General features: G+C 63.7%; 54 protein-coding genes (2 of these 54 running past the window's edge). 16 read left to right on the top strand and 38 right to left on the bottom strand.

The genetic code is table 11. The features are described 5' to 3' along the window. From J2Y46_RS05045 to J2Y46_RS05010, 8 genes are all read right to left on the bottom strand, one after another. Positions 1–278: the 5' portion of a helix-turn-helix domain-containing protein gene (locus tag J2Y46_RS05045; RefSeq protein WP_310240688.1), read on the bottom strand. It extends 739 nt beyond the left edge of the window; the window shows 278 of its 1,017 coding nt (coding positions 1–278); it begins with the start codon at positions 276–278; the stop codon falls past the left edge of the window. Then, on the bottom strand, positions 278–619 hold the full coding sequence (locus J2Y46_RS05040) for an EthD domain-containing protein (RefSeq protein WP_310240685.1): 342 nt from the start codon (positions 617–619) through the stop codon (positions 278–280). Before J2Y46_RS05040 ends, J2Y46_RS05045 begins: the two co-directional genes overlap by 1 nt. After that, positions 619–1,515 (bottom strand): alpha/beta hydrolase, encoded by an 897-nt coding sequence (locus J2Y46_RS05035; RefSeq protein ID WP_310240683.1) that lies wholly within the window; start codon positions 1,513–1,515, stop codon positions 619–621. Before J2Y46_RS05035 ends, J2Y46_RS05040 begins: the two co-directional genes overlap by 1 nt. Then, positions 1,512–2,516 carry an ABC transporter permease gene (locus J2Y46_RS05030; RefSeq protein WP_310240681.1) on the bottom strand — a complete coding sequence of 335 codons (1,005 nt, stop codon included), beginning with the start codon at positions 2,514–2,516 and terminating at the stop codon, positions 1,512–1,514. The genes J2Y46_RS05035 and J2Y46_RS05030 overlap by 4 nt, the downstream gene beginning before the upstream one ends. 47 nt (positions 2,517–2,563) lie before the next feature. Further along, a complete protein-coding gene (locus tag J2Y46_RS05025; protein ID WP_310240680.1) occupies positions 2,564–3,550 on the bottom strand; it encodes an ABC transporter permease in 987 nt (328 codons plus the stop codon). After that, positions 3,547–5,151, bottom strand: coding sequence for a sugar ABC transporter ATP-binding protein (locus tag J2Y46_RS05020; protein ID WP_310240677.1), 1,605 nt, complete (start codon positions 5,149–5,151; stop codon positions 3,547–3,549). The genes J2Y46_RS05025 and J2Y46_RS05020 overlap by 4 nt, the downstream gene beginning before the upstream one ends. Before the next feature lie 114 nt (positions 5,152–5,265). After that, a complete protein-coding gene (locus J2Y46_RS05015) occupies positions 5,266–5,691 on the bottom strand; it encodes a RidA family protein (protein ID WP_310240675.1) in 426 nt (141 codons plus the stop codon). 46 nt (positions 5,692–5,737) lie between these two features. After that, on the bottom strand, positions 5,738–6,904 hold the full coding sequence (locus J2Y46_RS05010; protein WP_310240673.1) for a substrate-binding domain-containing protein: 1,167 nt from the start codon (positions 6,902–6,904) through the stop codon (positions 5,738–5,740). Between the two features lie 335 nt (positions 6,905–7,239). Between J2Y46_RS05010 and J2Y46_RS05005 the strand changes: the two genes are divergently transcribed. Continuing rightward, complete coding sequence (locus J2Y46_RS05005) at positions 7,240–7,851, top strand: DJ-1/PfpI family protein (RefSeq protein ID WP_310240672.1); 612 nt, start codon at positions 7,240–7,242, stop codon at positions 7,849–7,851. Between the two features lie 229 nt (positions 7,852–8,080). On the opposite strand, the gene J2Y46_RS05000 is transcribed toward J2Y46_RS05005, so the two are convergent. From J2Y46_RS05000 to J2Y46_RS04985, 4 genes are all read right to left on the bottom strand, one after another. Beyond that, entirely contained in the window at positions 8,081–8,872 is a 792-nt protein-coding gene (locus J2Y46_RS05000) for an SDR family oxidoreductase (protein WP_310240670.1), read from the bottom strand. 64 nt (positions 8,873–8,936) lie between these two features. Further along, complete coding sequence (locus J2Y46_RS04995) at positions 8,937–9,656, bottom strand: SDR family oxidoreductase (protein ID WP_310240668.1); 720 nt, start codon at positions 9,654–9,656, stop codon at positions 8,937–8,939. A gap of 46 nt (positions 9,657–9,702) precedes the next feature. After that, positions 9,703–10,491, bottom strand: coding sequence for an SDR family NAD(P)-dependent oxidoreductase (locus J2Y46_RS04990; protein WP_310240666.1), 789 nt, complete (start codon positions 10,489–10,491; stop codon positions 9,703–9,705). Positions 10,492–10,629: 138 nt separating this feature from the next. Then, positions 10,630–11,730, bottom strand: a complete 1,101-nt coding sequence (locus J2Y46_RS04985; RefSeq protein ID WP_310240664.1) for a substrate-binding domain-containing protein — start codon at positions 11,728–11,730, stop codon at positions 10,630–10,632. A 178-nt stretch (positions 11,731–11,908) separates the two neighbouring features. On the opposite strand from J2Y46_RS04985, the gene J2Y46_RS04980 reads away from it, so the two are divergent. Both J2Y46_RS04980 and J2Y46_RS04975 read left to right on the top strand, forming a co-directional pair. Continuing rightward, positions 11,909–13,516, top strand: coding sequence for a sugar ABC transporter ATP-binding protein (locus J2Y46_RS04980; RefSeq protein WP_310240663.1), 1,608 nt, complete (start codon positions 11,909–11,911; stop codon positions 13,514–13,516). After that, positions 13,513–14,535 carry an ABC transporter permease gene (locus J2Y46_RS04975; RefSeq protein ID WP_310240661.1) on the top strand — a complete coding sequence of 341 codons (1,023 nt, stop codon included), beginning with the start codon at positions 13,513–13,515 and terminating at the stop codon, positions 14,533–14,535. The genes J2Y46_RS04980 and J2Y46_RS04975 overlap by 4 nt, the downstream gene beginning before the upstream one ends. Before the next feature lie 134 nt (positions 14,536–14,669). Here J2Y46_RS04975 and J2Y46_RS04970 read toward each other — a convergent pair whose 3' ends face one another. Next, positions 14,670–14,981 (bottom strand): EthD family reductase, encoded by a 312-nt coding sequence (locus tag J2Y46_RS04970; protein ID WP_310240659.1) that lies wholly within the window; start codon positions 14,979–14,981, stop codon positions 14,670–14,672. Positions 14,982–15,203: 222 nt separating this feature from the next. Between J2Y46_RS04970 and J2Y46_RS04965 the strand changes: the two genes are divergently transcribed. From J2Y46_RS04965 to J2Y46_RS04940, 6 genes are all read left to right on the top strand, one after another. Continuing rightward, positions 15,204–16,232: an alpha/beta hydrolase gene (locus J2Y46_RS04965; RefSeq protein ID WP_310240658.1), complete on the top strand. Its 1,029-nt coding sequence runs from the start codon at positions 15,204–15,206 to the stop codon at positions 16,230–16,232. Between the two features lie 238 nt (positions 16,233–16,470). Then, entirely contained in the window at positions 16,471–17,316 is an 846-nt protein-coding gene (locus tag J2Y46_RS04960; RefSeq protein ID WP_310240656.1) for a pyruvate, water dikinase regulatory protein, read from the top strand. A gap of 20 nt (positions 17,317–17,336) precedes the next feature. Then, positions 17,337–19,742, top strand: a complete 2,406-nt coding sequence (gene ppsA / locus J2Y46_RS04955) for a phosphoenolpyruvate synthase (RefSeq protein WP_310240654.1) — start codon at positions 17,337–17,339, stop codon at positions 19,740–19,742. A gap of 588 nt (positions 19,743–20,330) precedes the next feature. Further along, the gene (locus J2Y46_RS04950; protein WP_310240652.1) at positions 20,331–21,071 is read left to right on the top strand and encodes an HD domain-containing protein; all 741 of its coding nucleotides are present in this window, start codon (positions 20,331–20,333) and stop codon (positions 21,069–21,071) included. 455 nt (positions 21,072–21,526) lie between these two features. Then, on the top strand, positions 21,527–22,237 hold the full coding sequence (locus J2Y46_RS04945; RefSeq protein ID WP_310240650.1) for an ATP-binding protein: 711 nt from the start codon (positions 21,527–21,529) through the stop codon (positions 22,235–22,237). Then, a complete protein-coding gene (locus J2Y46_RS04940; RefSeq protein ID WP_310240648.1) occupies positions 22,234–22,860 on the top strand; it encodes a response regulator in 627 nt (208 codons plus the stop codon). The genes J2Y46_RS04945 and J2Y46_RS04940 overlap by 4 nt, the downstream gene beginning before the upstream one ends. 182 nt (positions 22,861–23,042) lie before the next feature. Here the strand turns inward: J2Y46_RS04940 and J2Y46_RS04935 are convergent, their stop codons facing one another. The 4 genes from J2Y46_RS04935 to J2Y46_RS04920 form a co-directional block, all read right to left on the bottom strand. Further along, positions 23,043–24,053 (bottom strand): alpha/beta hydrolase, encoded by a 1,011-nt coding sequence (locus tag J2Y46_RS04935; RefSeq protein WP_310240646.1) that lies wholly within the window; start codon positions 24,051–24,053, stop codon positions 23,043–23,045. A gap of 325 nt (positions 24,054–24,378) precedes the next feature. Next, entirely contained in the window at positions 24,379–25,167 is a 789-nt protein-coding gene (locus J2Y46_RS04930; protein WP_310241096.1) for a M56 family metallopeptidase, read from the bottom strand. Positions 25,168–25,180: 13 nt separating this feature from the next. Continuing rightward, positions 25,181–25,558, bottom strand: coding sequence for a BlaI/MecI/CopY family transcriptional regulator (locus J2Y46_RS04925; protein ID WP_310240644.1), 378 nt, complete (start codon positions 25,556–25,558; stop codon positions 25,181–25,183). 45 nt (positions 25,559–25,603) lie between these two features. Further along, positions 25,604–26,020: a Rid family hydrolase gene (locus tag J2Y46_RS04920; protein WP_310240641.1), complete on the bottom strand. Its 417-nt coding sequence runs from the start codon at positions 26,018–26,020 to the stop codon at positions 25,604–25,606. A 222-nt stretch (positions 26,021–26,242) separates the two neighbouring features. On the opposite strand from J2Y46_RS04920, the gene J2Y46_RS04915 reads away from it, so the two are divergent. Further along, entirely contained in the window at positions 26,243–27,199 is a 957-nt protein-coding gene (locus tag J2Y46_RS04915) for a helix-turn-helix domain-containing protein (protein WP_310240639.1), read from the top strand. Between the two features lie 121 nt (positions 27,200–27,320). On the opposite strand, the gene J2Y46_RS04910 is transcribed toward J2Y46_RS04915, so the two are convergent. From J2Y46_RS04910 to panD, 4 genes are all read right to left on the bottom strand, one after another. Continuing rightward, complete coding sequence (locus tag J2Y46_RS04910) at positions 27,321–28,085, bottom strand: ABC transporter ATP-binding protein (RefSeq protein WP_310240637.1); 765 nt, start codon at positions 28,083–28,085, stop codon at positions 27,321–27,323. Positions 28,086–28,092: 7 nt separating this feature from the next. Further along, positions 28,093–29,079 (bottom strand): iron ABC transporter permease, encoded by a 987-nt coding sequence (locus tag J2Y46_RS04905; RefSeq protein ID WP_310240634.1) that lies wholly within the window; start codon positions 29,077–29,079, stop codon positions 28,093–28,095. Between the two features lie 34 nt (positions 29,080–29,113). Further along, positions 29,114–30,028 carry an ABC transporter substrate-binding protein gene (locus tag J2Y46_RS04900; RefSeq protein WP_310240633.1) on the bottom strand — a complete coding sequence of 305 codons (915 nt, stop codon included), beginning with the start codon at positions 30,026–30,028 and terminating at the stop codon, positions 29,114–29,116. 1,823 nt (positions 30,029–31,851) lie between these two features. Next, a complete protein-coding gene (gene panD, locus J2Y46_RS04895; RefSeq protein WP_310240632.1) occupies positions 31,852–32,256 on the bottom strand; it encodes an aspartate 1-decarboxylase in 405 nt (134 codons plus the stop codon). A 342-nt stretch (positions 32,257–32,598) separates the two neighbouring features. Here panD and J2Y46_RS04890 point away from each other — a divergent pair, with 342 nt between their 5' ends. Then, entirely contained in the window at positions 32,599–33,348 is a 750-nt protein-coding gene (locus J2Y46_RS04890) for an SDR family oxidoreductase (RefSeq protein ID WP_310240631.1), read from the top strand. 14 nt (positions 33,349–33,362) lie between these two features. On the opposite strand, the gene J2Y46_RS04885 is transcribed toward J2Y46_RS04890, so the two are convergent. Beyond that, the gene (locus tag J2Y46_RS04885) at positions 33,363–34,382 is read right to left on the bottom strand and encodes an NAD-dependent epimerase/dehydratase family protein (RefSeq protein ID WP_310240629.1); all 1,020 of its coding nucleotides are present in this window, start codon (positions 34,380–34,382) and stop codon (positions 33,363–33,365) included. Positions 34,383–34,459: 77 nt separating this feature from the next. Between J2Y46_RS04885 and J2Y46_RS04880 the strand changes: the two genes are divergently transcribed. Continuing rightward, positions 34,460–35,092 carry a TetR/AcrR family transcriptional regulator gene (locus J2Y46_RS04880; RefSeq protein ID WP_310240627.1) on the top strand — a complete coding sequence of 211 codons (633 nt, stop codon included), beginning with the start codon at positions 34,460–34,462 and terminating at the stop codon, positions 35,090–35,092. A 216-nt stretch (positions 35,093–35,308) separates the two neighbouring features. Here the strand turns inward: J2Y46_RS04880 and J2Y46_RS04875 are convergent, their stop codons facing one another. The 6 genes from J2Y46_RS04875 to J2Y46_RS04850 all read right to left on the bottom strand — a co-directional run bounded on the left by J2Y46_RS04875 (position 35,309) and on the right by J2Y46_RS04850 (position 40,988). Next, entirely contained in the window at positions 35,309–35,584 is a 276-nt protein-coding gene (locus J2Y46_RS04875; RefSeq protein ID WP_310240625.1) for a hypothetical protein, read from the bottom strand. Positions 35,585–35,769: 185 nt separating this feature from the next. Beyond that, on the bottom strand, positions 35,770–36,576 hold the full coding sequence (locus tag J2Y46_RS04870; protein ID WP_310240623.1) for a TIR domain-containing protein: 807 nt from the start codon (positions 36,574–36,576) through the stop codon (positions 35,770–35,772). Positions 36,577–36,733: 157 nt separating this feature from the next. Then, the gene (locus J2Y46_RS04865; RefSeq protein ID WP_310240621.1) at positions 36,734–37,243 is read right to left on the bottom strand and encodes a hypothetical protein; all 510 of its coding nucleotides are present in this window, start codon (positions 37,241–37,243) and stop codon (positions 36,734–36,736) included. Beyond that, a complete protein-coding gene (locus J2Y46_RS04860; RefSeq protein WP_310240619.1) occupies positions 37,240–37,569 on the bottom strand; it encodes a hypothetical protein in 330 nt (109 codons plus the stop codon). Before J2Y46_RS04860 ends, J2Y46_RS04865 begins: the two co-directional genes overlap by 4 nt. Then, positions 37,566–39,965, bottom strand: coding sequence for a S8 family serine peptidase (locus J2Y46_RS04855; RefSeq protein ID WP_310240617.1), 2,400 nt, complete (start codon positions 39,963–39,965; stop codon positions 37,566–37,568). The genes J2Y46_RS04860 and J2Y46_RS04855 overlap by 4 nt, the downstream gene beginning before the upstream one ends. A gap of 54 nt (positions 39,966–40,019) precedes the next feature. Continuing rightward, complete coding sequence (locus J2Y46_RS04850) at positions 40,020–40,988, bottom strand: AAA family ATPase (RefSeq protein ID WP_310240614.1); 969 nt, start codon at positions 40,986–40,988, stop codon at positions 40,020–40,022. A 59-nt stretch (positions 40,989–41,047) separates the two neighbouring features. Between J2Y46_RS04850 and J2Y46_RS04845 the strand changes: the two genes are divergently transcribed. Next, a complete protein-coding gene (locus J2Y46_RS04845; RefSeq protein ID WP_310240611.1) occupies positions 41,048–41,338 on the top strand; it encodes a helix-turn-helix transcriptional regulator in 291 nt (96 codons plus the stop codon). A 501-nt stretch (positions 41,339–41,839) separates the two neighbouring features. On the opposite strand, the gene J2Y46_RS04840 is transcribed toward J2Y46_RS04845, so the two are convergent. The 5 genes from J2Y46_RS04840 to J2Y46_RS04820 form a co-directional block, all read right to left on the bottom strand. Then, positions 41,840–42,658: a metallophosphoesterase gene (locus J2Y46_RS04840; RefSeq protein WP_310240610.1), complete on the bottom strand. Its 819-nt coding sequence runs from the start codon at positions 42,656–42,658 to the stop codon at positions 41,840–41,842. 1,127 nt (positions 42,659–43,785) lie between these two features. After that, a complete protein-coding gene (locus J2Y46_RS04835; protein ID WP_310240608.1) occupies positions 43,786–44,472 on the bottom strand; it encodes a hypothetical protein in 687 nt (228 codons plus the stop codon). Between the two features lie 239 nt (positions 44,473–44,711). Next, positions 44,712–46,367 (bottom strand): ADP-ribosylglycohydrolase family protein, encoded by a 1,656-nt coding sequence (locus J2Y46_RS04830; RefSeq protein ID WP_310240606.1) that lies wholly within the window; start codon positions 46,365–46,367, stop codon positions 44,712–44,714. 45 nt (positions 46,368–46,412) lie between these two features. Beyond that, the gene (locus J2Y46_RS04825; RefSeq protein WP_310240605.1) at positions 46,413–47,075 is read right to left on the bottom strand and encodes a DarT ssDNA thymidine ADP-ribosyltransferase family protein; all 663 of its coding nucleotides are present in this window, start codon (positions 47,073–47,075) and stop codon (positions 46,413–46,415) included. Continuing rightward, positions 47,072–48,448 carry a 3'-5' exonuclease gene (locus J2Y46_RS04820; RefSeq protein WP_310240604.1) on the bottom strand — a complete coding sequence of 459 codons (1,377 nt, stop codon included), beginning with the start codon at positions 48,446–48,448 and terminating at the stop codon, positions 47,072–47,074. The genes J2Y46_RS04825 and J2Y46_RS04820 overlap by 4 nt, the downstream gene beginning before the upstream one ends. Before the next feature lie 180 nt (positions 48,449–48,628). On the opposite strand from J2Y46_RS04820, the gene J2Y46_RS04815 reads away from it, so the two are divergent. Together J2Y46_RS04815 and J2Y46_RS04810 are read left to right on the top strand one after the other, a co-directional pair. Beyond that, positions 48,629–48,796: a hypothetical protein gene (locus J2Y46_RS04815; protein ID WP_310240601.1), complete on the top strand. Its 168-nt coding sequence runs from the start codon at positions 48,629–48,631 to the stop codon at positions 48,794–48,796. Between the two features lie 207 nt (positions 48,797–49,003). Then, on the top strand, positions 49,004–50,281 hold the full coding sequence (locus J2Y46_RS04810; RefSeq protein ID WP_310240600.1) for an NYN domain-containing protein: 1,278 nt from the start codon (positions 49,004–49,006) through the stop codon (positions 50,279–50,281). Between the two features lie 271 nt (positions 50,282–50,552). Here J2Y46_RS04810 and J2Y46_RS04805 read toward each other — a convergent pair whose 3' ends face one another. Further along, positions 50,553–51,479 (bottom strand): amidase domain-containing protein, encoded by a 927-nt coding sequence (locus J2Y46_RS04805; RefSeq protein WP_310240598.1) that lies wholly within the window; start codon positions 51,477–51,479, stop codon positions 50,553–50,555. A gap of 309 nt (positions 51,480–51,788) precedes the next feature. Here J2Y46_RS04805 and J2Y46_RS04800 point away from each other — a divergent pair, with 309 nt between their 5' ends. After that, complete coding sequence (locus J2Y46_RS04800) at positions 51,789–52,682, top strand: hypothetical protein (RefSeq protein ID WP_310240596.1); 894 nt, start codon at positions 51,789–51,791, stop codon at positions 52,680–52,682. 18 nt (positions 52,683–52,700) lie between these two features. On the opposite strand, the gene J2Y46_RS04795 is transcribed toward J2Y46_RS04800, so the two are convergent. From J2Y46_RS04795 to J2Y46_RS04780, 4 genes are all read right to left on the bottom strand, one after another. After that, entirely contained in the window at positions 52,701–53,699 is a 999-nt protein-coding gene (locus J2Y46_RS04795) for a hypothetical protein (RefSeq protein WP_310240594.1), read from the bottom strand. Between the two features lie 333 nt (positions 53,700–54,032). Beyond that, positions 54,033–55,208, bottom strand: coding sequence for a diadenylate cyclase (locus J2Y46_RS04790; RefSeq protein WP_310240592.1), 1,176 nt, complete (start codon positions 55,206–55,208; stop codon positions 54,033–54,035). Then, on the bottom strand, positions 55,205–57,361 hold the full coding sequence (gene dcd / locus J2Y46_RS04785; RefSeq protein ID WP_310240591.1) for a dCTP deaminase: 2,157 nt from the start codon (positions 57,359–57,361) through the stop codon (positions 55,205–55,207). The genes J2Y46_RS04790 and dcd overlap by 4 nt, the downstream gene beginning before the upstream one ends. After that, on the bottom strand, positions 57,358–57,671 hold the 3' portion of the coding sequence (locus J2Y46_RS04780; protein WP_310240590.1) for a hypothetical protein. It continues 127 nt past the right edge of the window; 314 of the gene's 441 nt are visible here — the last part of the coding sequence; its start codon lies beyond the right edge, outside the window; its stop codon occupies positions 57,358–57,360. Before J2Y46_RS04780 ends, dcd begins: the two co-directional genes overlap by 4 nt.

Genomic DNA, 57,671 nt, shown 5'->3' with positions numbered 1-57,671 from the left:
GCGGAAAGTACCTCTGGCGGTGGGTCACTGAGTGGAAGGTACCCAGGCACGACCACAGTATCGGCGGTTTCCAGTGCCTGCAGCCCGTTGTCGACGTGGATGTCAAATCCGACATTCGCCCTTACCCGCCCCGGCTCAGGGGTGCAGACTGCGAAGTCGTACGCTAGACGCAAGTCGGGATGCCCGAACACCTCACCCGCGATTGCGAGGTCGTAGGTGATCACGCCGGGGAGAGCGAGCGCGATCACCGAATGCCGCCGTTGGATGCGATCCCACATCACGGCACCACTACCATTTCCTCGGTGACCATCGCGGTCGTGCCCTCGCCGTCGAGGAAGCGGGTTTCGTCCTCGCGCACGCGCGTGCGAAAGTTCTCAGACGCGAGGAACGCGTCCATGGCCGCTACATCGTCGAACCACAATTCGGCGATTCCGTCGAACTCGGGAGCATCAAACACCCCAGCATCCGCTACCGGGAAAGAGATGGAGTAGCGTCGGATCAACTGTTGCGCTTCAGGAAGTGTCATCAGCAACCGGGAATGGGTATTCAGGTGATACTGCCGATATTCCTCGACCGAAAGTGTCGGGTTCCGCTTGACCAGCACCGTGAGCTTTATCATCAGATTCTCCGCGTTGAGGTGTCAGCGGGCGTCGTCCTTGTCGGCAAGAGCCGCGAGGTTTCCTTCCAGAGTTGGCTGTCATGCTCGCCGAACCCCTCGATCACGTTCAGATGGGTCGCGCCCTCAATGACGACGCTGCGACCCTCGTTGCCGGCGCTCTCCCATACTTGGAGGAACGCCTGCGTCTGACGGTGCAGCTCGGCTGGCTCGTGCTCTGCGGTGGCCAGCAACAGCGGCGGAGCGCCCTCGCGCACGGTGAAGATGGGCGACTGTCGATGCAGAGTCTCCGAAGTCAGCAGAAGACGCGGTGCCAGCCAGCTGTAGGCGAATGGCCGCAGGTCGAACAGCCCGCTGACGGCAATCCCAGCCTTGATGGTGGAGTTGGGCAGACCGTACTCGACCTCCCAATCGGTGCTCAACAACATGGCAACCTGGTGACCGCCTGCCGAATGCCCAGCCACGTAGATTTGATCCGGGTCCCCTCCGAACGTGTGTGCATTCGCGTAGATCCAGGCGACCGCCGCGCGGCTCTGTCGCGTGATCTCGTCGATCGTCACCTTCGGCGCGATCGAATAGTCGGGAATAACCGCGGCCATTCCGTTCTCACGCGGGGCGAGTGTGGTCAGGGCGAAGTCGCGGGTGGCGACATCGAGATACCAGTACCCGCCATGAATGAAGACGAAGATCGGCGCTGGCCCTGTAAGGGCAGGATAGATGTCGAGGTACTCATCGACGGTGGGGCCGAACTGCGCGGTGCGCACTCCTGACTCGTTGAACACGCGGTGGCTGCGTGCGAACTGCGCCGAGATGATTTCGTCGCGGTCGGGGTAGATCTCCTCGAAGTTGTACTGCTCATCGATCTCGGCCTGGGTTCGGAATTGACGATAGAGGTTCACATCTTCTCCTGTCTTCTGCGGTTGGCGAGGGGATCCGCTGCGCGGATGCTGCGGCGACGCGCGTCAGCCGAGACGAGGGCGCTTGCGCTCAGGTTGAACTTCTTGCGGCCTTTTGCGATCTCCACCGCGATGATGATGAGCAGGAGCGCGCCGATCACGAGCTGCTGAACCGCCGAAGGCACTCCCTCACTCGACATCCCCGCGGTGAGGGTTGCGAGAATCAGTGCACCGAGCATGATGTTCGCCATGCTGCCGCGGCCTCCGTCAACGGCGAGTCCGCCGATGAGCACCGCCGTGATCGCTGAGAGCAGGATTGACGTGAACGCGAATGGCGCTGCACTGCCTGATGCGATCGACGACAGCGAGCCGGCAAGCCCCGCGGTGCCGGCCGAGATCGCGAAGGCGCTCGCGATCGGCCGGATCTGGCGCACACCGGCGGCTTTGGACTCGTGCCGTCCGCCGCCGACTGCGTAGATCTCGCGGCCATAGCGGGTGAACGCAAGGTAGCCACCAACGAGTGCCATGATGGCCAGGGTGATGATGGTGAAAGGCGAAACGATGCCCATGCGGGAGATAACCCCATTGGACAGGTTCAGCTGATCCAGCGGAACGAGTACGGCCTCCTCGCCCGCGAGGACGTAAGCAACGCCGCGCAGCGCGAACATCGTTCCGATCGTGAAGACGAGTGAGTTGATGTTGAGCTTCGCGACGAGCGCGCCTTGCAGCGCACCAAATGCCGTACAGACGATAACGGTGATGAGCACCGCAGGTATGGTGCCGAGCGGCAGCAGCGACACCGCCGCGACGCCCCCGACAGCCGCCATCGAGCCGACCGAAAGGTCGAGCTCTCCGGCGATGATCGTGACGCCCACGCCCGCGGTGACCAGGCCCAACAAGGCGAAGCCTTGAAATACCCCGAACACGCCGTCGATGCTGAGGAAGCTTGGGTTGAGCGCCGCGAAGGCGACGCACACTACGGCGAGCATGCCCACCTGCACCACGAGTGGAGGTGGTGTGTGCCAGGACGACGCAGGAACAGTATTCGCGCTCATTTCTGCACCGCCTTCGAGCGAACCCGGTAATAGCTGACTGCTGCCACAACGACGATGCCTTCGACAAGGAGGCGGGCTCCGTAGGAAAACTCGCGAAGCGACAGCATGTTGATGAGCAGGGCGACAAAGACGGCCCCGAACGCGGAGCGCATTGGTGAGCCCAGCCCGCCCTGGAGTGCGGTGCCTCCGAGTAGTACCGCGGCGATCGCGTTGAATGTCAGTCCGGTGAACTGATCGGTGCTGGCACGACCGAACGAGCTGACGGAAAGGATCGCGACTACCGCGATCGCGAGGGTGGCAAGCACGAACGCCAGAATGGTAAGGAACGGCACTGACAGGCCACTGGCACGCGCGGCCGCCTTGTTCTCCCCCATCAATCGCACCTCGACACCACGCCGGTGATGCCGGCTGAAGATCGTCGCAACGACGGTGATCGCGAGGAAGATCCAGGTCGAGATCGGCACACCGAGCAGACTCGCGTCGCCTAGCCAGCGCAGCAACGTCGCGTCGACAGTGAGTGCGCGGTTCCCGGTCACTGCTGCGACAATGCCTGCTATTGCGGCACCCGCGCCGAGAGTGACGATGATCGGGTTGGCACCAAGGCTCACCACATAGCCCTGCACGGCGCCCACGATGAGGGCAACCACGACAGCTACCAGTAGAGCGAGCGGCACCGGCAGCCCCGCGTTGAGCGCGATGGCGAGCGAAATCGCTACCGATGTGGCCGATTGCTCGACGGACAGTGGCAGAAAGTTGCCCGACAGGGTGATGAAGGTCAGCCCCACGGCCACCGTCCCGGTGAGTGCGGCACTACCGATGGCCGAGCGAAAGTTCTCGTACGTAAGGAAGGCAGGAGTGGTGACCGCGAAAACCAACAGCAGTCCCACGATCACGGCGACAGCGAAATTCGATCGACGCAGAATCGACGTGGTTGCAGCCCCCTCGCGCACGGCCTTTGGCAGGCTCGCTTGTGTCGTGCTCATGCTGCGCGCTCCTGTGTTCCATGAGTGACATCGATCATGACCTCGGCCTCGTCGAGCCCGATCGCTGGTCGCGCCCGAACGAGAGCACCGCGGTAGAAGGTCAACAGCGTGTCTGCGAGGCCGACGGCCTCGGAGATGTCGGACGAGGCAAAGATCACAGTGACGCCCGAGTTTGCAAGCAACCGGAGCTGACGGTAGATCTCAGATCGTGCACCGATGTCCACGCCGCGCGTCGGTTCCTCGACGAGCAGCACGCGTGACTTCCGCGACATCCATTTGCCCAGCACCACCTTCTGCTGATTGCCGCCGCTGAGAGTGCCAACCGCGCTCGTCAAGCGATCGCGGCTGACGCTGAACATGTCTGCGAGCTTCTCGGCATGTCTGCGAGCACGTGCCGCGGAGTACCACCCTCCGACGGACACGGACCTCAGGGCCGGCGCCATGAAGTTCTGGGTTACGGAAAAGCTGTAGAAGAACCCGTCACGTTTGCGATCGGCCGAACAGTATGCGATGCCTTGGGCGATCGCCTGTCGTATGGAACGCGGGCTGCTGCGTCGACCCATCATGTAGACCTCGCCGCGGGCGGTGTGGTCGATGCCTGCGATCGCCTGCAGGATTGAGGGTGCTCCGCTGCCGATCTGCCCGACAAGACCGACGATCTGCCCCGGTGCAATGCTGAGATTCACCGGAGTGACCAGTTGCGACGTGGTGAGCTCGCGCAGCTCGAAAACGGGGGGCAGACTCGTGTCAACCTCCTCCAAGCGTTCGGGAAAGACGTTCTCGAGCGTCTGCCCGAGCATCATCGCGACGACCTGGGATAGGTCAGTCGACTGGATGTCAACGGTGGGCTGGCTGTAACCGCCGCGCATGATCGTTGCTCGATCTGCCAACATGAACACCTCGCGCAGGCGATGAGTGACGTAGATAACTGCACATCCAGTCGCCGCCAACCGCCGCACGACCTCCAACACCCGCTCGATCTCGACGTCTGAGAGCGCGGCGGTTGGCTCGTCGAAGATGAGGATGCGGGCGTCTCGCGCTATCAGCCTGGCGATCTCGATGAGTTGCCTCTCGGCGACCGAGAGCTCAGCGATCGGTCGGTTGCGGTGGCTCTCCGGCAAGCCGACAAGGTCAAGGTGTGGTTTCGCGAGACGCTGCAGCCGTCGCTGGGTCCAAGCTCCAGGCAGGTTGGTACCTAGGAAGACGTTCTCGGCAGCGGTCAGCGTCGCTACGAGGCTGAGCTCCTGCTGTACAACTGCAATGCCGGCGGCAAGGGAATCTGCCGGAGTCGAGAGGGCGATGGCCTTTCCCGCGATCTCAATCTCGCCAGCGTCGGGCTGAACGAGACCCGCAAGGCACTTCACGATGGTGGACTTTCCCGCGCCGTTCTCGCCGAGCAACGCCATCACTTCGCCGGCCTGGACTGTGAAGTGCGCATCCCCAATCGCGCGAGCCTGGCCGTAGGACTTACTGATTCCCGCAACCCGCAGCAGCGGGGCGGGGGACGAGCCTGATGGGACGGCGACTAGCGGCTGGCGAGAGGTTTCATCAACGATCGCCGACGACGCGCGGCCGCGAGAACTGTTGCTACGTGAGTACATCGAGTTCGCACCCTGGATTCTTTGCTTCGATGAGGTGGCCGACTACGAGTCGGTGAGGCCGACCGGTTCCGTGAGCGGGCTCGCCGGACGCCGGAACCGATCGGCAGTTGGCATCTACGGCCGGACGGCGATCGCTGTGATCTCGATCAGCTGACCGTCGACGATCCAGCTGGGTACCGCCACAGTGGTGGAGACTGGCGCGTTGGAATGATCACCAACCCACGGGCCGATGATCTCCGGTACCAGTCGCGCGAACTCGGGAATGGAGCTGTCGGTCACGTACAACGTCCACGCCACGAGGCTCGTACGGTCGAGCCCTTCGGTGGCGAGCAGCTCGTCGAACTTGTTGAGGATGAACCTCAGCTGCCCTTCCAGGTCGTTGGGATGCTCGATTCTCAGATCTTCCATTCCGCCGACCGTCGCTGGAATCCCGGCGAGGTAGACGGTCCGGTCGACGCTCACGATCTGGTTGAACGCGAACGTCTTGAAGACGTCTTGTGAAATCCAGTTGTCGAGCTCGGGAGAGGTCCTGCGGATCATGACGGGGTGTTGCCTTCCTATTGATGGGAGCTTGGATCGGTCGGAATCAGAAGTTGCAGAGCTGGTCGATGCCCTGACCCCAGAGCTTGAACGACGCGACGTTAGTGGCCGCCGTCGCCGGGTCGTCGAACGCGCCAGTGATCGGCGGGTTCGGCAGGTAGTTGTACTTCGCCGGAGTGCGCTCAAGATCCGGCAGCGAATCGGGATCTGCGGGGAACTCGTACTCGTCGCCATCCGTCGTGCCCCCATTGCCGATCAGCGTTGCGAGCGTTGACGCGGCGATCAGACCCTCATAGTCCGGACTGGTCAGCCCCGTGGCGAAGAACGTTCCGTCAACCGTGTTCTTCGCGAGGTCATAGCAAGTTGAGCTGACCACGGCTACGTCTTTGCCCGGCTGAACACCGGCCTCTGCAAGAGCCTTGGCGGCGCCGGCGGCGAGGTTGTCATCAAGGCCGTAGACGATGTCAACACCCTTCGCTAGGAAGCCTTGCAAAGACTGCGCGACCACGTTGTAGGCAGCGTCAGGCGTCAGCGAATCGGCGTTCAGGGTGCCAACTACATTGAAACCAGCGTCGGCGGTGGAGTTGGCAAAGCCAGCGAGGCGGTTGGTGGTGGCCGCATAGCTGGGCGGCCCGGTAACCTGCAGCACGTTCCCGCCGTCCGAGTGCAGCGTGAAGCCGTCTTCAAGCAGTGTGTCGCGCGCCGAGATCGCGAGCTGCCCGCCGACCTGGCCATTAAGGGTGTCGTTCACTCCTGCGTACGCGGTGAAATACTCCTCGGACTCAGGCAGAGGGGTTTGGTTCATCTGCACGATCGGCACTCCCAGCTGGTGCAGGCGACTCAGCGAGGCGATGCCGGCGCTGCTGTCGGCGGGCCACCAGATGATCCCAGCGGGCTTCTCGCCGGATGCCAGATACTGCTGAACCTGCGTGTCTTGCTCCGTCTGGTCGAAGTTGTTCTCGACGGCCGTGAGGGTGTATCCGTCCGCCTCGAGTTGCTCGGTCGCCCCTGCGATGGCTGCGGCCAGATACGGATGGCTCGATGTTGGTGAGAACATCACGACCTCGGTGCTGTCGGAGGCGGCACGGTCGCCGCCATCACTGCTACTGCAGGATGTGAGTCCGATAGCGCTGGCCGCGACAGCGGCGAATGCCAGGACAGGGATGAGTGGGATTCGCATTGGTCGTTCCTTCAGAGTGATCGGCGTCGTCATTGCTCCGCCGGAATTCGTATGAGTCACAGTGCCACCGGCGTGCCCTGACGAGTCGGGCAGAAAATGCTCGCTTGCGGTCGGATCCTGCTTCGCTGTTCGGCTACCTGCGAGCCATCACAGTGTGTTGGCCGGTCAGACCGGGCGACGTATACGGGATCAGCGATCCTGTATACGTGTCAGCTTGCGAGCGCCGCGCCTCGGGAACAAGACCCCCTTTTGGGTATTTACAAGACGGAAACGAGCCGTCCGCGGAGCGAAACAGACGCGGCAGGATCCGCTCGAGACCGAGTGCTATTTGCCCGGCAACTTCAACAAAGTAGAGGCAGTGTTCTCACATGAATTCGATCAATAGCACCCCTCTGAAGCACATCGGCATCTTCGCCTGCGAGGGCGCCGACGAGTTCGACATCGTCGCACCATGGGAGGTACTCGCGCTGTGGACCACGCAGCACCCGGAAGATGGTTACCAGACGTCGGTCTTCTCTCCCACGGGGGGTCCGGTCACCGGCAGCAAGGGACTGTCGATCGGCGCGATGTACTCGATCGAGGCTGCGCCCGACTACGACGTGGTGATCTTTCCTGGAGGTCCCGGTATTGAGGCAATCGTCGACGACCCGGTCCAACTCGAGTGGGTGCGCTCGCTGCGTGCGAATACGCCGGTGCTGGTAAGCGTGTGCACAGCTGGAACTCTGTTCGCCTCGGCGGGGTTTCTTAGCGGACGCCCGGCTACCACCCACGAGCGGCGGCTCGAGCGCGTCGCCGGGATCGATCCCTCGATCCTTCTTCGCCCTCTGGACCGTTACGTCGACGACGGTGACGTCGTAACCAGCCAGGGCATCAGTGCGGCGATCGATGTGGCGTTGCACCTGGTGGCGCGCTTCGCCGGCGAAGCGCGCGCGGCCGCGGTGCGTGACGAAATGCAATATGAGGCCGAGTATCAACTCTGACGCGAACGTCCGGCGGCGAGGTCGGCCGAGTGCGCATGTCCTCTTCCTACCCGGCACGCACGACTGCAAGTGCGGGATTCGCGGAGGACCGGATCACTTGCGGATCAGAATGTCCCGTTGGGCAATCTTGCGATCGGGCCCTCACTGTTGATTTCTCGACCGCCCGGGGGCCGGGCGGTCGAGAATTTGGTAGAGGTGCCGATCGTCCTCATTCGACCGGCACCTCCGCTCATCGGATGGTGAATCCCCCATCCACCACCAGGTTCGCGCCGGTCACCCACGACGACTGGTCGCCGGCGAGGAACGAAACTGCCTTCGCTACATCCTCCGCCGTGCCGAGGTTCGGCCAGGGCGACTGCGCGTGCAGCCCCGCGTTGAGGGTCGGATCGTCGAGGAACTCGCGCGCCATGGCCGTCTCAAGAAATCCAGGACAGATTGTGTTGACCCGGATCCGATGCTCGGCGAAGTCGACAGCGAGCTGCCTTGAAAGATTGACCACTCCACCTTTGGACGCGCAGTACGCCGGCTCCTCCGGAAGACCGACGAGCCCCCCGATGGAAGCGATGTTCACGACGACCCCACGGGTCCCGTCACGCGGCTCCTGTTTCAGGAACTGCGTGATCGCCAGCTTCGAACCGTTCCACACGCCCTTGAGGTTCACGCCGATCGTCTTGTCGAAGACTTCCTCCGTCTCCTCGACGATGTTTCCAAGACCGAAGAACACGCCAGCGTTGTTGACGAACACGTCGAGCCGGCCGTATACCCCGACGGCGGTTTCCACGACACCCGACATCTGCTCGAAGTTCGAGGTGTCAGCAGCGACGAACGTTGCCGCCCCGCCCTCATTCTGGATGAGTTCGTGCGTGGGAACCTCAGGTGAGTCGTCGTATCCACCGGCGCGGGGCTGCTCTCTGAGATCCGAGCAGACAACCGAGTAGCCGTCCCGCGCGAGTCGGAGCGCAATCGCGCGACCGTTTCCGGAACTGGCACCGGTTACGACCGCTACCTTGGTATCTGTCATCCTGTCTCTCCTTCTTGCGGTTTCAAGAGGCCTGCTCGAGGCGATCGAATGAGTCCCACTCCGCTCAATCTCTGACGAGCTCGGAGTACATGGCCTCGATCGGCTCCGAGAGCGTCTCGCGGATCCATCGCGTGTCGTCGTCGCCGAGCACTTCGTAGTCGCGGCGCTCCAGCCCGTCGTAGGTGGCACCGACGATCTCGCGCGGGGACGCCTTCTGCACTTCGGTCTCGTGGGCAACCATCGGCGTGTCCACCCAGCTCATAAACAGGCCCAGCACGTGGACGTCCTGGTCGGCAAGCTCGACACGCAGCGCGTTCGTTGCGGACCAGAGTGCGGCTTTGGACGCCGAGTACGCCCCGTGAGCCGAGGAGCGCCAACTGAGCGCGGAGTGGACATTGATGATTGCGCCACCTCCACGTGCCGCCAGACCAGGTGCGAAGGCCCGGACAATCTCGACCGCGCCGAAGAAATTGGTGTCGAAGATTTGCCGGAACTCCGCCTGCGTGCCGTGAAGGAGGGAGTCTTTGAGTGGGTAGATGCCTGCGTTGTTCACGACAACCGTCACATCGCTCGCAGTGGCGACTGCATGCTCGATCGATGCCTGATCCAGTACATCGAGCGCGAGCGGGACGACACGATCATCGGCCCAGTCCCGCGGCGTACGCGCGGTGGCGTAGACCTTGCTGGCTCCCCGCTCGAGGGCCTGCGTCACAAACTCGACGCCGAGTCCGCCGTTGGAGCCAGTGACAAGCACCGTCTCTCCACTAAGAGTGAGTTCAGTCATTTGGTGCTCTCCTTGTTTCCGTGCACAAGATTGGGGAATGGGACGCTCAGAAGAGCGTCTCGCCGCCGGCGACGTTGAAGGACGCCCCTGTCGAGAAGGACGCCGCGTCCGAAGCGATCCACGAGACAATCGAACCGACATCGGCGGCGGTGCCGATGCGTCCGACGGGGATGGTCGCCGCGGCGAACTCGTCGATCAGCGCGCTCGCAGCCTCAGGGGGAAGGCCCTTGTTTTCAGCCTCGAGCCGGAATCGCTCCTCCAGCATGTCTGTGAGGTGCGTTCCCGGGCAGACCGCGTTCACGGTGATGCCTTCGGACGCCAGCTCAAGCGCAAGCGACTGAGTCAAGCCGATGACGCCTGCCTTGGTCGCACAGTAGATCGCATATCCGGGGCGCCCCTCCACACCGTACTGGGAAGCCATATTGATGATCCTTCCCGTCCCTTTGGAGATAAACGGGATGGCTGCGGCGCTCATGACGGCGGTGCCACGGAGATTGATGTCGATGACGCGGGTGACATCCTCGTCTGGAATGTCCGGCAAAGCCGCGAAGTTGTGGAAGACCCCTGCGTTGTTGACAAGGATGTCCAGGTGCCCATGCCGGGACACGATCTGCTCAAGGAGTGAGGTTGCCGCGTCACGATCGCGGATGTCGAGCGTCGTCGCCCAGGTGTCAGCTCCCGTGTCGGCGCCAATTTCAGCCGCAGTGTCGGCAGCGTCAAGCACGTCGGCGAGAATCACCGTCGCTCCGTCCGCCGCCAGGGCGCGGGAAATCCCCGCACCCAAGCCCCGGGCCGCGCCGGTTACAAGAGCCACTCGTCCTTCGAGGGTGTACATGCTGCTTACTCCTTGCTGCTGCTGGTTTGCACGATTTTGAGTCGAGTTGACGACGCCCGGGCGGGGATACTCACCAGCCGGTGTCGATCACCTGCGGGCGGGCGGATTTCGCGCCCGCCCGCGTGGTGTCTCAGCGGCCTAGCCGTGCCACTGTTCGAGGTATGCCGCCTTGAAGTCCGAGTCGGAGATCCATGCCCCCTGAGCGGAGCCGGCGTTCGATTTGTCGAACAGGCGAATGGGAATGTTCTGGTCGATCGGCTCCTGACCAGCGAAGATGCGGTTCAGGTTGTCAATACCCGCGTAACCAGTCCACTCGTAACTAATGGCGGTGCTCGCCTTCTGGTAGCCACCGTCGGCAATCAGTTTGAGATTCGCTCCGTCACCTCCGGAGGAGACGAGGAACGTGGAGTCTCCAGACGTCAACCCCGCCTGACGGAGTCCGCTGATGATCTGCAGACCGGCGAAGTCGAATCCCGCCCAGATCACGTTGAAGTCGGGGTTTGCTCGCGCGAGCGTCGCGGCCGCGGCCGGCAGTGTGGTCGTAGCATCCGCGACCTGGAAGTCCTGGCTTGCCACGAGCTTGCAGTCACCCCCCGACGACTGGCATTCGTCGATGAAGTCTTCAAGCCCACTCTGGCGAGTGATCAGATTGCTCAGCGAGGGGTCGTTGAGCTGCAGGTAGCGGGGGTGACCATCGGTGGCTACGAATGCGTACTCGGCGCTGGCGCGGCCCATGTTGGCAACAGTCTCAAGAGACGGCTCCACGTCCGCGTACGGACCTTTACCGTCCTCCGCGCCCAGGTCCCAGCAGAAGCTGCAGGAAACAGGAATACCGGCGGCATCCGCCGCCGCCAGACCTGCGCCGACCGTGGTCTTGTCCAAGGCAACAAGAACGATGCCGTCAGGGCGCGTCGTGACGGCCTGCTGCAGTTTGTCGTTCGCGATGGTGGCGGAGCCCTGACCGTCATAGATGGTCGAGTCCCAGCCGATGGCTTTCGCCGCACTGTCGAGGGCCTCGGTCAGTCGTTTGGCCGAGTCTTCAGCCATCGTGATGGTGACAATCACCACAGACTTGTTCGGAACTGCCTCCGGGCCACCGGTGGGCGGCAGATCGGTCTGCGGCGCCTTCAGGCCCTCGACCTTTTCCTGCACGCTAGCGAAGTACGCCGAATCCACTTCTCCGGCGTCGTCCTGCGTCCCTCCTGTCGAGCATGCAGTGAGCGCCAGCGCGGCTGCCATACCGACGGCCGCAAGCTTCCATCTCCGACTGAACATCCTTGTCCCCACTCTTCATCGAGTCCTATGCGCCGAGCAGACCTAGGCGCGGAATAGCGTATACAGCATACGTGACTCAGGGTATAACATACCCAATGCTGAATGCCGAGGCTACAACCACGAAGATGTGACAAGGATGGCGATGGTCAACGAAACCCCTGAGCGCGACGGGCACGGTATGGGCACGGCTGCCCCTCTCGCTCTCCAGATCTCCTCGCTGAGCAAATCGTTCGCGGGCGTACAGGTGCTGCGGGATGTGTCCTTCGACATCCGACCTGGGGAGGTTCACGCCCTGCTAGGGCAGAACGGCTCCGGGAAGTCCACCCTCATCAAGTGCCTCGCAGGCGTCCACCGACCTGACGCTGCGACCATCGAGGTGGCGGGGCGCCACCTACCGCACTCCATGTCACCCAATGAGGCACGCAAGTACGGTCTCGCTTTCGTACATCAGGACCTCGGCCTCGTCAACGACATGACCGTGGCGGAAAACCTGGCGATTGGCGTCGGCTTTGAACGGCGGGGGCCACTCATCTCCTGGCGAGCGCAGCGGCAGCGCGCCGCGCGCGTGCTCGGCGAGTTCGGACTCGACATCTCCCCCGACGCCCTCATCAGCGACCTTCCCGTTACCGCTCGCACATTGATCGCGATCGCTCGGGTCTTCCAGAACCGAGAAGAGACCAACCTTCCGCCCCTCGCCTGCCTCATCCTCGACGAGCCGACTGCTTCGTTGCCAGACAACGACGCTGGGCTCCTCTTCCAGGCAATCGATCGCGTCACTGCGAGCGGGGTCGGCGTCGGTTACGTCACTCACCGCCTCGGCGAGGTCTTCCAGCTCGCCTCAAGGGCCACCATTCTTCGGGACGGCGTCGTCACTGCAACACTCGACGTTGCCGGCCTCGATCCCCGGGGGTTGTTCTCCGCGATCGTCGGCCGCGCTGAAGTGGCCAGACAGCGAAGGACCTCGTCGGCACGCGACCTCTCCGCGGCTCCTGTTGTTCTGAAAGCCAAAGGGCTTAGCGGTCATCGTGTACAGGATGCCTCGTTGTCGCTGCGAAGCGGCGAGATCGTGGGGGTGGCGGGCCTCGCTGGCAGCGGGCGGAGCGAGCTCGCACGGTTGCTCTTCGGCGCACAGGCGACCTCGTCCGGCTCTCGAGAAGTCAATGGCAGAGCACTCCGAGGTGGTTCCATCTCCCGCGCGATGGCCGCGGGTGTCGCGCTCGTGCCTGAGGACCGGCGGCGAGACGGCTGCGTTCTCGACATGAGCATCACGGAGAACGTGACTCTGGCGAAACTCGACACCAACCGGTTGGGCTTGCTCGATCCCGCGAAAGAGAAGCGAGTGGTCCGAGGGACGATCGGCAGCTTCGACATCCGTCCCGCTGACCCCGATCGGGCGCTGTCCACCCTGTCTGGCGGAAATCAGCAGAAGGTTGTTCTCGCTAAGTGGCTTGCACGCAAACCTCGAGTCCTGATCCTTGACGAGCCGGTGCAGGGCGTCGACGTCGGCGCTAAGGAAGACATCTTCACGATGCTGCGGGTGGCGGCAGCGGAGGGAGTTGGCGTCCTCGTCATCGACAGCGACTTCGACAACCTTGCCCAATTGTGCGACCGCGTTCTGGTTATGCGCGGGGGCCGACTAGTCGATGAGCTGTCCGGCCGACGGATGAACACCGAGACCATGTCGTCGTCGACGTTCGGCGTCGATGACACCGAACTGATCCACGAAGTGCAGTCAAAGGAGATCGTATGACCACCGTTCAGAATCCCTCACAGTTGGAGGCCGACCGCCCAGATGGAGCGATCGGTGTCTGGCATGCCACAAGAAGATCGAGGCTCGCGTCTGGCGCACGCTTCGCACTTCCCGCCCTCCTCGTCATCTTCATCATCGTCTTCTCGATTCTCGAGCCGGCCACCTTCCCGACCCTGAGTAACTTCACGACGATCCTCAGCACGCAGTCCGTGCTCGCGTTGGTGGCCCTCGGTGCCCTGCTCACGCTGATCATCGGCGAGTTTGATCTCTCGCTCGGTGCGCAGATGGGCCTTGCGGCCATCCTGCTGCCTGGCCTGACCGCTCACGGGGTGCTGAGTATTCCAGTGGGGATCATCGTCTCCATCGCAGTGACCATGCTGGTGGGACTCGCCAACGGTCTGCTCGTCGCCAAGCTCAAGGTCAACTCGTTCATCGCGACCATCGGCACCGCAGCACTGATCGGTGCGGTGATGCTCGCCTATTCAGGTGGTTCCGCAATCTTCGACGGCGTACCCCCGGAACTGCTGCTCATCGCCTCGTTCGCACCATTGGGCATTCCGGGGCCGGTTCTCTACGTCGCGGTCATCTCGGTGCTCGTCTGGCTGTTCCTGAAACGAACTCCCCTTGGCCGATACATGTCCGCCGTCGGAGGGAGCAAAGATGCCGCGCGTCTTTCCGGAATCAACACCGAACGGGTCACGATCATCACCTTCGTCCTCGCGGGCGCGCTGACGGGCATCGGCGGCGTCATCATGGCCGGGCAGCTTGGAAGCGGTAATCCGGCGGTCGGCCCGTCGTTTCTGCTGCCCGCGTTTGCGGCCGCATTCCTCGGCGCTACCGCCTATACCGTGGGCCAGTTCAATGTCTGGGGAACGATCACCGCTGTGGTCACCCTTGCCACAGGGGTCGCGGGTCTGAACCTGATGGGGCTTCCCAACTGGGTCGAGCCGGCATTCAACGGCATTGCTCTTCTGACCGCCGTGGCCGTCACAAGATACCTGCGCGGAAAGCCGCTCTAACCAGAACAAGCCGGAGGGGTCACGCGCTATCGCGTGACCCCTCCGGCTTGTCGCGTGGATGCCCGATCGATGTCTCGGCGCCGTCGCCACCCGGGCACGACGTGGGGGCTCGGTTCGATGGAGCCGTGCGTCCGTCAGAAGATGTAGGCACGGCTCCGGATCGGGGCGATGTCGGTGTACTTCGGCGTATCGCAGTAGACCTCGGGGGTAATGGGAGCCTTGTAGGCCGCCTCCATCGCCGCCTCGTCACGGAATCGCAGCTCCGCCACCACGATGGTGCCCGCCTCGACAGCGGGCGGGAAGAACGCCACCGCGCTCTCCAGTCCGTACGGCCCCCAGGCGCTCTGGACCAGCGGCATGTGCTTCGCGAGGTAGTACTCCCGATCGAACCAGGAATCAGCGTCGCCCTGGTACGTCACGAACACGACGACTTGATTGTCACTCATCATTCTTCCCATCTCGGCCTTCGGTGGAGGCTCGACCCACTGCGGCGGCTCCCAGCGGTCAACTGACCGCCGATTCGCCGTCGTAGAGCCTTTGATCTATTATACAAAATTAAGGATTACAAGAGTCAAGGCTCCAACGGGTGTGGATTCTTGGCAATCTCGCCGGGCCCTCGCGCACGAGACACATCGCCCGAGCCGCACCCACCCACACGAAGGAGTGAGATGGCACACCACCCCGGGGATCTTGATCTCCAGTACGTCGAAGCTTCCGGCCGCACTGTTGCTTTCAGGGCCACAGGTCCGTCCGACGGTCGGCCGATTCTGCTGGTGCATGGCTGGCCACAGTCGTCCTGGGCGTGGCGTCATCAATTGGTCGACCTCGCGCAACGCGGTTATCGCGTCATCGCCCCCGATCTTCGGGGCGTCGGCGCATCGAGCACCTATTCATCCCACAGCGACTACGCTCTTCGCCATCACGTCGGCGATCTGATCGCCCTCCTCGATGCGCTCGGCGTCGAGCGCGCTACCTGGGTAGGTCATGACTGGGGGGCTCCCATTGTGTGGGCCGCGCTGCGCCACCATCCGGAACGCTTTTCCGCGGCCGGATCGATCAGCACTCCGTACGACACACTGGAGAAGGGCTTCGAGCAAGTCACGGCCTTCGTCCGCCGCGATGTGTACCCCGAGGATGAGTACCCGGCGGGGCAGATGGACTACTACCGCTTCTACTCCGAGGACTTCGCCGCCGCCAAGTCACATTTCGAGGCCGACGTCCCCGCGTTCTTCACCGCGATCTTGCGTGGCGATGCACCGCACCAGGAAGACGTCGTCTGGCCGACAGCTACCGTCCGCCGACGCGGCGGATGGTTCGATGGCGGCCCCGCTCCTCGTATGGAGATCGACCGGACAGTCATCGACGACAACGACCTGCGGCAGTTCGTTGAGGAGTACTCCCGCACAGGGTTCTTCGGTACCAACTCCTTCTACATGAACGATGACGACAACCGGGCCTTTGTCGCTGAAGCAGGTGACTCACTGATCACCATCCCGACGCTGTTGATCATTGGTGGGCACGACTACGTCAACGACGCCGCCTATTCGGATCTCGCCGAACCGATGCGCGCCGCATGTCGCAACCTGGACGAACGGGTTGTCGGCGCGGCCCACTGGATTCATCAAGAACGGCCAGAAGAGGTCAACAACGCGATCGCTGATCTTGCCGATCGCGGCGCCGCGTGGCCACTTTCCTAGAGTTAGCGTCGATGCTGCAGCGACGTGCTCCGTTGCCACGCGGTAGCTCACCACTAGCGCGGCACCGCATCGACAGGACACTCGGAGCCGAGCACTTATGTCGGCTACCTGTGCCCCCTCACGCACACGCTCCAGGACTGCGGTGCGGGCTGATGGTTGTCAGCCCGCGGCAAGAATGACCATTTTTAGCGACGACTGCTAGGACAAACGCGTCGAAAATCAGGCATACGCTCAAATCATGAAGCCTCCACTCATCGATCGTGGTGACCGGCCCTTGGCCTATCGATCCGCCTACTTCGTATCGGATAGCACGGGCATCACAGCCGAAACCCTCGGCAACGCACTCCTGTCGAACTTCCCCGGCTTCACGTTCGCTAAGCACACCATCCCCTTCGTCGATACGGCTGAGGGAGCCGCGGCGGTCGTGCGCGACATCGACGCCGACGCGCAGTCCGGGCTGTCCCCGATCCTCTTCACAACGACGAAGGATCCGGCAGTGAAGCGGACACTCGGGGCCGCCTCTGCGACGGTGATCGATCTTCTGAGCGGTCACCTCACCGAACTCGAGGCTGCGTTAGAAACAACGGCCTCCGAACAACTCGGCCGGTACCACGCACTTGGTGATGCGACGCAGTACTTCGCCCGTATGCGGGCGGTCGAGTACGCCATCGAGCACGACGACGGCCAGAGTTCACGCGCACTCGACATCGCTGACGTTGTGATCATCGCGCCGAGTCGTTGCGGGAAGACACCGACGACCATGTACCTCGCGCTGCAGTACGGGCTACTGGTTGCGAACTATCCCCTAACCGACGACGACTTCCCAACCGACGAGCTGCCCTCGATGGTCGCTTCATACGCGGGTCGATGCTTCGGAATCACGACCACTCCGCTACGGCTCAGTCAAGTCCGGCACGAGCGGCGCCCTGACTCGAGATATGCCAGCCTCGCGCAATGCAGCCTGGAGCTACGTCGCGCCGAGGATCTCTACCGCCGAAACCGGGTCCCGTTCCTCAACTCTTCGACGAAGAGTGTCGAGGAGATGTCCGCTGTCATCCTGCAGACGCTCAAACTGCGCGCCTGAGAAGCACACGAAGGAGTTCCATGACCAACATTCTCTGGTTCGACGAGATCGGCATGGCCGATCTCCCCCAGGTCGGCGGAAAGAACGCATCGCTGGGTGAGATGGTCTCTCATCTCGCCCATCTGGGCGTTCGCGTGCCCGGCGGGTTCGCGACGACGTCCGAGGCCTACAATCGCTTTCTCGCATCTGGGGGTCTGCGCGAACGCATCCGCGGTTCGATCGAGAAGTTGAACGTCGATGACGTTACTGCGCTCGCTCACGTAGGGGCGGAGATACGCTCGTGGATCTCCGAGCACCCCCTGCCCGCGGATCTCGAGGACGATATTCGCAAGGCGTTCGAGCGGATCGCCTCGACCGACCCGGAGCCGGACGCTGTGACATGGGCAGTGCGGTCGTCGGCGACCGCGGAGGATCTGCCCGACGCCTCGTTCGCTGGCCAGCAGGAGACGTTCCTCAACGTCGGGGGCATCACCAACATCCTGCACGCGATTCGCAACGTTTACGCCTCCCTCTACAACGACCGCGCCATCGCCTATCGCGCACATCACGGCTTCGATCACGATGACGTTGCGCTCTCCGCCGGGGTGCAGCGGATGGTCCGGTCTGACGTCGGCGCCTCCGGAGTCATGTTCACGGTCGACACCGAGTCTGGTTTCGATCAAGCAGTGTTCGTCACGAGCTCCTATGGACTGGGGGAAGCCGTCGTGCAGGGCGCTGTCAATCCCGATGAATTCTACGTTTCGAAGCCCGCCCTCAGCGCTGGTCGCCCAGCCGTTCTCAAGCGATCCGTCGGCGAGAAGGCAATCGCGATGAAATACACCGAAAGCCAGGAGGCCGGGGCGAGCACGGCTTTCGTGGACGTGCCGGTGTGGGCACGAGGTCAGTTCTCAATCACCGACACTGAGGTTGAGGAGCTGGCCCGGCACGCGATCGTCATCGAGGAGCACTACGGCCGCCCTATGGACATCGAGTGGGCGAAGGACGGCATCGACGGCAAGCTCTACATCCTTCAGGCGCGCCCGGAAACCGTCATCTCCCGTGCGTCAGCGAATGTGCTGCGACGGTTTCGTTTGGAAGAGTCCGGCACGGTGCTTTCGTCCGGACGTGCCATTGGACAACGAATCGGCGCCGGCCCCGTACGCATTCTCCGTGACGTCACCCAGATGAGCGAGTTTCAGACGGGCGACGTGCTGGTGGCCGACATGACGGATCCCGATTGGGAACCGATCATGAAACGTGCTGCCGCGATCATCACCAACCGTGGCGGACGAACCTGCCATGCGGCGATTATCGCCCGTGAACTCGGGATTCCCGCGGTCGTAGGCACAGGTGACGCGACACGGACTCTCTCGGACGGTAGCCCCGTCACCGTGTCCTGCGCGGAGGGAGATACCGGCTTCGTGTACGAGGGTCAGCTTCGTTTCGTCGAAGAAGAAACCCACCTAGACCGGCTTCCAGACGCTCCGGTCAAGATCATGATGAACGTCGGAACCCCAGATCAAGCGTTCTCGTTCTCGCGGCTGCCGCACCGCGGTGTCGGACTGGCACGCCTCGAGTTCATCATCAACCGCCAGATCGGCATCCATCCCAAGGCGCTGTTGGAGATGGAGTCGCTGCCTGAAGATCTTCAAACCGACATCTCGCGACGCATTGCCGCGTATCCCTCACCTCGCGACTACTTCATCAGTCGCGTCGCCGAGGGCGTCTCGATGATCGCAGCAGCGTTCGCCCCGGAACCGGTGATCGTACGGATGAGTGACTTCAAGTCGAACGAGTACGCGAACCTGATCGGTGGCGAACGATACGAGCCTCACGAGGAGAACCCGATGATCGGGTACCGGGGAGCCTCCCGGTACATTTCACCGGACTTCCGAGAGTGCTTCGACATGGAGTGTGAAGCGCTACGGTACGTCCGCGACGAGATGGGTTTCACCAATGTGCAAGTCATGGTGCCGTTCGTTCGCACCGTCGACGAGGGCCGCACCGTGGTCGAACTCCTCGCGGAGAACGGACTGCGCGGCGGCGTGAACGACCTCAAGATCATCATGATGTGCGAGTTGCCAACTAACGCGTTGCTAGCCGACGAATACCTCGAGCACTTCGACGGCTTCTCCATCGGCTCGAACGACATGACGCAGCTCACGCTGGGGCTCGATCGAGACAGCGCCCTGGTTGCCGACGCGTTCGACGAACGCGATCCGGCGGTGCTCAAGCTCCTGTCGATGGCAATCGATGCATGTCGCCGCCAGGGCAAGTACGTCGGTATCTGCGGTCAGGGCCCAAGCGATCATCCGGACTTCGCTGAATGGCTCGTGGGAAGAGGCATCGAGTCCGTTTCACTCAACCCGGATACCGTAGTGGACACTTGGCTGAGCCTGGCGAAGCGCACAACTGAAGCCGAGCAAGGCGGCGACGCGGAAAGATGACCGAGAGACTCGCGTCCAGCGAGGAGTCTGTGCAACTCCTCGCTGGCGCGACCCGCTTCATGGTTGTCACGACCTGCGAGATATGTCGAACCCTTAACACCGGAGCCAGGAACCGGAATCCACCGTTCGCACAAGCACCCAATCAGCAAGGCGCGAGGCGCCGCGCCCGCGACGGGAGCCGCGGCGACTACGGAGGGAGCGGGTCGAGGCCTTAGGCAGGGATGCCGGCACGATCCGCCTGTCCTCCCGCGCACAAGCTTGCCGAACCGACACGGGCCGCGTCAGCCGCTGGAGGCGCATGCATACCCACTTTGGCTTCGTTCAGAACTGGTGTTCCGTCTCGCCGCCCACCGCCGCGTTCGCTGGCGACCGCCGAAGGGCGCGTCACACCATGAGGAGCCGGGTCACTCAGAGCATGCCAGGACCACCGGCTACCGCTCGTCCGGCGTTCCGCCAATGACACGGCGCATAGGGGTAATCCCGTACATCGAACCGGGGCTTCCCGCATTGGGGACGTCGTCGCAATCCGCTTGACTCAGCTCAGGCCACTGGACGTCCCAGCGGCTACTCAACGATTCAAGGGGAGCGATGACTACACCCTCGTTCTATGTAGGCGGTGCCGGCGAGCAGGACATCCTGGCCTGCATGCCGGAGACGTGGCCCGTGCCGAAGGAAGTGGCGGGCGTGCGAATCCCTGACTCTGCGCTAGCCCGAGAGGCAACCGACTACGTGCGTTCGATCAGTCCGCCGATCGTGTTCAACCACGCCCTGCGAACCTACGTCTTCGGCGAACTCGTCGCTCGCATCCGAAATCAGAAGCCGGACTCCGAACTCTTCTTCCTCGGTTCCATCCTGCACGACCTCGGCCAGACAGCGGGCTACATCGGAAAGGAACGATTCGAAGTAGAGGGCGCGAATGGCGCGGCGACCTGGCTCCGCTCGCGCTCGGTCGATGAGTCGCGCATCGATGTGGTGTGGGATGCGATCGCCCTGCACACGAGCGTCGGGATTGTTGAATACAAGCGTCCTGAGGTCAGTCTGGTGTCGACCGGCGCGGTGATCGACCTGATGGGATGGGAGGGCGCCGGCCTTGACGGAGAGCAGGCGCTGGCCGTGGCCGAGGCAATTCCGCGTGGGAATTTCACCCGGGAGTATCAGATCGTCATGGGCGAGCAGAGTCGCCGCCGCCCCGTCGAAACCACGTTCGGCAACTTCTATGCCGAGATGGGGGAGAGATTCGTGCCGGGCTTCAAGGCGCTCTCGGTGTGCGATCTTATGGACACCTGCTCGTGGGCGGCCCTCGACGCTGAGCCGGCACACTCCCACTGACATCCGCTAACCGCTTAACCCTCACTCCTCCTGAAGCACCCTGCGCCCGATCGGGCGCGGGGTGCTTCTCTTCGCGTCGGGTAGAAACCTTTCCTAACCCGGTTGTTTCGCCGCTCTCGTCAGCTGTTCGACCCTGCGAAGATATCTGCAATCCCGCGATCCCAAGCGGCCGCCGGAGCAGCGTCACCGATTCACCACGGTCGTGCACCACCGCACCGTTGCCCGGCCGAGAGAATTCTGCACGGCCTCGCCAGCCCGAAATGAGGCGAGAACCAACGGAGTGCAGCGTTTCCGGGTCCGAGAGGGAGGCAGTTGGTATGCATCGGCAACCACGCGGGGAAGCATCTGATGTGTTCGATCTCCGCTCCGCCACAGCGTCCCTCCGCTCAGCGTTCGCAAGCGACATCACAAACTGGCCACAGCACGACCTGCATCGCCGGTCACGGTTGACGGCGGTGGGTGAGCTCACCGGTGTGCTCATCCACGAGATCAGTCAACCGCTCGCGGCGATCGACAACTACATCAGCGGTTGCATCGCGCGGCTCGCCAGCGGCAGCTTCTCCCCCGAAGAGCTCATCGAGGCTCTGAGACTCGCTCACCGCGAGACAAGTCGAGCAGGCTCGATCACATCCAGTATTCGAAGCTTCCTGCAAGGGCAAGCGACCCGGCGGGAGGTCGTAGACGTAAACGACGTTGTGCGCTCGGTGGTACCCCTGATCGAACTAAAAGCCAACCTTGCCGCATGCCACGTTCGAGTTGAGCTCTGCTCCGACGACATGCTCACGCGAGCCGATGCGGTGCTTCTTCGTCAGGTCCTACTGAACCTGGTCTTCAACGCCGCAGAGTCGATCGACTCCTCCGCCTCCGACACCCCCCGCGAGAGGTTGATCGTGGTGAGCACCGATCGTGATGCCGGATGGGTGCATCTGAATGTCGCCGATGACGGACCCGGCCTGCCGGACGTTGGTCACGATCTGTTGTTCGAGTCGTTTTTCACAACGAAGGCCGAGGGACTCGGCCTCGGCCTCAGCCTTTGTCGCACCGTTGTGGAGTCGTTCGGCGGCAGCATCAGTGCGTCGACTGGCCACGGCGTCACGCGCTTCGAGGCGTCGATGCCTGCGGTCAACCTAAGCCCAACGCCCGCATCGCCCGGTTCCGCCTCATGACACGCACTTACGTGATCGACGATGATCCAGCTGTTCGTGCGAGCACTGCGTGGTTGCTCGGTTCAATCGGACATGAGGTTCACACGTTCGCCACGACGCACGAGTTCCTGACCGCCTACGCGGAGGAGGAGGCGAGCACCCTCATCCTCGACTTGCGGCTCCCGGGAATGACTGGCCTCGAGTTCAACCGCTACCTCAAGCACAACGGTTACAGGGTGCCCGTGATCTTCATGACGGCGCACGGGGACGTTTCCACGTGCGCGACCGCGCTGCGTGACGGTGCCTTCGACTTCTTCGAGAAGCCGCTTCCGCCACAGCATCTCCTGGAGCGCGTCAACGCGGCGATTGCCAGCGATTCCGATGCGTTGGCCGCCCTCCAGAGAAAGAGACGCGCGGTCACGCTCGTAGCCAGCCTGACCGCGCGGGAACGCGAGGTTATGGAGTTGATGATCGCGGGCGAACCGACCAAGGCGATCGCGTCTGCTCTGTGCATCAGCGCAAGGACTGTTGAAGTGCACCGGGCAAGAGTGCGCGCCAAGCTTCACACTGCCAACCTGGCAGAAATGGCGATGATCGCGCGAAACGCCAACGACACCCCGGGACCGAAACAGCGGGCCGGCTAGAACGTCGGCCGTGCTCGCCCAGACGCGCCCGACTTGCCTGGTTCCGCGAGGCCTGACGGAAGTGACGCGCCGGGGTGCCCACGTAAAGCGGGACCCCCACATCTAACATCCGAAGGTGTTCGCATCGTCGACATCCGGCGCTGTGTACGCTGTGCCGTCGTTGGGCGGCGGATGGCTTCCCGTCAGCGGGCGGCTCCCCGCTGTGCAAGCGAGTCGATCGCGTCGCTGACTTCGAGCGGACGCTCCTGATGAATCCAGTGGGCCGCCTCGACGACGCGCTCATCGAGGTCATCGCAGAGTTCCCTCATGGGCGTGGCGAGGTCCGAGTATGCGGCGTCGTTGACGTAGTCGTATCGCCCGATCAGGAGGAGAGCCGGAACGTCCACGCGCTGACGATTGGCGGACGCTACGAACGCCTGGTTGTCCTCGTCGTTCATGTAGAAGGCGTTCGTGCCGACGAAGCCCGTCTGAGAGTACGCATCGACGAAACGATCGAGATCATCGTCCGAGATCACCGAATGATCCGGTGCGATCGTGGGCGCTGAGTCACCATCAAACCAGCCGCCACGACGTCGAACGGTGGCGGTCGGTGAGATCGAGTTCTGCTGACCGGGCTGGTCACCGCGCAGCACGTTCGCGAAGAATGCGGGGATGTCGGCCTGGAACTGGCGCTGCGCGTCGGCGAATCGCTCCTTGTAAAAGAGGTAGTAGTCCATCTGCGCCGCCGGGTACTCCCGCTCAGGGTAGACGTCGCGGCGCGCGAAAGAGCTCATCCGTTCAAAGCCCCATTCCAGCGTGTCGTACGGCGTGCTTATCGAACCCGCCGCGGCGAACCGCTCGGGATGATGGCGTGCGGTGGTCCACATCACTGGCGCGCCCCAGTCATGACCGATCCATGTCGCCTTGTCGATCTTCAACGCGTCAATGAGCGCGATCAGATCAGCGGTGTGGTGGCGGATCGCGTAGTCCTCGTACCGTGTGAACACTGTCGAGCCCCCAACCCCCCGCAGGTCTGGTGCGATTACCCGGTAGCCGCGCTGCCCGAGTTCCTCGAGTTGGTGCCGCCATGCCCACGACGTCTGCGGCCACCCGTGCACCAGCACGATCGGCTGCCCGTCGATTGGACCGGATTCACGGAAGGCAATGGTGTGCGGCCCAACTTGGACTCTGCCCAAAGGGAGACTCTCACTCATTTATTCAGCGCCTTCGCTCATGGGATTGTTTCCGCCAGGATTGCAGTCCAGTGACGCGTAGGAGAAGGACAAGAGCCGCTCATCTGGCAAAGGATCCGACTCGGGTTGAAGGCCTTCGCATGACCGTGCCGCGCGGCAATCTGCGCTGGCGAGTGCGACCCGCGCCGGGCGCCATTGTGTCAAGGCGGCGGTGAACGGTTCCCGGCCACAGCACTGACCATCCACCGGCCTTCCAGTGCGGGGGTGTTGCTCCTGGCTTTGGGGTGCCTCCGCCGATTTGCTGCGAACCCGTCACCCGCTGCTCGAATGCTTACGCGTCGCCTGACTAGGGGAGCACGACGACCGGTCTGTTGGCCAGCGGCACGCGTCTCCACCTGCGGACGGCCAACCGTTCAGCTCTCACCGCAAGGCTTGGGTCCTGTGTGGCATATCCGATCCTGACGAGGGCATTCGCGAGGTGCGACGGCCCCGCCGCTCGGGCGGCGGCGTCATCGGCCATGAGCTCGATGAGCAATCCGGTGGCGCGGCGCATCCGTCGCGCCGCCGGCACCATCGGAAGGCAGGCTGCGTTCAGATCCGCCAGCCGCAAAGCGACGAAGTGCTTCTGCGTGAGGTGCGCCCTTTCGTGGGCAACGACCGCAGCAAGTTGCGCGGCGGTGAGGGAATCCACCAGCCCCTGGGAGACGACCACCGTCTGTCGCCTCCCCGGGAACGAGCACGCAAACGGCATGGCGAGGTCGGATAGCAGGAGGTCGGTGCTCGCATCCAGTGTTCGCATGCGGTGCGGCGTCTGGAGGATCCGGGTGCGAGTGCGAAGTTCGTTCCTTGAGATCTCACCCGCACCAGCCAGCACGACCCCCGTCGTATAGCCGAAACCCGCTACACAGCCAGCTACGACCAGGGCGGCGCCGAGTCTTCCGGTGCCACCCTGGTCGCCGATCGCGAGGAGGACTGTGGTCAGGAAGGCCAGCGCGAGCGCGGCCAATCCGGAGGTGAACAGGATGTGCCATACCAAGAGGGCGGCGCGCGGATACCTCGCCTGCCATCGACTGGGAGCAAGTAAGGCGGGGACCACGAAGGTCACCAGAATCGTCCAGACCGCCGACCCAATCATGACGATCACGACATCACTCCGGTGGGTGTCGTGCTTTCAGCGCATCCCGAAGGAACGCCACGTCTGTGTCGTCCAGCCGTCCCGCGAACATCATGAGTGCGGCACTTCTGTCGTCCACCGTCGACAGTGCGGTGAGCATTGAGTCGCTCGCGCTTTCCTCCGCGGTGGTGGTGGCCCGGAACCGGAGCTTCCTCGGCGAAAATGCGACTCGATCTACTTGCCCCTTGACCTGCAACCGGTCGAGCACGGTGAGCACGGTGGTGTACGCCGGCCGCGGCTCGCTGAAGACGCCTACGATCTCCTTCGCGCTGAGCGGAACGTCGGCTGACCTTAGTAAGCGAAGCACCTCCGCCTCGAGCTCCCCGAGTGCTCGGGCTCGTCTTCCGGCCATGACGGCCACCTCCGCACAGCACTTTACAGTCCCGGCGTTGCGCGGTCAGGCGTGCGCTTCCACCTCGATCTCGATGAGCATGCCGGGCAGAGACAACGCTGGCACAGCGATCGCCGTCCAGACGGGGTAGTGGTTCGGCATCAGCTTGCCAAGGTGGTCGTGGACCACTGTGAACGATTCTTCGCCGATCGCGTCCGCGCCCACAGGAACCACGTGATAGGTGCGGACGACGTCGACGTTGTCCCACCCCACGCCGGCGGCGGTGAGCACTTCGGTTGCGTTCTGGAATGCTGTCTCGATCTGCTCAGTGTGGGTCTCGGCCAGTGTCTGGTCGGGGCGATGGCCCGTCTGACCGGAGAGCTTGATCACATCACCGATCCGGCGTGCGGGGGCGAAGAAATACGCATCGCGGAGGATGCGCGCAGTCGTGCCTTCAGGGGGAACGATCTCGGTGGAAGTCATTGATGTCCTCATCACGAATTGGTGTACGTGGGCTGCTTCGTCGGATCCGCGCCCAGGCTGCACCTGACGCGGCACGTCGAGATTAGGTCGACGTCGCACGAATGCACCGGGCTCAGGGAAGGATCGGCAGGATTGCCCTGCTACATCGGCAGAGTTGCCTATGTCCGGGCAGGCGGTCGGATTGCGTAACGTAGTGAGTATCCGACCGAGAGGCTCCGACCCATGCACTCGATAGTCAGCCTTGCCCTACCCGGCGTCGTCATCTTTGACCTCTCCGTTCCGTTCGAGGTGTTCGGAAACGAGGAGGTCGCCGACCGATATGCCTACTCCGTCTGCACGGTCACCCCCGGACTGGTGCCGACCAGCGCCGGGCACGCCATTCATATCGAAGGTGACCTGCGCGCATTGGAGTCCGCGGATACGGTAATCGTGCCTGGGTTCACCTCGCTCGCAGACCCACCGAAGGAAGCCTTGTTCGCCCTTCGCCGGGCTTCCGCTCGTGGTGCGCGAGTCGTGTCGCTCTGCACGGGTGCGTTTGCGTTGGCCGCCGCCGGCTTGCTCGATGGGCGACGCGCGACAACGCATTGGCGCCGTGCAGAGGAGCTCGCACGGCAGTACCCCCGAATCACCGTCGACGCGTCGGTCCTGTATGTCGAGGAAGCTGACTTCGCGACGAGTGCGGGAATCGCAGCAAGCATCGACCTCTGCATTCAGCTGATCCGCACCGACTACGGCGTCGATGCTGCCGCGGAGGTGGCGCGGCGAATGGTCGTTGCACCGCATCGCAGCGGCGGTCAAGCCCAGTTCATTCAGCGGCCAATTATCAGATCCACCGGTGGTCTAATGCGCACCTGCGACTGGGCTCTCGAGCGCCTGGACGAGCGGATTACGGTGCGCCGCATGGCAGAACATGCAGGGTGGGCGCCGAGCACCTTTGCGCGCCACTTCGTGCAGGAGACCGGGATGACACCTTTGCGTTGGCTCACCACGCAGCGCATCGCGGAATCCCGCCGCCTTCTGGAAACTACGAATATGACGGTCGAATCCATCGCCCGAGCTTGTGGACTGGGCACGATGGCAAACCTCCGCCTGCATTTTGCAAGGGAACTCGGCACGACACCAACCGCCTACCGGCAGAGCTTCCGCGGGCGCCAGACCCGCGTTGAGGAAGCCGCCTAGCCCCACTGCCTATGGCAGGTCAGGGAGCGGCGCTCGGACGTCGCCGCACGTGAAGCCGCCCCTGCTGCCGAGCCGTCCCGATATCGGCGGTGCCCCCACACACATCTGCCACCATGTGTGGTTACAGCGGGCCCGTCACCAGATGTTGCTGTCCCGTGATGGGGTGGGTGATGACCCGAGAACGGACTCCGAAAACGCGACGGGTTAGTTGATCGTCAAGAACTTCCGCCGGGCGTCCGACCGCGATCAACCGGCCCTCCTCCAATACCGCAACAAGGTCCGCGTACGCCACCGCGTGGTCGAGGTCGTGAAGGACGGCGATCCGTGTCATCGTCAATCCGCTGATGAGCTGGAGCAGGTCGAGCTGCGCCCTCACATCGAGATGATTCGTGGGTTCATCTAGAAGCAATGTTGATGCATCCTGCGCCAGCGCGCGAGCAACCATGACCTTCTGCCGCTCGCCTCCCGATAGATCGTTGAACCGTCGCTGTGCAAGGCTGAGCGCGTCCACGCGAGCCAGCGCCGCCTCGACCGCTGCGCGTTCGGATTCCCCGTCTGTGGACCACCATGACCGTCGGGCATGTGTGCCGGTAGCGACGATCTCCGCAACCGTGAGAGCGATCCCCAGTGACTGGAACTGCGGAACAACAGCTCGTCGGGACGCAGCAGCGCGCGGCCGCATCGTACGAACATCGGTTCCCCCGATTTGGATCGTGCCACCGAAGCCGCGGAGTGTGTAGTAGATCGAACGAAGCAGCGTCGTCTTTCCCGATCCATTCGGCCCGACCAAGGCAAGAAAGCACCCGGAAGGCACCTCGAGATTGACGCCGTCCAGGATCAAGTCCGACCCCAAACGGACTTCGACTTCGGTGAGATCGATCTCCATCAGCCCATCAGCCCACCGGTTGGCGTCTCATCAGCAAGAGAAAGAACGGGCCGCCTACAAGTGCCGTGAACACCGTGAGCGGAAACTCCTGAGGTGACCCGATCGTGCGAGCAACGAGGTCTACTGCAACGAGGAAGATGGCTCCCACCAGCACACCCGCAGGGAGGACGCGACGATGGTCGGCGCCGACAAGCAGGCGTGTGATGTGAGGGACGATGAGCCCGACAAAGCCCACCCCACCCGCGAGGCTCACCGTAACGGCCGTGCACAGCGCAGCCACAATCAGCAGTTGCAGCCGGCTTGTTCGAACGTCAACTCCGACCGCCACGCCGGCATCGTCGCCAAGGGCAAGCGCGTTAAGGGTCCGCCCGTGCGCGAGCAGCCAAGCGAGGCATGCCAGGACCACGGCTGTCGGCACAGGTAGAGATTCCCAGCGTGCTCCGGCGACAGAGCCAAGCGTCCAGAACAGGATCCCCGTGATCTGTCCAGGTCGAGCCTGGAGTTGGAGAAAGCTGGTGCCTGCCATGGCCACATACCCGAGCGCCACGCCCGAGAGCACAATCCGTTCGTCCGTGAAGCTGCCCCGGCTCTGCGCGAACGCAAAGACGAGCACCAGCACTACTGCTGCCCCGGCGAAGGCGCCCCCCGCGACCCCGACTCCGAGAACCGCGGCCGACCCGTAGACCATGACCAGCACGGCTCCGAACGATGCCCCAGACGAGACGCCGATCACGTATGGATCTGCGAGGGAGTTTCGCACGAGCCCTTGCAACGCGATTCCTGATGCAGTCAGTCCAGCGCCGACGAGCATAGCGGCGAGGACACGGGGAAGCCGGTAGTCCCAAACGATTGTTACCGCCAGGTCAGGGGGGTGCGTGCCGATTCCGGTTCGTTCGAGTACGGCGCTCAACACGTCGCCTGGAGAGAGCGGGACACTGCCGGCGCAAACCGCGAGCACGACAAGAACGCCGAGGAGGCTGCTCAGACCGAGCATCCAAGAGACAAGTGGTGCTTTGACCCGGCCAACATCAGAACGCGTCAGGATGCGCGGCCCTCGCGATCTTCTGGACTGCCACGGCGTTGTTGGGGCCGAAATACACGCCGTCGTAAACCTTGACGTAACGCCTGTCCTTCGACGCTGTCCATTGCGGATAGTCCGCAAAGATCTTCGCTGCTTCCTCGTCCAGGTCTTCCTCGGGAGTGAACCCCCAGATGACGAGGATCTCCACATCGGCTGCTGCCAGTTGCTCCGGACTCATCGTGTACGTGCTCTGGTCCGACTGCCCGGCGAACGCGTTTGTGACGCCACTGCGCGCGAGGACGTCGTCGAAGATGCCTCCGGTCATCACGGCGGGCAGTCCGTTGGCGTTCATCATCGACATGCCGGGTGATGCAATGATCCCGGTGACGGGGGTTTTACCGTCCAACGTTGCGGCCACGTCGGCGAGACTCGCCTTCATCCCGGCGACCACCTCATCCGCGCGATCCTCGACCTCGAAGATCTTCCCGAGCAGCCGGAGCAGGTCAAAGCTCGCGTCTACCCCGGCCGTCAGAAAGTGGTCTCTCTCAGCTGGAGTCGCCTCGGGATTCCCCGAGGCACAGTTGGCCGGATTGATGATGGTGTTTGCTCCCGCCGCCTGCAGTTCATCTCGCGTAGCGAAACCCAGACTCTTGTCGAAGCCAGTCGCACCGACCGACACGACAAGGTCCGGATGAACGGCGAGAAGCTGCTCAGCAGGGATGTCGAAGTTCTCATTTACGGTCAGTCCAGCCTGCGGGAGCGCGTCAATCCGCTCCTGCATCGTGGGGTCGTCCGACATCCCGTAAGACTGCAGGTTCGCGAGTATGTGATCCTCGAGCCCGAGGGAAAGGAAGGATGTGACCTCGGCGACGGACGCGCCATACATGATCACGACACGGGAGGGCACTGCCTCGAACGTCACGGTTCTCCCGCAATTCTCAACCGTGACCGGCGCCGAGTCCGCCCCGTCAATCACGTGGGATGCGCCGGTGGTCGGTGACGTGCACCCTGTCACCGCCAACATCAGTCCAAGAATGCCGGCGCCTAGTCTGCCTCTGTGCTTCCTCATAAGGTTCTCCCCTATTCCTCCAGCGAGGCGGCCCACACCTCACCGGACGGAGCTCCGAGCGATCCGGTGGAGGCCGAACAGTCGCCACTGTGCAGCAGCGCGCCAAGCCGTCCGAGCCCACCTTGTCCAGCCCGAAGAAATCATCAGTTGTCGGCGAATGTCATCCGCGGGCGTCGCTGTCCGTCCAACATTTTCTTCTACACAATGTAGATATACCAGATCCTCTGATCGCTTCCGCGGGAATCCGAAGAGACGACGCAGTCAGCTGGAACCGTGTCGCGCAACGGCGAGGATCGATGACTGCCTGGCGATCACCGGCGTGCGACTAGTCGCTCGTCAACCCGAGTGTTCTCCGAGATGCATTCGGCATTGCTCGACCCGGGCCGCGCCGAGGAGCTGCTCGACGACGCCGGGCGGACCGAACACCGCTGGCCCCCACCGCCAACATCTTCCTCGACGTGGCCGCGCTGAAGGGCTATTGGGGCCTGAGCGGCACGAACCAGTTCAAGCTCACCACGGAGGTGCTCAAACCCGCTCCTCGACGACGTCGCAGCGACGACCGCCGGCACCCCGGAACGCAACGCGGCCGCCCGTGCGCTGCAGGAGGAGACGATCCAACAGGCCTACACACTGCCCCTGGTTGACAACTACTAGACCTACGTGACCAGCGCCGAGCCGCACGGGCTCGTCACCAACGCCGTCGGCCGCCCCTACTTCTACGCAACCTGGAATGAATAGCCCCCTCTTCCTCAGGTGCGCGCCCCGTCGACCCAACCGTCTGACAGGGTGGGCGTTGGGCGTTGGGCGTGGGTCTTGGTCTTTATGGTGAGAGGCATACGACAGCACGCAAATGCATGGCTGTCGGGTTAGCCCTTACGATCATGTTGACGAGGTGTGCCACCATCACCACGACCGGTGACAACCGAAAGTCGATGACCGCTGAGGCGTGTTCAGCAGCAGACGAGAACACGATCCCCACACCCCCGGACCAAGCGGTCTTCGATGCTGAGGCGGTAGGTGGCGAAATGGGCGCCGGCCATGAATCCGAGATCTGAACAGGTGAAACCGGTCCGCGTTCAGAGGTTGGAAATCGTAGACCGGCGTTCCCTGTTTATGTCAGGGTGAGCATGGCTTCTACGACAACCCTGGTCCTCCCCAGTGACCGCTTAGGGTCGCGAGCTCTGTCCCCAGCGGGGTTCACGAGTCGCCGAATGCCCGGTCCCCCTCGAGCTTCGGGATGCTGGCAAGCACAGGCTCGAGGCTCAGAAAGCGCCCGCGAATACTCGGCCGTTCCCCTGTCATCCCCAGCACGACGAAACTCAGCCGACATCCCCAATGCCTAGCCTCGCGTCATCGCCGTACTTCACTGTAGCTGTCCCCCGTTTGGGGGACAAGCACGCCCGGAGAAGTCGAGCGATAGTCCCGGTCTCCTCACGGGCAGGACAATACGCGCCCGATAGCGTCGCCGCCAGCACTCTCCGCGATGCTGCGAACGGGTGGCGCGGCCACGCCGGGCAACCTCGATGCGACGTCTATCAACTCGTAACGGCTCCGTCACACGCGTGGCAGGAGTTTTCCATCGAAGTCTGTACTCGGTCCGGCCTGGTGATCGATTCCTACACCGAGCAAGGGTGGCCCTTGCTGTTTCGTCTGATTGCGCGTGGCGGCGGTTGCGCTCAGTGAACGGATGAATTGCAGAGCTTGGCTGAAACGCTCGTCGTCGCCCTGTTGGGGGTCGACCCTTCCGGATCAGTCGTGAGCTGTACGACGACTGGCTCGTAAGAGCCGAGCTCGTCGGGACTGTAGGCGGCGTACGAGATCACGATGATGGTGTCGCCGGTATGGACGAGGCGTGCCGCAGCGCCATTGACTTGGACCGTCCCCGAGCCGCGCTCACCCTCAATCGTGTAGGTCTCGAAACGGGCCCCATTGTTCACATTGACCACGTGTACCTGCTCGTTCGGCAGCATGTCTGCCAGCTCGAGCAGGTCGGCATCGATAGTGATCGAGCCGACGTAGTTCAGGTCGCTCCCGGTGACCGTCGCTCGATGCAACTTCGACTTCAGCATGGTTCGAATCACAAGATCCCACGCTATTTGGCTGAGCCCAACAGTCTGAATCGTGAGAACGCTTCATTACGGCGTACCACCACGGTCACCGACGCAGAGCTCGCGACCACCTGCTCTTGGCGCTCCAGCCTGGCACCGCATGTCGTTCGGGCTGCGACGTCCAACATGCAGGTAGACTGAAGGATGTACCGGGAGTAAACCATCGCCAGCAGGGTCTGGACAGGCGAGCCGGTCTACGCCTCGGTAGCTCCAGACTCGCGGAAGGCCCCGCGGCCCGGTCGGCGCAACGACCAGGCTAGTTGGCAAGGCGCGCATCGGGCCGGAGTGCAGACCATTGATGCAACAGGGGGTCACGTGTCGCGAACAGTCGTCATAACGGGCGGAGCGGGAGGCCTTGGCCGTGCGGCAGCGCAGCGACTGCTCAACGGAGATGGTTCGATCAGTGTCGCTGTTGTCGATCGTGCCGGAGTCGAGCTGGACGTCCCATTGCAAGCGGCCCCCCAACGTTGGCAGCAGTTCGCCTGCGACGTCACCAGCCCGGCGGACGTACAACGCTGCTATCAGGAGATCTCGGCAACCATGCCTCCAATCCACGGATTGGTGAACGGGGCCGGGACCGTCGACAACTCTCCGAGTGAGGATGTGGAACTGGAAACCATCCACCGAATCTTCGCCGTACACCTGGATGGCACCGTCCTGTGGAGTCAAGCTGTGGCCCGGAGCATGATGGCAGGTCGGGGAGGCTCGATCGTAAACATAGGATCGATCGTCACGCCGTTCGGGCGTCCCCGCCGACTGGCCTACGCTGCGGCGAAGTCCGCGATCCATTCGGTGACGAGGACTCTAGCGGTCGAGTGGGCCTCTCACGGCATCCGGGTGAATGCGGTCGCACCGGGTTACATCCGCACGCCACTCCTGGCCGAGAGCATTCGACTGGGATTCGCCGACGAGGACGCCGCCGCCGGGCAGCACGCGATGAAGCGCCTCGGAGAGCCGCGCGAAGTGGCTGATGCGATCGCGTATCTCCTGTCCGAACAGTCCTCGTTCGTCACCGGAGCAGTGCTGCGCGTCGATGGCGGGTTCAGCATCCTCAAGGATGAGTAGCACTATGACCATGCCTATACGAGCCCGCGTTCAATGAGACTGCGCGCGGTCTCCTCGATGGTGTCGGGAACCGATCGGAGCGGGCGGCCGATGAGCGCTTCCGCGGCGCGCAGGTCGAAGCGTTGCGCTGCCCCGATCAGCCAGCGATTATCGCGGAGCTGCGGCTCAAATGCGCTCGCCACCCACGTGAGCCAGGTAGGCATCCCGCGCTTCGGGATCTTCGCGCTCCCCTCAGGAAGCCGCTCTCTGAGTACGGCTGCGACATCGACGAGTGACATAGGCTCGGATGCCACGATCGTTCGGGTTGCTCCGGCGTTATCGGCCGCCATTGCAGCGATGTGCGCATCAGCGATATCGCCCACATCCACCAAGGGGAGTCGCAGATCGGGCACCATCGGCAACGCGCCCGCCATGATCTGCTGAATCGCCGAGATCGAGGTACCCAGATCGTCGGCGAGGAGCGGACCAATGACGGCGCCCGGGTTGATAACGGCAAGGCGGTCTGTCGCGTCGCGTCGCTCGGCAATGCTCCAAGCCGCCTGTTCGGCACGCACCTTCGAGACCGTGTACGGATTGAGACGTGGATTGCTCGGATCTGTCCAGTCAGACGCCGTGAAGATGTGGCCTCTCGGAGCTGACGCGAACTGCACCGTCGCGAGCGCCGACGTGACAACGACGCGGTCGACGCCCGCGTTGAGCGCGGCTTCCACGGCACGGGTCGTGCCGCCGACGGCGGGGCGAATCAGGTCGTCCGGAGTTGCCTGCCTGGTCATCACGAACGGCGAGGCGACGTGCAGGACGTACCTGCAGTCTGCGGCGGCGTCAGCCCAGCCCTCGTCCGAGAGCAGGTCCAGCTCCCTGAGCTCCAGCCGTGTGTCGTCTGCGCCCGCCGCGGCCATGGCGGCTCGTACGTTGGCGACGCGGCTCAGCGCGCGTATCGACCCGCGCACCGCGAACCCCCGCCGCAACAACCGTGCCGCGATATGGCCCCCGATGAACCCGGAAATGCCTGTGACTAGAACCCTGTCTGCCATGCCCGCTCGACCCCTTCGACCAAATCTTGACACTGAGCAGTTTACGACCCATCTACTCGATGTCAAGATTAAGTGAAATGGGAACCGACCAACGCGTGAAAGGCGACCGCTACCACCACGGCAATCTCCGGGCGGCGCTGCTGGACAGCGCCCTGGAGGTGTTGGCAGAAAGCGGCGCAGACCGGTTCAGCATGCGAGAAGCCGCCCGGCGAGCTGGGGTGTCGCAGTCAGCTCCCAAGTACCACTTCGGCGATACGAGGGGGTTGTTGGGCGCGCTTGCCACAACGGCCTATCGCGAACTCTGTGGCCGATTGGAAGCAGTGGACTCTGTCGGCGGCGATGTCCGTCAACGCGTCAAGGCACTCGCTGTCGAGTACGTCGCGTTCGCTCGGGACAACCGTGCGCTGTTCGACCTGATGTGGCGCATGACACAGTTCGACTTCAACGATCCCGATCTGGCCGAGCAGAAGCACCGCGCGTTGCGTGCTCTGGATCGGTGCCTTCGCGGCCCAGGCGCGCAGATGCCCGAGGAAGACGAACCGTACGGCTCTCTTGCCACGTACGCGGTCTGGTCGCTTGTACACGGGTACACCATTCTCGCGTTAGAGGGCGCCATCGATGAAGGCGCCTCGGACCCACTGGCCAGCGGCCTGTTGCCCGCGATGCTGCTGCTGCTCGATGTTGGCCCCGAGTCAGCGGTGGGCGAGTGATCGAGACGCTGGCGACCCACTCGATCGCCGAATCCCCCGCTGGCTATGGATACGCCGCGATGCTCCGGTTGGGCCAGCAGGTACATCAGCGGTCGCGCGCCGGTCCGCCTGCTGTCCCGCGCGCGCAATCCAGTGATCGGATCGACGCCTGTCGAGAGTTCCTAACCAGTTCTGCCATGAGAAGTCGTCAACCGCCTCGGGTGAGGCGCCCTTGGTTTAGACGCCTGGTAGACCCAACCGTGCGGCGTGTGTGCTGTTCCACTCGGCCAGTCTCCTCTGCAGATTCTGTCGCAGCGCTCGCGATGCGTTCCGACCTGCGGTGTGTGTGACGTCGTGAATGGTGATGGCCACGGCGTGCCCCTCCTGCGCGAGCAGCTTGTCGCTGAGCGCACGCGCTGTCGTGCTGTGGAGGTAGTGCCGGTGGCCGGCCAGAAGTACGACGATGCACTCATCGTCGTCGAGGTCGGTGAGCTGCACGTCGATTTCTGCCATTCGAAGGCGGTCGCGCGAGTCCGCCGGCTGGGGCTCCGGAAGGACCGACACGTGACCGTCGGGCCAGTTACTCGGGAAGTCCGGCTCGTGTGTCTCATCCACTGTCATGGGTGCAACATATCTGAACGCCACCGCGGCCGACGGCTGGGCCAAGGTCCCAATACGGCGATGGTGATCGTGTTGCCTCACCGGTGATCGACGGTGATCGGCGCGATCCTGACGAGGATCTTCTTGCTGCCGACGGCGTCGAACACGATTGTTGCTACGGACTTCAGCCCGGCGTCTGTCACCGCCTGCACCACACCGCGGCCGAAATCGTCGTGGACGACGACCTCCCCGACGTGAAGCGTCAGATCCCCGTTATCCCGCGCCGGACGTGGGCTGCTCCAGGACTCCACCGTCGCGGTGCGCGCGGGAAGCGTGTCGCGGCGGACTAGGGCGTTCACTCCCAGCAGGATCTCTCCGAGCATCTCGTCGGTTCCCCGCCGCGGACCGCGGACCTCAGCCTGCTCTGCCGTCGCCGACGCAATCGCGGCCTCGAGTGCGGGCCACGCCTCACGGAACAGGATCGTCAACGCGGACTCGCCGGGAACGTGCCCGCCGTCGGCGCGGATTCGGTGGCACAGCTTCCGGATCGACTCTTCGGAGGTGCCCAGCACGTTTTGGAACTGGCTGAGTGGCGGATCGAGTTCGACCCGGTCGAGATCGATCAGGATGGGGATGACGCTCCCCTTGGAGGATTTCCCGGCCAGCGCACCCGCTTCGAACAGCAGCCAAGGTGCGTGCTGGTTCGCGCGGGTCACCAACAGCAGGCCCAGATCGGCGCCGTCCAATTCTGAGCTGATTGCGGCCAGGAACCGCTCGCCGGGAGCGACGTCAGCATCCGAGAGGAACGTTCGCACATGCCCGGCGAATGTCGTCTCCAGGAAAGCCTTCAATGCGTGTCCGAGCTGACGGGTCTGCTCACCCGACCAACTTATGAAAACCTGCACCTTACGCGGCCCTCCTCGAACAGCAAACGTCGGCTGAGTATCCCAGCGGCCGGACGAGTCCGACCCGAACCGCGCTCACCATCTCCGTCCCCCTGACCAGCGACGGGGGCAAATCTGACATCAATATTTCATCCAAATGAGTGAGCGCCGTCACGGGCTACGGTGACGGGGCCCCGCTGTCCCAGCCTGGGAACTCAACCGGTGCCGGCATGTGAAAGATCATTACCGCGATTGCCCAGGACAGCGCGATGAGGGCGACCACCGCAAGGATCATCGACAGCGTCAGACACCACCCGCTGCGGCGTGCCTCCCGCTCCTCCCACGCTCGCAGCGAGCCGGTCCGGCCAACCGCGACCGGCCGCACCCACCCAAACGACGCGTACATCGCCAGCCCTAATGAGACGAACGTCACCACAGCCCCGATCCCCAGCAACCAGCCTGTGTTGTATCGGGCCTGGTCGTCGAGCGCTGCGACCGTCTCCGGGGCCGCCACGACAGTCACCACGAGCGCCAGGACCCCTCCCAAGCCGACCGCGTTGCGCCAATTGGTCGCCGCGGCACGCACGAAAGGTAGCTGGTTGCGGGCGACCTCGTTTAGACGCTTCGACTCTTCGATGTCAGCGGCAGTGGCGGCTCGTCCGCCCGCGGCCTCCCATTGCCGGCTCATTTGTGTCCCGTCGCGACCCAGGAGCGGCCGCAGCCGCGCTCACCGGCCGGGCGGCCCGGATGGTCTAGGGCGCAGGTGCATCGGGCGGTGATGTCCATCGTCTTCTTGCCGATGCTCTGCCCGGTGGTGCCGCTGGGGTTGGCTGGCAGCAGCTTCAGCTTCCTGGTGAACTCGATCGATCCGTAGCAATAGGGACAGTGACCGGTGATCTGGGCTTCCCGTGAGAGCACGCCATGGACGCGGAACTGGTTGGTCTGCAGCACGTCAGAATCGCATGCGTTGTCAGCGTGCTCGCTCCAGTCCAGCGCGATGTGCGTATGGGTCATCGAGCCCCTCCTGCGCGCGCCCCGGCACGGTGCTGCAGACGCGCCAGCGCTTCCGCGTACAGGTCGAGATTCAGCCGGCCGTGGTCGCAGATCTCGACGGCGATGGCGAACTCCTGCTCCGTGTACGACTTCTTCTGCGCCGGCGTCCACCGGCTGTGTTCATGGGTAATGACGAGGAAGTAGTCCTCGTCATCCGCGTCCCAGCCGAGGTTGCGGCTGAAGAACGCCCGGCGCATCAGCGTGTCGCTGTAGAAGGTCGTCTTGGACGGGATCAGCTGGCGTCCACCCAGACGCTTGTTGAGCTCGAGCGCGGTGTCCGCGTCCCGCTCCACCTTCGTCGGCTGCTTCGCGTACGCCGCCCGGATGTCCTCCAGACTCTCCCGCTGGATGAACGCGAACTCCATCCGCCCGGCGATGTAGTCCTTGCGGCTGCGTCGTACCGGCGGGTCGAACGCGAGTGCGACCCGGATCTCTCGGGTGGACGCGCCCCGCGCGAACACTTCGGGGATGGGCAATTCGAGCACGACGTGGCTGTTGGTGGTCATCGAGCCCTCAAAGGTGAAGAACACGCGATTCCCGTCGCTTTCGAGTACGTCGGACGCGTCTGGGACGCCGTAGGCGGAGGAATGGAAAGACGGCGCGCGATCGCCGGGGCGCGGACGGTAGCCCCCGCTCAGCGCGGTCAGCGCCCGCAGAAGGTTCGGGCCAGCATCCGGGTACCGTGTTGCGATCTTCGCGACCTCATGGGCCACCCAGGGTGCTGACAGGCTGGTTCCGGTCGCCGACCCGAACAGGCGACCGTTGATCGGGGGGATGAGCGTCGTCACCGCCAGTTCGGCCGCATCGGTGACGATATTCCCGGTGGCCCTGTCGATTGCCCAGTTCCCGCCATTCGCGGCAACCTCCGGCTTCTGTCTTCCGGCGGCCTTCGAGGAGGGGACCGGTCCGGTCCTGGCGTACGGGGCGTGCGCACCAGCGGGCGCGACGGCGACGGCATGAGGTGAGGTCCTGCGGTCCACGGCGTCGTTCGCGGCGATCGCCGTGGTGGTCAGCGAGAGCGCAGCGGTGCCAGGGGCGGAGACTTTCGCCTCGTCGGCCCGCAGGAAGGACGGGTAGGTTGCCAGTTCCTCGGCGTTGGAGACGTGAAAGTTCCCGGCACTGGTGACGATCACCATCCGATGCTCCCGTGCCTTTTCATCGATGGTCGCGGACAGATCCGAAGTGAGCGCCCCGTTATCCGCGTATGACTCGCCGAGTGCCAGCACCACGACGCGGATACCGTGCGACGCCAGCCAATCTAACGCGGCCGTGAACTGGTCGGATGGGTTGCCGTACACCTGCGCGTCGAAGTCGTCGTTCGCCTGAGCGATGCGCGCGACGTATAACGGGTGTGGCTGACCGTCAAAGCCCGGGTCAAGGAGCGCACTCACATCACCCCAGGCGGCGACACCTGCCACCTGAGTGCCGTGCCGTGTCGGCTCCCCGAGGGTACTCTCGTCGGGGAACGACCGCTGTTCGACGACGACGCCCGCCAGCCAAGGATGTGTCTCGATGACCAGGTCGTCGATCACCCCGATCGCGGCGCCTTCCGGAAGCAGGGTGTCAGCGGGCAGCACGAGCGCTTCCAAGTCCTGCCTGGTCACCAGAACATGCAGCGGGCCGCGTATCCGCTCCACAAGGTGGTGGCTCGCGAGTGCATCGAGAGTTACCGCGTCCACACGCGCATGAATGAGGAGCCGGTCAGGGTCCCGGTCGTCAGCAGCGAGCACCTGGACCCGCGGATCGCCCGGGGCGGCGGCTTCGATGAACTCGACAAGCCGCTGCACGCGCTCCCTGCCTCGGCGGGCGTCGTTCTGACGTTCCAGCGACGTCGGCCACAGTGCCACGTCGACGTCGATGACCGCATCACCATCCGGTGCAATCAGGTCGGGCGCGAGTCGGTCTCGCTGGCCGTACAGATCGATTCCGTCGATCTTCGCGAGCTCCTTCTGCAGGCTGTTCGCGACCTCATCGAGGTCATCGCTTGGATCCGCGTAGCGGCCGACGAGACGTGCGAGCGCGAGTCGTGCGTCGGCGTCGGTGAGCGCGAAGTACCGCTTGTCATCGGTGATCGCCAGCGGCACCAGACCGAGGCTCTTGAAGGCGGTGTTGTCGAACGGTTGCGCTCCGGTGAATCGGATCACCAGCTCGCCGACCTCCCACTCCTCCTCCGGGTCGAGCGCCCCGTCCTCGTCCAGGATCGGAAACGCGCGCGCCGACTCGAGCCCGGCCAGGACCCCACGCAGCGTGGTCGCATGGTGACCACGATCGCGCGGCGCAGCTTTCGGGTCGTACTGCACGTTGACGCGTTTGGTGGGCAACGTGATGAGTCCGGGTAGACGGAGATGGTCGGCCATGAGCCGACGATAGCGTTGCACACGATTGCCTCCGTGCCCGTCGGTCGAGGCGTGCTACGACCAGGGGCGAGACATCACCTCGGCAGCCGCGAACGAAACATCGGATGAATCTATGCTGGTACGGCCATCCAGCAACGCATGCCGTTTGGCCGAGTTGGCGAAGAACTCGGTCGCCGCGTGTGGCAAGCCAGCCAGGTCGTCAGCGTGCTGCACCGCGTCCGCAAGGCCGTTCCCGAGAAGCTGCCGGCGCAGCAGTTCGAGAACCTGATCGCGCGTGGGAAGACCCAGTTCCACCACCGAATCGAATCGGCGCCACAGTGCCGCGTCGAGGACCTGGGAGTGGTTGGTCGCGGCGACGATGAGCGACGGGCCGCTGTACGCGTCGATCTGCTGCAGCACCGCGTTCACGACGCGACGCAGCTCACCGTGGTCGGAGGCGTCTTCGCGCATCTTGCCGAGACTGTCGAACTCGTCCAGGAACAGCACATACGCGCCGGTCGAGGCGAACGCGAAGAGGTTGGCAAGGTTCGCGGCGGTCTCACCGAGGTAGCTCGAGATCAGCCCCTCGACACGCGCCGTGACCAAAGGTCGTCCGAGCTCATGGGCAAGGGCTACGGCCGCGGAGGTCTTCCCACAGCCTGGAGGGCCTGACAAGAGGACCCGGTTCCTTCGCGGCAGGCCGGCTCGGTCCAGGGTTGGCCAGTTCCGCACCTCGTTGACGATCTGTCCAAGCGCAGCTCTTGTGGGCTCAGCGAGGACGAGGTCGCCCAGCAGCCGGTCCGGGTGGGTAACTCGCGCCAACGGCAGCGAGCTGTCCCGGTCGACCGGAGGATCCGGGGTGATGAGAACGTCGTTGGCGCCAACGCCGGCATTCGCGGCGAGCACCGCGCGCAGCTCTTTCGCGAGGACTGTGTGCCGCTTGGCTTCCTCCTCCTGGATGATCGCCTGGGCGGCGCGACGGAACTTCAGATCGTCCCGCTCACCGTACGCCGCGATCATGTCGCGCAGGTGCCTACCAGCCATGGCCCGACCCTAACACACCGGCGATAGTCGATTTGGTATTTATTTGATAAGATTGATCGATGGTGGGACGCGCAAGGCGGGAAGACTTCGCTATGTTTGAGCGGTCACACCAGCTCCGCGAACTTCTCAAGAAGCAACGCACAGAAGTGTTAAAGATTTCACGTGCAGAGCTCGCTCGACGGTCGCGGGTGTCCGCGTCGAACATCCAGGCCATCGAGGATGGTCGCACCCTCGACCCTGGGCTGTTCACCGTGGTGCAGCTCGCGGTCGCGATGCATTTGGACCTGAGCGCAGTGATGAGGTCCCTCGACGGTCCGCTGCCGCCGGTGCCGCTGCACCCCCACGGATAATCCGACATCTCTCCTCCTTCTGAGCTCCTATGCGCGCCGGCCCGAGGAATGGCCTAGCGCGGCGGGAGGTGACGTTCGTCGTCGGCGGCGGCCCACTCTTCCCACCACCAGGGACAGTCGCCGTCGTGGGCCTCGGCATCGCACGCGTGCGGGTCACGTGTGTGTGGGAGTCCGTGCGCGCATCGCACAAGGGCAGTAGGTCCAGGCTCAGGATCTGACCCGCCCGCAGGGGTGATGTTCTTGGCGGCACGCGGGGACCGACCGCGCCCTACGACCTCAGCGGTGTGCTCCCAGTTGACTCGCTCGCACGCCGCGAGGAGGTCGCGGAGCGCACGATCCAGACTGCTGAATCCGGAGTAGTAGTGGAAGTCATCGAACTGGTCCGGCGGCGTCTCGTCCAGCGCGTCCAGTACACGACGGGCCCGCCGCACCGCACGTCCGATCTGCAGCGCACCCTCCCGCTGCCGTTCCGCGTCGCCGACCCGCCTGCCGGCCATCGCGTCACACTCGCCAGCCGCGAATCGCGGCGAGAGAGAGGGGCTCGTAGGTGAGCGTCGCCAGGTCGAGCACGAGGGCATTGCCCGCCATGGTGTCCCTGTTCACGGCCACGATGCGTCGACCGTCGGGGAGTTCACGCTCCCCGTAGACGTGAAGGTGACCGTGGGCGTGCAAATGGGGGCGCACCGCGTCCCGGACGCGTTCGACACGTTCTCGGGACGCTCGGGAGGCCTCCAACGCCGATTGTGGGAACTGGTGCGGGTTCGCTGCGATGACCCGCTCCGCTTCCGGGACCGTGGTGAGCCCGCACTCGTGGGTCAGCATGAGATCCGCGTCGCCGCCAGCGATCGCCTCCTCCACCATCGCGTTGGTAATCGCCTCGTCCGGGAACCAGTCGGAGCCTTCGGTGCGCAGATGCTTGTCGAGGGAAGCCGCACCCCCGAGGGACAGAACCGTCCGGCCGCCCACCGTAAACCGGGCGGGTCTCGGCAGCAACCAGACGACGTCGCTGACCCGGATCGCAAGGTGCGGCGCTTCGGCTTGCGCTGCGCTAACCGCGCCCCAGGATTCGTGATTGCCCAGGGTGCACAGAACCAGTTCGATCCCCGCTTTGCTCGCCCAGTAGTCGACAGGGCTGGTGCCGCGCACAGGGAAGCCGAACCCGTAATCACCCAATTGCAGAACTGTCGTCACCTGCGAGTCGTGGCGGCGCATCGCGGGAAAGAGCGTCTGTACCCAACCCGAGTTACCGTGAAGGTCACCTAGGGCCCAGGCCCGAGGATCCGGGAGGTCGAACGTCTCAGCCGTCTCGAGGACGCGCATGACACACCTCCCAAGCTTCAGATCGTGTCATGACCATATTTATCCGGTCGGATTGAGATGGTCAACCCATTGCGGACACGATGTCTGGGCCGTCACAGGCACACATCGCGACCGCCTTGAACGGTGACGGAAATCGCGCCCGAGAGCTCCAGCGACTGCCTCAACGGCTCGATCCGACCCGAAATGGCCAAGGAAAGCCAAGGTCGGCCAAGGTGACCTTGGCTGGAGTTTGCCCAGTGTTTTCAAGGGAAAACGACCTCCAGCCAAGGTGGCCAAGTAGTAGTTGTATTCCATGAGAAGAAAAAGTAAGTAGTAGAGAAAGGGGGGTTTAGCTTTGCTCCCCTCTCTATATATAGCTATTCCGCACTTGGCCGACTTGGCTGGAGGTGCTTTTTACCCGCCTGGCCTGGGCTTTGCTGCGTTTTCGGGCTTGGCTTGAGCTTGGCAGGCTGCCCGATTGCACGGATCCGTGAAGCCCGTATTTGGACCCTGATCTGGCATTTTCACCTTCAAACCTTGAAACCCTGGCTTGGCAGCACCGGGAAGCATCGATGTGCCGCAGGGTAAGAGGCGTGCAACAGTCCCCCGCCACCCATCTCGCACTCGCGGCACCTGCCGCGGAGGTGCACGCAGGCCCCCGTCCTGGGCGATGCGCGTCTACGCGCACCTTTGCCTCGCTTCACTCCAACGCTCTGCGAGTCATCCTCCAGGTGGCGTTCTTTCTCGCACTGGGACACTGGTTGGGCAAAGCGTCGGCGCTCGTCGCCGAACTACGTCATGCGAACGCCGCCGGACGGCCCGCGTCGCGAACGGTGGTCGTGCTCGATAACGCTCGAGAAGCGGATACGGACCTTGGAACCACGCGCATCCCCGCCAGCCATCGCGCGGTGCTTCCCGTCAGCCTTTTGTCAGACCCGGTCGGCGCCCTCAGCAACAAGAACCCCAGCCCCTGCGTTCATACTCGGCAGGACCAGATCGGAGCCGACATTGTTGCTGCGCCGGGCACCACGGACCACAAGGAACGTCGCTTCCACGAAGCTTCGAGGATCCAACACCAGGGCAACGGCCTCTTCATCGTTTTCGGCGCCGACATGACCCGATCGTCGGCGACACCAACTCGAGGTGTCTCAGTCGGCCTCGGCCGAGCGGGCGGCATACGAGTGTGCGCCCAGAAGATAGCGGCGGTATTCGTCGTGCTGCTCATTCGCTTCGGCGTAATTACGTTCAAGCCGTCTCGACTCCCGCGGCGACGGCGGCGCGAAGGAAGCGCGACTGCTCTCGCTCAGGTAGAGCACGAGGGGACGAAGTATGTCGCTGTTCACGTCCGAGTTGGGGACCACGATGCTGTGCCGCGTGGTGTCGCCGGGTGTGTCACTGGTCGCGTACCGGTGCCCCCGCGCATTGCCTTGGTCCCACGGCCAGCGAACATGCGCCCACTCCGCCAGCTCCTGAGGCTGTGCCAAAGCCCACCCTCGCGTCAGATCCGCCGTGCTCAACAGCCGCCAGCCATCCGGGTCCGCGGCCCGCGGAACCTCTATCGCCTCGAGGGTTTCGAGAGGCGAATACCAGCCGGCGTAGAACTCTGCCGCCGTCCAGAACGCAACGATCTCCTCTCCGGGCTCGAACAAGTCCAGTGCCTGCGCAGTGAGATCGTCGTACTTCGCCCGCACCTTCGCAAGCGGCCGAGCAGAGTTCTGGATAGGGGCTTGGTCGAAGTGCCCGTCGTCGATCGCCCGGGACTGCAGTGAAACCGCTCGCCCATCAGCGAGATGATTTGACGTCGCCGCGCGCGTCGGGTGTTGACGGTGCTCCACCAGACGCGGACGATCTCCGCGACGAGGAACAGCACGAGGCCGACGACAAGCGGCGCCCACACATCGGCGACTAGGTCTGACATGTCGCGGAGTCGAGGCGACATGCGATTGCCCATCGTGCTCGACGCTCTGCGTCACAGACAGCGGGAGCCACCGTGCAGGCTGGCGATTAACCAGCTAATTCTGCCGCGAGTTGCCCTGGCGACAGGGGTGCGATCTAGCGGGCTAACTGGCGCGGCTCACTGCTCGCGCAGCAAGGTGAACAGCGTGCCGGCGAGCACCGCCAATTGATCGCGGGTACCTGAGCGGGCAACCACTCGAAGCGCACGGCCGATGGCCGCGTCATCCTCCAGCCCCTCACGTTGAAGCTCGGACAGCACGTCTTCGACGCGGACACGAGACGAATCGTGTCGTGGTCGTGTGGCAACGGGATGATGCACAAGTGCGTCATCGAACAGTACTTCCTGCTGCGGCGCTCGCTTCGCGCTGGCGGAGTCTGATGGGCGACTCTGCCAAACGTCCCTGTCAGAGGGAACGTTGCCGGTGGGCAGCTCTCGCAGGTCGAGTCGGTGCTTCACCAGGAACGACGCTCCGATGCTGCTCTGCATCCACGACCATGCTGCATCTCGCGAGCCGGTCGGAGGGGTCATCGGCTCCAGCCAGCCGATACCCGCAAGCGCGACCCGGTCCCCACGAAGACCCACAGCATCCAGCTGCGACTGCGGTGGTTTCCAGCGCAACGTGTCCGGGTAGGGAAACGTCCGCGACTTCTCGTGCGCGGCGATCGCGGAAAGGCGGGCGGCTTCGGCACGCAGATAGGTCTCGTCTTGGATCGCACCCGGCGGCTCTGACGGTATCGCCGCGGCGATGGTGCAGGCGGCGACGGTCGCAATCGTGTCGGTGTCGGTGCCGAGCGCGCCCGCTGCCAGCAGAGTCGCTTCGAGCGGCCGGTTCTCGAACGCTGCGGCGAGGGCCATCGCCGCGGTGACCGTGGCAGTACCGCTGCCCAGCGTCTTCTTTTCGGTCAGCCCCATCCGTTCGGCCATCGTCCGATAGGCGTGGGCGGGGATGACGCCCGGCTCGCGCACCTCGGCCACGAATGCGGCCCCACTTTCGAGCAATTTGGAGCATTCCTGCACCGCTTCTTCCCAGGCGTCAGCGAACGAGCGGCGCTCCTGCCGCTCCCAGGACGGAACCCAGATGGTGTGCAGGTCGGTGTCATCGGAGAAGAACTGCACAGCCCGGCTGGTGGCGTGCAACAAAGCCCGCCAGTCAGATACCGCAGCGGTACGCCGCTGCCGGAATGCGAACGCCAGACCGACGGCGTGAAGTACCGCCCCAACCAGCGCGCGGGGATGGCCGTGGGTGACGACCGCGTCGCGAAGCACGGGAACGATGTACGTGTCATCGTTTCCGGCCGCCCAGACGTGTGGCTGGATTCGCATTGCTGCGCCGTTGCCGCCAGACTGTGTCCAGCCGTCGTAGTAGTTCGTATGCCAAGTGGCATTCGCTTTGGCCATGCCGGACGCTGCCGCCCGGGACGCCCTCCCACCGCCGAGGGCGTAGGCAGGCCAGACCGTAAGTTCGATGCGGGCGAATGCTTCTACATCGAAGCCTTGTCCGGAAATGGAGCGGGCGACCGCGAGCCGCAGCTGGGTGTCGTCGGAGTACGTGCCCGCGGGAAGACGAGCCTGCACCCCGTACTGTCCGCCTACTCGACGCTTCCACTCGATCGTGGTGTGGAGCCCCTCGCCGCCGGTACGGCGTTGCAGCCCTTGCTCGTCGGTGAGCTCGGTGATGAAGCCGACGGCGTCGGCCCAGGCCCCCCACAGCATGGAGGACGTCACCTGATCCCTGTACGTGAACGGAGCGGGCGCCATCGATGCGTCAGTCACGACTGTCGTCCCCACAGTGCACAACGGTACCCGTGGTGGCGGACGTCATTGAAATACCTCGGGGCGGCAGGCGACAGGAATGGTCGAGAGGTCCACTGGGGAGGAGTCGGCGATGGCGGCGACGATTCCCGCGACCGCGTCGGTCAGCTCAGGCTCCGGCACGTAGACGGCGCGCGCGTAGCTCAAGTCCACGGCCACCGGGTACAGCACCTCCGCCTGCGCGTCAGTGGTCAGGTTGGTCGGCAACGAGGACGGCCGATGCTTCACCGAGCCGTACTTTCCCCACACGAGGGTGTCGGCGAACAGGGCTTCGAAGCCCTCGACGCCTTGCGCCCGTTTGGTGGCGGGGTAGACGTTGTTGCCGGTGCAGAAGTACACGTCGGGGTGGTCGAGGATCTCGACGTCGAACGCGACGCACGCCCACCAGACTCCGTCATCGACATGCCACCGCTTCGAGATGCCGAGGAAGCTGGCGTTGACGCGGCTGATGGACAGGTTGACCCAGTTCGTCCATGCCGCGTCCCGAGAGCGGTCGGGTGAGTTGAGCACTTTGACGTTCTCGAGGTACTGATCCGCGTTCAGCCCGTCGCGGCTGTACACCTTGCCCTGCGCGAGGATCCCGATCAGCCCGCGGCTAGTGGTGAAATGGAGCAGTTCGGTGACACCGCGCTCCCGTGCCCGCACCGCCGGAGTCAGCACGCTGTTCATACCGTCACCGGGCGAAAAGTTCCCGCCGCGAGGTAGCTGATCAGCTTCGACGCTTCTCCCGGCTTGTATCCGATGGTGACTGTTTTGCGCGCCCTGCCGACACCCATCGCCAGAAGGCGGCGCAGACTGTCCAGGTCGGTGTCGTCCTCGTCAGTGCCGTGCGGGGTGACTTGGCCGTTGATCCCGAGGATCACGACGTGGTCGAATTCCAGTCCTTTCGCGGAGTGCAGCGTGCAGACCGCGACGGACTCGTCGCCGCCCGGCCACACGCTCTGACGGGTCAGGTCGACCCACTCCACGCCGGCACCGCTGAGCGCGGTCTTGAGTGTGTCGCTCCACGCGCCTTGCCGGAACTGCAGGAACGCGACGGATTCGGTCGCCAGGTCCGCGTTGTCAACGACGTTCCTTAGCGCCCAGCGTACCTGCCCGTTGTAGCGCCCTTTGAGCACGACCGGCTTCGAACCGGATCGGGTCGCCGCACTCAGGTCGGGCAGGGCACCGTCCGCGCTGAGCGGCAACCCCGCCATCAGTGGACGGGCGAACGCCGCGATCTCCTGTGTGTTGCGGTAGTTCGCCTTGAGCGGTCGGACCACCGGCTCCACGCCGATCTCCTTCCAGGTGAACCCCTTCTTGTAGATCTGCTGGGCTGCGTCGATGATGAACGTCACCGAGGTGTCCTCGTCGATGTGGGCGAGCACGGCGCGCAGCTCGTTTGCGGAGAAGTCCTGTGTCTCGTCGACGACGATCACGTCCCACACTTCGTCGGTCGCCGCAGTCGCCGCTGCGACCGCCAGGTCATTCCAGTCCGCCATATTGTTGGCGTGCTTCGCCGACTGGTACGGCCGCACCACCTCATCGAGCAGGCGGACTCTTGTGGCGTCGTCCATCCGAGGAGACGCGCCTCGCCCATCCCGACGGGATCCGACATACGAGTCGATGTCGTCGTCACGGAACCGGCCGAGCAGGTAGTTGACCTCGTCGCAGAGGAAGTCGGTGTCTCCGGGAAACGCGGCACAGAGCGATCGGAGCACGACGGCAGCCGCATCAGGATTCAGCGGGAACGCCTCTGACACCAGCGACTTCGCCCATTTGCTGATGGTGGTCACCGAGAGCTCGAGATGTTCGTCCTCGGCAACCTGCTCTTCCGCGAGTGCACGCACGTACCCTTCCAGCGTTCTGTTGAAGGTGAGAACCAGGACACGCACCGGCCGGTCGCTGCCCATGCGGGCGCGCCTCGTCAGCCGGGTCGAACACAGTTGCCGCAACCGCATGAGCGCCGTGGTCGTCTTGCCGCTACCCGCGGCACCCCGAATCACCATCACACCCGGCTGGTTGTCGTTCAGAAGCGGCAGCTGCTCAGGTGTCAGCTGCACGGCAGGAAGCAACCTCACAACGTCACGCCCCCATCGTCGAGACCCCGCGCACCGTCTCCCCCGACGGGACGCTCTGCTCATCCTGTCAGAGCGCCGGGTTGCGACAGGCCCTGGCGACACCGCTCAAAAGCGTGAACGTGGGTGCGCCTCGCCGGCGCCCGGACCGCGCATAGGGGTGTCATGACGATGAAGGGAACCGTGATGGACAAGACGATCGGTTGGTACGCCGGGTATCTGCTGGCGCTCGCACACCGTGGGGAGACGGTGCTGGTGGCGGAGGACCGCGCGATCCTCAACGAAGCGTCCGTGCTGCTGCAGCGATTGCATGCCGAACGCCCGCCATGCTGAACGCCGGTTTCCCGGCTCGATTTCACTCAAATGAGTGAACGCAGATGGTGGATACTGGGCCGGCCGAACCGCGACGAGACGGCGACTCGGGGGCGGATGTTCGGACGGTACCACCACCCCCGGACTCCCAATCAATGCGGACGCAACAAGCCACCGCACCCGCGAATCGCGGGGGTTGAGCCGAGCTGACCGGCAGGATGTGTGGTTATGACTCAAGTCGATGCGATATCCGCACCCGTTCGGCGTCTTCGTTCGGCGATGTTTGTCGACTTCGACAACGTGTACCTCGGGCTGCAGCGCCTTGACCTCGCCGCCGCCAAGTCGTTCGCGGAAGACCCCGGTCGTTGGGTCGCCACCCTGACACATGGCGCTGACAGTGACGGTCCGTTCACCAGACGATTCCTGGTGCGCAAGTGCTACCTCAACCCGGCAGCGTTCTCGCGGTACCGGCCCAACTTCACGCGGGCGGGGTTTCAAGTGGTGGACTGCCCATCGCTGACCCAGCAAGGGAAGTCCAGCGCGGACATCAGCCTTGTCTTGGATGCCGTCGACGCGCTGGGCGCCTCCACCAGGTTTGATGAATTCGTGTTCCTCTCAGCGGATGCGGATTTCACCCCGCTGATCACCCGGTGTCGAGCAGCAGACCGGCAGGTCACCGTCATCACGCCCGGGCCGGCCGCGGCCGCCTACCGAGCCGTCGCAGACCATGTGATGACGGCAGACAGCTTCATCGAACTGCTGGCACCGGTATCCGAGACACCTCGGGCCTCACGTGCAGCATCCGCCCACACCGGGTCGATCGCGCGACGCGGAACCGAATCGGATGTTGCGGCAACCGCTGTGCGTCAGCTCCTCGACACCACAGACAAGCCGGTCGTCCTCGCCACCGCGGCGTCGGCGGCATCGCGCACGGACCCCGAGCTGAGTGGGTCGGCGTGGGATGGTGCCGGCTCGTTCACCAACTGGGTTCAGCGGACGCTTCCCGAGCTCGTCATTCACACGCGTGCTCCGGGTTACGTATGGGATCCCACGCGCTTCACGGAAGCGGATCTCCCACCACGCGAACATCGCATGTCGGACTTCACCGGGCTGCAGCTACAGGTAGAAAGCATCACCGAGATCCCCGCATTGGAGACGGCCGAGTACAGGCTGCTCCTTGAACAGCTCGCCTTTGACTTGGCCTTGTCCCCGTTCAATCGAACCGACACGTCGAAGCGGGTGCGCGATGAGTGCGCCAAGCAAGGTGGTCCTGTCGGACGCGCAGCAATCAACTTCGTGATCAACGGTCTCCTGCTCGCGGGGACTGACCTGAATGGCAAGCCGGTGGCAGACGAGTTGGCCCAAGTCTGGACGGAGAATGTCCTCGGCCTGTGCCGGGGTGCACGGATGGAACTCAGTGATGACGAGCTCGGGGAGGTAGCTGAATGGGTCAGCGGCGGGCTGATTGGTCCAACTGCCGTTGAACTGGACACGAAGGTACGTTGAATCTGGCCCGCGGCGGGCGGGCGTTGATCCGGACTTCCGGACGCGTCACCCCTTCCGTCGGCGGTACCGGCGCATCGCTACCATTCGATCTCCGCGTCTTCGTCGGAGGTATGGCGTGCCACACCTTGTCGATGTGTCGCTGCGGGTCGTCCCACCAGCGCGAGTAGCGGCGGTCGGACGGCATCAGGGGCGATCGGCCTTAGCGTCGCCGGCTGACATGGGTGATGCCCCCGGTCGCGGACCGGGGGCATCACAGCCGTGCTGCGCCAGCTCAGTGTCGGATGCGCATGATGTACGCGTACACCAACTTCTTGGTGGAAGTGATCAGCTTCTGCTCTGATGTGTACTGCCAGCGCTGGTCCAGGACGTTGTTCGTCTGACCGGTGATCACAGGCGCCCCATCGACGAACCCGGTGATCATGACGACGTGATCGACAGCGCCGTCAGCCTTGCCGTTCGGATCCCAGTCGTAGAAGATCAGGTCGCCGACCTTGGCGTTCGGGATGACCGCCGTGTTGATGTCGACCTGCTCGATGACCCCCATGCCGGAGTCGACCAGTTCGTTCTTGAGGTAGTCAGCGGTGGTCGCCGCCTTAGTGGGGCCAGGGATCTCCTTCTTCTTGGCCAGCTTGAAGATTGCGATCGACGAATCCGTCCAGTTGCCGGTCTTGGAGAGTCCTCCGGCCCACAGCGCGTGGGAGATGAACCAGGTGCAGTTTGACCCGTACTTGATGGGGAACGAGTTGTAGTTTCCGCGCGCCCACTCCTGCGCGGACTGCGGCGTGTAACCGCTGACCGCCGCGATCTGGTCGGACGTCCATGTCGGCAGCTTGGGCGCGTCACACCGCGGCACGCCGGGCGTAAACCCGTTCACGCCGGTGTCGATGAAGGCGTTCGGTAGGTACGTGCCCTGAGGCGTGCGGGCCCAGATGCTCGAGGTGGTGACCGCGCTCGTCACCGACGCACCTTCGGTCTCGCAGGCGATGGTGATGCGCGTGCCGTCAGCAAGCGCAGCGCCGACACGGTTGGTAGTGAGCAGTTCCGGTGTCGAACGTGGGTAGATGCCCTTCACCGTCCAACTGATCCGGTACGTCGGATCAGCATGAGCGGCGGGAGCGAGCAGGGTTGTACTGGCGACGACGGCCAGCGCGGCGGCGACGGCTGTGTAGCGACGCACGCGGAGCGGTTGCAGGTTCATCGAGGAGCGCCTTTCACTGGGGATGCTGACGAGACATCTCAATCCTGTTCGCGCCGCACGACCCGCCCAACCTGACTTCAGAGAAGATGGTGCAGAAATAGCCGCGGTGAAAGAACGTGGAGGTCAGTGTTGCTAGATATGCGCCGTTTCGCATCATCTTGCGCGAATCAATGTTAGATATATCTCATGAAATGCCCCGTATGCGATGCGCCGACTAGGGTAGAACGCACGCTGTCTGAGCATCCGATACCGGCATCGGTGACAAGATCTCGCCGCTGTGAAGGCCTGGGGAAGCACCAGTTCGAGACCGTGGAACTGGAGCCCCTCCAGCTCGAAGACATCGGAGTGCGTGACTCGCGGACGAGCAGGATTCAGCCTTTCAGCGTCGTGCAACTCAGGCGCAGTCTGCGCCGTTCACTGATGGCAGGCCACACCACGACGAGCACGATGTTGATCGACGACGTCATCAACGGCGTCAGCGCGAACTTGCTCCGCAATTATGGGAAAGGGCATCGCCCGCTCCGGGCCAACGAGCGCCTGAAGTTCCCGCAGCTTCGGGTCGCGGTGCTCGACTCTGCCATCGCCGACATGATCGAAGTGGAGCTGGACCGGGACGAGACGCGGATCCAACGGGTGCTCTACGCTCTGTCGACCCGCGGTCGACAAGATGTCCCCACAGCCCCTCCGTCACGCGCAGGGTGGTCGAACGCCGCCCATTTCATGGTGTGGCTGCGCAGAGCGTTTCCGACCTTGGATGCGCCGTACTCGACGAGCGTGCAGCAGACTCGTGTCTTCCGGTGGTCGCCACCGATGACAACCCACCATCCCGTCACCGTGCTGAAGAAGAACAACCGAGAGCCCGCGAAGTTCTCTTACGGACAGTTCCTCAAGAGTATTCAGTACGCCCTCGACGGCAGATCCAATGCAGAGGCGACCGCCGATATGGTGGCGAAGTTTGTGCTCGATAACCTCAGCGGGCAGACCACGGTGCACTCCTCGCAGCTTGCGGTCGGGATCCTGTCATGTCTGCGACAGGTCGATGACATCGCCTATTTGCGCTGTGTGGTTGTCGTGAAGAACCTGCGCAGCGTGACTCTAATCGCCGAAGAAGCGCACGGCCTGATGCGCACCCCGTCTCCTCGCCTACTGTTTGAACAGCCGCACCCGCGGACGGTGGAGACCGGAGAGCCGATGGTGTCATAGGTTCTGGACCGAAGCGGCCTACTCGGCCTCGGCCGGTTCCTCCGCCGGAGTGATCGCGCCGAGCGCCGTCGACGCGGTGACGACAAAGGGGTTGAATTGATCATCCCAACGCTGGAAGGTCTGCTCCCACCAGAACCACGCGAACAGGAACAGTGCGACGGCTTCTCCAATCAACACGACAGGCGCTTCGCCAAACAGGTCCCAGTTGAACTTCCGCGCGACGAACACGAACACCAAGAACAGCAAGTCAGCGCCCATCGCGATCGCCACAAAACGGTAGACGCCCTTCTGCCAGCCCGTCGGAGGCGTCTCATCGGGTTCGGGAGGCCGCCAGCCGTAAATGATCGGGACGGCCGCAAAGGAGCCGAAGAACAGCAGGACTGCGGCGAAATGGACGGTGTCTACCGGCCAGAACCGAAACGGGAAGCCATCACCCACCTCCGGCAGGAACGCAAGAGCTGCCAGCCCCACCGCGGTGATTACGGCCACCCAGCTCACCACCCGATGCGCGGTGCTTGTCGCGACGTGCTTGCGCTTACGTATGAAATACAGCGTGACGACCACCATGATGACCGCGACAACGTACGTCGCGACCGTCGCCCGCAGACTGGCGAGCTCCGCCGTGGGGATGCAGTTTGTGGCCACGCACGTCATGCGGTCCCGTTCCACCTTCTCAGCAGGAGGTTCAAGGCCTGTCGGGATGATTGCGATCAATGGTGCAAAGATCGCGGCGATGTCGAGGAACGTGCTCGGTCGGCGCCGCCCGGACAATGCGAGCAGCGCCAGGGAAGCGGCGACCAGCACACTTACGAAGATCAGCCGCACCGGCGTGTAGAAGTAGTGGCTGATCGATGGCAGCACCTGCCAGTCGAGATCGAGCGGATCCCATGACGCGACAATTACGCCCACGAACAGGGTCGCTATCAAGAACACCAGCGACAGGCGCAAGTACCGGTGGGTTTTCAAGGCCGACGACACAATGTCGTCGGACTCTGTGATCGGCGCTGCTCCGGTCATGACGGTGCCCCCGCATCCCCAACTTGGCCACAAGCGTCGAGACTTCGTGCTCACCCCAGTCAGAACACCTGGCCGCGATGGTACTCCTCAGACCATTCGCGGGCTACGGGTGTTCACGGATGACCTGCGCTACTCGGGAGCGGGCCCACTGGCGGGTGACCTCTCGTGCGAGCGTCCCCTGCCGCCATGGTCCGGTCAGCGACCCGAACAGCTCGTCGATCCCCTCGATGCGTCTGGCGACTCGATACGCAGCCCTGCAGTTGACGGTGTCCAGCCGGCCGTGCATGTGCGTCGAGTCGACGCAGCCAGCGGTCGACCTGCGGCGACCCGCGTTCACCACCACGGCTTCTTTACGATGAGCTCGTGGAATGACGCCGCCGTAGTCAGTAGGTCCGCGCCACACACCTCGCAGGCGACGACGACTGCGGCCGTCTCGGTGTCCTGCCCGAACTCTCGCAACTCCAGGGTGGCCTTACAGGTGTCGCAGGTAAGGTCGGCGGTTCGGGTGTCCAGCTTGTCCCGCTGTCCGGGAACGACCTGCACCGGATCCGGGCGTTCAGGTGTGGCGGTCGAGCTGAGTTGCGCGAACTTACGACCATCGGAGAACAGGCTCACCGGACCGTCGGCGCTGACCACGAGCACGACGTACTCCGGGTAGTCGTACGAGAACCATTGTGCCGACGCGTGCCGGCTGCCGCCTTCCGTGCGAAGTAGCGCGGTGGCGTCATCTGACGCCTTCAGCTTCACTTGGGTCTGCGTCACCGCACCATCCGGACCGAACACACAGGCGCCGTCGACGACACGCAGGAACGTGCGCAGCATGTTCCTATCATCGGGTGACATCGCGGACAGGTGGAACGGCGGTTCGGCACCCTGACGGTACCCTTCCGCGCTATAGGGGCCCCCGGGCCGCACAGGAATGACCAAGGTTGCGCCAATACCTCTCGGCGAAAGCTGATGAACCGCGAACTCAACCAAGGTCACGACTAGCTCGAACGTGTCCCCGTGCAGCCTCAGCCCGAGCCTGAGGTCGATGGCACGCTGTCGCGCGATCGGCCGTCGCCGCCACGTGAACAGTTCGTTGACCCAGATCTCCTCGGGAAAGACGACCGTGATCGTGCCCGCGTCGTGACGCTGGACGATGACAGCTTGCTGACTCATGGCGAGGGAGACGGCATCGATCTCATCCTCGAGCTGCGTCATGACGATCGCCAGGCCCTGCGGGTTAGTGAGGTCGCGGACCACGAATGTACTGATTCCGTCCGCGAGTGCGCGGACGTCAGCGGCAGCGACGCCTTCCCGCGGGACCTTTGTCTCCACGTCTTCCAGGCCACCGGCGCGGATGATTGCGCCATACGTAGGCCGGATGCCTTCGTGGACGTGTACGTATCTTGCGCTGACCAGCTCGTCAAGAAGCACCCCGCCAAGCTCGCCGGCTGGGAGCGACAGTCCCACGTCGAGGAGCTCCTGCTCCATTCGGGCGATGCGCTTCGCCCGCTCGTCACTCACCTCTCGTCCTTGCGCTGGGAGGATTCGCGCCTGCGCTTCTCGGCTGCCTCTTCCCGCTGCATATACGCGTGCCGCGCTCGATGCTCGTGCTGGTTGGTGAACGCGGTGCGAACCCTCGCCTGGTCCGCGTACGCCGCACCGGGTTTGGCGCCGTATGGGCGGGCGATCCCGGCAACCGGGAAGAACGCCAGCTGGCCGACACGGATGCCCGGGTACATGACCATCGGAAGCCGGCCGGTGTTCTGCAACTCAAGGGTCAGGAAGCCTTTGAACCCGGCATCGACCATGCCAGCGGTCGCGTGGACCTGCAAGCCGAGTCGTGCCCAGGTGGACCGACCCTCCAGTAGCCCCCAGAGGTCGTTCGGCAACGACAGGTACTCCAAGCTGAGCGCGAGAAGCAACTCGCCCGGGTGCAGGACGAGACCGTGGGGGTCGTCCGCTGCAAGCCGGTACTCGTCTACGCTCCGGTTGAGCAGGTCAGTGGCCTGAGCCTGGTCATCGCTGGGATCGAGGCTACGGAACCGACTCGTTCGCAGCATTTCCCATTCGGTTCCGAGTCTGAGGTCGATCGTTGTTCCGCCAACCTGGTCCGGATCAACGATGGGACGAACGACGAGACGTTGCCGGTGCTTCGCGGGAAGATTCAGTCGTCGCACCAGCTGCACGTCGGACAGCGGAGCCGACTCGACCGCGCTGATCGGAACATCAGGCTCGTCCGCTTCCTTCGACTCCGCCTCCAGCGGGGAGGACTGTACAACGTCCGGCTCCGCTGACGACGACTCCGACTCGGCGATGTGAGCGCGCTCTGCGATGTCGGCGTCGTTCTCCAGCAGCCACCGGTGCACCGCCGCGGCCTGCAATGATCGGGACAAGCGGACATCCTCCGCCTCCAGTGCCGCCATCTCCTTCTCTAGCTGCTCATCGGTCACCGGGTCTATGAGGCGCGTCAGCATCGACTCCTCGTCCTGGTCCAACTCCTGCTGCCATGCGGCTTCCAGGATCTCGGCATCCGTGAGCGGGTCTTCGACGATAGCGTTGAAGAGGTCGACCACTTCCTGCTTCGTCAACAAGCCGGCGGCGGCCTGCTCGAACACCTCGGGCGGTGGAGTGATGCCGCGAGGAATGGAGGGAATCGGATCCCCGTTCCTCAGCAAGGTCCGCGCTCGTGCGATTCGTGCGCTGGAGTCCTGCTCGTCGGGGGCAGGAACGATCTCGCCCACTATGCTGCTGAGGGTTTGAAGTGCGTCGGGATCGAACAGCTCTTCCGGCTCGTTCGTGTCCATGTCGACACGGGTGCCGTCGAGGTGCCATTCCGCTGGCAGAGCGTCGGCGACGTCCGCACCGTAGCTGAGCTCTGTCAGTCGCTGCTGCACGGTCGGGCCGCCCTGCTTGAAATGCTTCCCGATGCGAAGCAAGTAGCCTTCCCTGGCCATGGCTACCGCATAGGTCGCACCGGTCGCGCGTTCCGCGATCCGGTCCGCTTGCAGTTCGCTGAGCGCATCGTCCAACTCCTCAACGCCATGCCTCTTCAACGCTTCAGCCCGGAGGGTGTCGCTGCTGTGACCGCCGGGCGAGATGTGATGACCGAGCTCGTGCACGAGGAGCGGCCACCTCAGTGGCGACGCGATCTCGCTATACGGAATCAGGATGCCGGCGGTGGCGAAGTCATCTGCGTCGGTTTGAACGCGCGTGGAGGACGATTCCCACACCATGTGTGAGCTGGGGTAGATCGCGATGGCCTCCCGGTGAGTTGGAGAGACCAGTGACAATCCAACCGACCGGAAGAGAAAATGTCGTAAGTCGTCCGGGACCGTGGTGCGGCCACTGATGTACGGGTATGCCGTCGAGTGCGCCTGCCGGAGGGACTGGTACCCCTCCTCAGCTGCCTTAACAAGGTACGTGCGGAAGGGGCTCGGCCAGGGTGCACCCGGGGCCTTTGCCACCATGGCATGACCACCTTCGATGATCCCCGCCACATTCTCGACGTACTTTTCAAGCCGATCGCGCGTCACCGCGATCAACCAATCGAGGATGCGCCGTTCGCTCTCGGTCGCCGAACTCGCGATTCGTTCAAGGAGCGATAGCAACCGGACAAATCGTGCACGAATGTCCAGTGCGCCCGATGCGATGAGGCGCTGCGACGTGAGTTTCACGCGTCGATACTGGCATGCCCCGCATTCAAAGCCTGAGAAGCGAAACGCTCGGAAACACGGTTGAGCCGCAGTGCCAAGTCTGTGAACACGCGATCGTCAACCGACGAATCGGACAACGCGTGCTCCACCGCGTCGGCCAGGTCTCGAGCCCCGCCGACATCATGGACAGCCTCGTTCACGACTCGGACCGGTATCAACGCGCGGAACGGCTCACGACGTCCGTTACTGGTCTGCTCATCAACCTGACGAAGCTCCTCCACGAAGCCCTTTGCGGACTTCACCAGTCGAGGAACCTCCGCCTGGGAAACCC

Source organism: Microbacterium sp. BE35 (assembly GCF_031457705.1).
Taxonomy (GTDB): Bacteria; Actinomycetota; Actinomycetes; order Actinomycetales; family Microbacteriaceae; genus Microbacterium; species Microbacterium trichothecenolyticum.
The sequence above is the reverse complement of the archived record's forward strand: the minus strand, read 5'-3'. Positions and strand labels throughout refer to the sequence as shown.

Coding starts and splice junctions, on each gene's coding strand:
- J2Y46_RS05040 (WP_310240685.1), bottom strand. CDS start 619: ATGATAAAGCTCACGGTGCTGGTCAAGCGGAACCCGACACTTTCGGTC.
- J2Y46_RS05025 (WP_310240680.1), bottom strand. CDS start 3,550: ATGAGCACGACACAAGCGAGCCTGCCAAAGGCCGTGCGCGAGGGGGCT.
- J2Y46_RS05020 (WP_310240677.1), bottom strand. CDS start 5,151: ATGTACTCACGTAGCAACAGTTCTCGCGGCCGCGCGTCGTCGGCGATC.
- J2Y46_RS05015 (WP_310240675.1), bottom strand. CDS start 5,691: ATGATCCGCAGGACCTCTCCCGAGCTCGACAACTGGATTTCACAAGAC.
- J2Y46_RS05010 (WP_310240673.1), bottom strand. CDS start 6,904: ATGACGACGCCGATCACTCTGAAGGAACGACCAATGCGAATCCCACTC.
- J2Y46_RS05005 (WP_310240672.1), top strand. CDS start 7,240: ATGAATTCGATCAATAGCACCCCTCTGAAGCACATCGGCATCTTCGCC.
- J2Y46_RS05000 (WP_310240670.1), bottom strand. CDS start 8,872: ATGACAGATACCAAGGTAGCGGTCGTAACCGGTGCCAGTTCCGGAAAC.
- J2Y46_RS04995 (WP_310240668.1), bottom strand. CDS start 9,656: ATGACTGAACTCACTCTTAGTGGAGAGACGGTGCTTGTCACTGGCTCC.
- J2Y46_RS04990 (WP_310240666.1), bottom strand. CDS start 10,491: ATGTACACCCTCGAAGGACGAGTGGCTCTTGTAACCGGCGCGGCCCGG.
- J2Y46_RS04985 (WP_310240664.1), bottom strand. CDS start 11,730: ATGGCAGCCGCGCTGGCGCTCACTGCATGCTCGACAGGAGGGACGCAG.
- J2Y46_RS04980 (WP_310240663.1), top strand. CDS start 11,909: ATGGTCAACGAAACCCCTGAGCGCGACGGGCACGGTATGGGCACGGCT.
- J2Y46_RS04975 (WP_310240661.1), top strand. CDS start 13,513: ATGACCACCGTTCAGAATCCCTCACAGTTGGAGGCCGACCGCCCAGAT.
- J2Y46_RS04970 (WP_310240659.1), bottom strand. CDS start 14,981: ATGAGTGACAATCAAGTCGTCGTGTTCGTGACGTACCAGGGCGACGCT.
- J2Y46_RS04965 (WP_310240658.1), top strand. CDS start 15,204: ATGGCACACCACCCCGGGGATCTTGATCTCCAGTACGTCGAAGCTTCC.
- J2Y46_RS04960 (WP_310240656.1), top strand. CDS start 16,471: ATGAAGCCTCCACTCATCGATCGTGGTGACCGGCCCTTGGCCTATCGA.
- ppsA (WP_310240654.1), top strand. CDS start 17,337: ATGACCAACATTCTCTGGTTCGACGAGATCGGCATGGCCGATCTCCCC.
- J2Y46_RS04950 (WP_310240652.1), top strand. CDS start 20,331: ATGACTACACCCTCGTTCTATGTAGGCGGTGCCGGCGAGCAGGACATC.
- J2Y46_RS04940 (WP_310240648.1), top strand. CDS start 22,234: ATGACACGCACTTACGTGATCGACGATGATCCAGCTGTTCGTGCGAGC.
- J2Y46_RS04935 (WP_310240646.1), bottom strand. CDS start 24,053: ATGAGTGAGAGTCTCCCTTTGGGCAGAGTCCAAGTTGGGCCGCACACC.
- J2Y46_RS04930 (WP_310241096.1), bottom strand. CDS start 25,167: ATGATTGGGTCGGCGGTCTGGACGATTCTGGTGACCTTCGTGGTCCCC.
- J2Y46_RS04925 (WP_310240644.1), bottom strand. CDS start 25,558: ATGGCCGGAAGACGAGCCCGAGCACTCGGGGAGCTCGAGGCGGAGGTG.
- J2Y46_RS04920 (WP_310240641.1), bottom strand. CDS start 26,020: ATGACTTCCACCGAGATCGTTCCCCCTGAAGGCACGACTGCGCGCATC.
- J2Y46_RS04915 (WP_310240639.1), top strand. CDS start 26,243: ATGCACTCGATAGTCAGCCTTGCCCTACCCGGCGTCGTCATCTTTGAC.
- J2Y46_RS04910 (WP_310240637.1), bottom strand. CDS start 28,085: ATGGAGATCGATCTCACCGAAGTCGAAGTCCGTTTGGGGTCGGACTTG.
- J2Y46_RS04905 (WP_310240634.1), bottom strand. CDS start 29,079: ATGCTCGGTCTGAGCAGCCTCCTCGGCGTTCTTGTCGTGCTCGCGGTT.
- J2Y46_RS04885 (WP_310240629.1), bottom strand. CDS start 34,382: ATGGCAGACAGGGTTCTAGTCACAGGCATTTCCGGGTTCATCGGGGGC.
- J2Y46_RS04880 (WP_310240627.1), top strand. CDS start 34,460: ATGGGAACCGACCAACGCGTGAAAGGCGACCGCTACCACCACGGCAAT.
- J2Y46_RS04875 (WP_310240625.1), bottom strand. CDS start 35,584: ATGGCAGAAATCGACGTGCAGCTCACCGACCTCGACGACGATGAGTGC.
- J2Y46_RS04865 (WP_310240621.1), bottom strand. CDS start 37,243: ATGAGCCGGCAATGGGAGGCCGCGGGCGGACGAGCCGCCACTGCCGCT.
- J2Y46_RS04860 (WP_310240619.1), bottom strand. CDS start 37,569: ATGACCCATACGCACATCGCGCTGGACTGGAGCGAGCACGCTGACAAC.
- J2Y46_RS04855 (WP_310240617.1), bottom strand. CDS start 39,965: ATGGCCGACCATCTCCGTCTACCCGGACTCATCACGTTGCCCACCAAA.
- J2Y46_RS04850 (WP_310240614.1), bottom strand. CDS start 40,988: ATGGCTGGTAGGCACCTGCGCGACATGATCGCGGCGTACGGTGAGCGG.
- J2Y46_RS04845 (WP_310240611.1), top strand. CDS start 41,048: ATGGTGGGACGCGCAAGGCGGGAAGACTTCGCTATGTTTGAGCGGTCA.
- J2Y46_RS04840 (WP_310240610.1), bottom strand. CDS start 42,658: ATGCGCGTCCTCGAGACGGCTGAGACGTTCGACCTCCCGGATCCTCGG.
- J2Y46_RS04825 (WP_310240605.1), bottom strand. CDS start 47,075: ATGAACAGCGTGCTGACTCCGGCGGTGCGGGCACGGGAGCGCGGTGTC.
- J2Y46_RS04815 (WP_310240601.1), top strand. CDS start 48,629: ATGACGATGAAGGGAACCGTGATGGACAAGACGATCGGTTGGTACGCC.
- J2Y46_RS04810 (WP_310240600.1), top strand. CDS start 49,004: ATGACTCAAGTCGATGCGATATCCGCACCCGTTCGGCGTCTTCGTTCG.
- J2Y46_RS04805 (WP_310240598.1), bottom strand. CDS start 51,479: ATGAACCTGCAACCGCTCCGCGTGCGTCGCTACACAGCCGTCGCCGCC.
- J2Y46_RS04795 (WP_310240594.1), bottom strand. CDS start 53,699: ATGACCGGAGCAGCGCCGATCACAGAGTCCGACGACATTGTGTCGTCG.